Raw genomic sequence first — 57,671 nt, 5'->3', positions numbered from 1 at the left:
GCGCCGATTCTTTTGACGAAGACAGATGGTCTGAGCAGTAAAGTGACAGAAGAAATCAAACGCCTTGGTGCGAAGAATGCGGTTATCCTTGGAGGGACCGGTGCCGTATCCAACTATGTGAAATATCAGCTTAATGGTATAGGAGTCCAGGTCGAGCGTATTTCCGGTAAGAACCGGTTCCAAACCGCTGCCGGTATCGCTGCCCGTCTTGGTGGAAATCCTGAGAACGTCATCGTAGCAGACGGCTTCAATTACCCAGATGCACTTGCAGTCGCTCCATACGCAGCGAAGGAAGGGTATCCGATTCTGTTATCTAAGACAGATAAGCTTCCTGCTATCACGAAGACAGCTCTCCGTGATTTCGACCAGAGTATCATCGTCGGTGGAACAAACGCTGTTTCGGAAGATGTAGAAGCTATGCTTCCTGCTCCGACCCGCTACAAAGGAGCCGATCGTTATGAAACAGCCTCCATCATTGCTGAGAAACTGACCGCACCAAAAGGGAAAACTTTTGTTGCGACAGGAGCGGATTTCGCTGATGCACTTACAGGGTCTGTCCTTGCTGCCAAACAAGATGCATCCATGCTTCTTGTCCGAAAAGACAAGCTGCCGGTAACGACAGAAGAAACAATCGAAAAACTTGATTTGAACAATTTCCAAGTCCTTGGCGGAACGAATGCCGTCAGTGATGAGGTAGCAGATCAATTAGAGCAGGAATAATAAACTGGAAAAACCACCTTCCCAATGGGAGGTGGTTTTTTTGTATGGAAAATTCGGAATATAACATTCTTTTTGAATTGTTTATTAAAATTCTAAAATATCCCTCTTTTTTTAAGGGGGTTATTATTTATTATTCGACAAATAGTTATTTTCTATGAAACAGATATTGTAGAATACTATCACTTATTCTATAATAATTGAGGTTATTGTAGAGATTAGTAAAGAATTTACACCATAGAGGAAGTGAAAAGACATGTTACTTATTCCGATCGTATTGATTTTGGTTCTTGTCATTGGTGCCCTGGAGTGGCAGCAGCACAAGAAACATATCAATGCACTCCCGATCCGTGTCAACGTGAACGGGGTTCGCGGAAAGTCAACCGTCACCCGCCTGATCACGGGGGTCGTTAAAGAAGCAGGTTATAAAACGATTGGAAAGACGACGGGAACATCCGCCCGCATGATTTTCTGGGATACGCCGGAAGAACAGCCGATCAAGCGTCGTGCGGAGGGCCCGAATATCCGTGAACAGCGGATGGTTGTCAAAGAAGCTGCAGATCGCGGTGCAGAAGCGCTGATCAGTGAGTGTATGGCGGTTAACCCTGATTATCAAGTCACATTCCAGGAGAAAATGCTGCAGGCCAATATCGGGGTTATTGTCAATGTATTGGAGGACCACATGGATGTGCTTGGGCCGACACTGGATGAAGTGGCGGATTCCTTTACAGCGACCATTCCATACAACGGACATTTGATCGTGACAGAAAGCCCTTATCTTGATATGTTCCGGGAAACAGCACAGGAACGTAATACTAAAGTTATTGTTGCAGATGATTCAAGAATACCGGATGACTTTCTGTTGAAGTTTGAATATATGGTGTTTCCGGAAAATGCATCGCTTGCTCTTGCCGTAGCAGAAGCCATCGGTATCGATGAAGAGACCGCTTTCCGGGGAATGTTGAACGCTCAGCCCGATCCAGGGGCAATGCGTATTCTCCCACTTGGAAACTATGAAAATCCTTCCTACTTCGTCAACGGGTTCGCGGCAAATGATGCCACTTCGACGATTAATATATGGAAACGGGTCGAGTTTCTAGGCTATCCAACTGAAAATCCGATTGTCATTATGAACTGCCGGGAGGACCGGGTCGATCGTACAGAACAGTTTGCCGAAGATGTCCTTCCATACATTCCGACAGATACACTTGTGCTGATCGGAGAAACGACGGAGCCGATTGTACAAGCCGTTGAAGAAGGAAGCATCAGGGTCGAGAACTTTATCGATCTGGAAGGAAAGTCTACAGACGAGATTATGGACGTGTTGGCTGGAATGATGAACGGCCGTGTCCTTTATGGTGTCGGTAACATCCATGGTGCAGCCGAACCGATGATTGAGCAATTACAGGAATATAAGGTTCAAAAACCACAAGTCATCTAGGAGGAAACAGATAAATGTTCGGTTCTGATTTATATATATCCCTCGTTTTGGGAATCATCTTGAGTTTAATATTTGCAGAAAAAACAGGCGTCCTGCCTGCGGGTCTTGTCGTCCCAGGATATTTGGCCCTCGTTTTTGATCAGCCAATCTTCTTGGCTGTCGTCTTTTTCCTGAGTTTGTTAACCTATGTGATCGTTACATACGGTATATCCAAATTCACTATTCTATACGGCCGTAGGAAATTCGCAGCTATGCTCAGTACGGGAATTGTGCTGAAGCTGCTGTTTGACTTTCTATATCCTGTCGTACCATTCGAAATCATGGAATTCCGTGGGATCGGGGTCATCGTACCTGGGTTGATCGCAAATACGATGCAGAAGCAGGGACTCGTCTTGACGACGGTCAGTACCCTTCTGCTCAGCGGTTTGACCTTCCTGATCATGACGGTTTATTACCTGATATAGGGTGGATGTAAAATGTCGAAAAAACTAACCTTTCAAGAAAAGTATTTAAAGACGCTGAAGCGGCAGAAAAAATCAACGAACAAACACGTCTGGATTGCCCTTCTTATCCTTACCTTGTTTATCGTCGGATTCGAATGGCTTTATTCACCGTCCGCTCCGGAAGCGGAACAGAAAGAGGGTTCTACATTCCGAGCCTCTTTCGTTGGTGACATGATGTTCGGCCGCCACGTAACGGATGTCCGGGATAAAAATGGGACGGATTACTTATTTGAGAATGTTTCCCCTTATTTCCAATCGTCTGATTATGTTACGGGAAACTTTGAAAATGCGGTAACGCTTGGAGAAGAAGATGCCTACACGGAAACAGATAAAGCGATTCTGCTCCGTTCGAATGAGGAACCGATTGAAGCTTTGAAAGCGAACAACTTCACCAATATCAATCTGGCAAATAACCACACGATGGACTACGGTGAACAAGGCTTGCTGGATACGACAGCATCACTGAAGCAATCGGGACTCGACTATGTTGGGGCTGGGGAAGATTTAGGAGAAGCAGAAGCAATCGATTATCAGGAAATCAATGGAATGACTGTGGCAACGCTTGGCGTAACGGATGTGACGGTTCCTGGATTCCGTGCCCTTGAATTCGGAGCAGGTGTGGCTGTGTCGGACCTGGACAGCGTTCTTCCAAGGGTCAAGGAAGCCGAAGAGAATGCGGATATAGTCTTCGTCCATATCCACTGGGGAGCGGAATATGATAACGAGCCGCATCCGAGACAAGAGGAAATGGCGCATGCGATCGTCGATGCGGGAGCAGACGTAATCATCGGCCACCATCCACACGTCTTATCGCCTGTGGAAGTCTATGACGATTCCGTCATCTTTTACAGTCTGGGCAACTTCATTTTTGACCAGGGGTGGTCCCGTACAAGAGACAGTGCTCTTGTTCAATATGATTTGATGGAAGATGGGACCGGACGTTTTGAAATAAATCCGATGCGGATCCGGGAAGCGCGGCCTTCCTTGACGAAGAATCCGTACACGCAGAAGAAAATCTTCATGCAGCTGACTCGCGGTCAGCCGGACGATAACTATACAGAAGAGAACGGCAAGCTCGTCATAGAAGTAGATCATTCCGATATTCTGAAGGAACAGAAAGCGCGTTAATTTCATTTTTATCATAAGGAGCTTATAGATAATGAAACTAGTTAAATCAATCGTACCCTTTGCTTTGTTGGCTGCTGCTCTTGTTTTTATGACACAATTCAAACAGGTAGAATCTCTTTCAGCGAACGAGGAAGTGCATATTGAGACATTCCAGAAACAGCAGGAAGAAGCGGAAGCACAGCCTGTGACCAGAGGCTCTGATAATATGGAAGCTGTGTCGAATGAAGCAGAGAAAGAATACGCCATCACAAGCGACGGCAGTGTCGTCCGCGTCTATGATGAAGAAGGCCAGCAAGTCTATGAAACTTCCCTTGCCGATTGGGAAGCGAACAAAGCGGACTACTACGAAAAGTACCAGTTAGGGTCTTAATACCCAAAGCACATCGACAACGGTGTGCTTTTTTCGTCGTATTGTTCTTCCGGGAGAAATCGCTTATAATTAGGAACGTTATTTTTGCCACATAGTGTATTAAATTAATAGAAGCAGATGATAAGTCAGTGGATATGGAAGAGGAAGGGAGCACGAATGCTTGGAGAATAAAGGGATATTCATCACCTTATTTATCGTCGTCATTTTAGGCGTCGGTTTCATTTATTACAGTCAAGGAAAATTCGATTTCCTGAAAAGTGACGAAACGGATTATGAGGTCGAGTCAACACCGGCCTTGGAAACGGCGAATGGGTACGGGGTCAGCTCCTCCCATCCACTTGCAGTCAAAGTCGGTATGGAAGTATTGGAAAACGGCGGAAATGCTGTAGATGCCGCAGTAGCGGTCAGCTATACGCTGGGGGTCGTTGAGCCGTACGGTTCCGGAATCGGCGGTGGAGGAGAGATGCTCGTCCTGCCTTCCGGAGAAGAGACACCGGTCAACTATAAGTATAAAGAAATCGCTCCCCCATCCGGAGCTAAGCCGGCAAGTAATTTTGCCATTCCTGGTGTAGTCAAAGGAATGGAGGCTGTGCATGAGGACTATGGAACGGTGGATATGGCAGAACTGATCGAGCCTGCCATCGGGTATGCGGAGAACGGATTTGCCAACGACCGCTTCATCACGGAACGTTTGACGGCCGCTTCCTACAGGATGCGTGCTTCGGATACGCCGAACTTCTTCCCGGAAGGGCTTCCGATCCAGCCGAATGAAACGCTCGTCCAGAAGGATTTGGCTGAAACGCTGCGTTTGATTCAAAAGGACGGAGCAGATGCGTTTTACAATGGACCAATCGCAGATGAAATCGTTGCACATGTCGACGGTCTTAAAAAGAGTGATTTCACTTCCTATGAGATTCAAAAGGATGAAGCTGTTCACGGGAAGTTTGCCGGGTATGACGTGTATTCGGCAGCACCTCCTCTTGCAGGACCGACATTGATTCAGTCACTGCAGATGGCAGACATGCTTGATATTAAGAGTGCGCAGGGAAATGATGCGGACTTCATCCACTTAATTGGAGAAATATCGAAGCGGACGTATCATGATCGGTTGAGTGAAATAGCCGATCCCCGTTATTTTGACAATGACTTCGACAAGCTTACAGATATCGATTATGCAGAAGAGATGGCTTCGACTATTTCTATGGACCGATTGTCTGAAGATTACCAAGTCAACGATTCGGTAGCGGACGAAGAGGATGATGATAACACGACCCACTTTGTAGTTATTGATAAAGACGGAATGGTCGTTACGGCAACGCACTCACTGAGTAACTTTTTCGGGTCCGGTCAGAACGTCGCTGGTGTCTTTCTGAATGATACGATGCGGAATTTCAGCAAGAGCGAAACAGGTGCGAACAAGTATGAACCAGGGAAACACCCAAGGAGCTTTACAGCGCCGACGATACTGAGGAATGAAGATCAATTGATCGGAATCGGTACGCCGGGAGGAAAACGGATTCCAATGGTGTTGACACAAGTACTTACCAGAAACCTTGTGTATGAGGAACCGCTAGAGGATGCGGTCAAGGAACCGCGTTTCTACATCGAAGATGACGATATTTATGTCGAGAAGGAATTCGATGAGGAAACGAGGCAGAAGCTTACAGAACGTGGATACACCGTCCATTTGGAGGATTCTCCGTTCTATTACGGTGGAATCCAGGGGCTGGTCGTTGATAAGCAGAACAGCACCATGTACGGCGTCGGAGACGACCGCCGCGGTGGTGCCTGGCAGGTTAAAGAAGAGTAGGAATTGACTCTTGAAAATCCAAAAAAAGCAGGAAGCCTTAGGCTTCCTGCTTTTTTCTATCTATGATTATGCGTTTGTTTTTTTACGGGCTACGGCGAAAGCTCCACCGACTGCAAGGACAGCTGCTGCCATCCATACCCACATGGACATGGAGTTGGAAGCTGTTCCACCCATACCTGTATCAGGCATTGTTTCAGGCATTACTTCAGAAGAGAATTTGTCCGGCATTTGTGTCGCGATTGCTCCGGAAAGAGCCGTTCCAATTGTGGACATACGTTTGAACCCTTCGTCGTATGTCTGGTAAGCCATTTCGTAATCTTCATCCATATAAGAAGAAACGACGTCAAGCACATCTTGTTCGTGAGCCATCAGTACTTGTTCAGCTGTTTCAGCAGGGAGGTTGCCTTCTGTTGCTGTCTCAAGGAAAGCACCCAGTTCTTTCGGGAAATCCTGAGTAAGGGACTGTTTCGCTGCGTCCGCTTTATCCATATCTTCGTTCATCATCGCCATACCAAGGTCTGCACTGTCTTTATACTGGGAAGCGAAGATATCAGCAAATTGTTGTGCGCCTTCCTCACCGTAGATAGAGGAAACGGCAGCTTTCATATCCATAGCGTTTTCTTCCAGTTTCTCTGTTACGATCTCTGCATCATCCGCACCTTGGGTCTGTTTCAGGCTTGTAAGTGTCTGGTAGCCGAAGTGTACACCCAGCAGCTGATTGAATGTCATGCGAAGGTCGGCAGCTGGTGTGACGGCTTTTGTATCATTGAACTTTTCAGGCATTTGCTTAACAATAGCGTCAGAAAGAGCTGTACCGATTGTGTACATGCGCTCGAAACCTTCATCAAACTGATTGTAAGCTTCTTCGTAGTTACCATTTACATAACTTGTTGCAACATCGATGACATCCTGCTCATGAGCCATCAATACTTCTGTTGCTGTTTCAGCTGGAAGGTTGCCTTCTGTAGCTGTTCCAAGGAAGGCACCGAACTCTTTCGGGAAGTCTTCTGTAAGTGCTTGAGAAGCTTCTGTCGTGTCGCCGTCTTTCAGAGCTTGTCCCAATTGAGTGCTGTCTTCATACTGGGAGGAAAGGATGTCTGCGAACTGCTTCGCGCCTTCTTCCCCGTACAGTGACTCGATTGCAGCCGTCATTTCATCGGCATTTTTCTCGAGCATTTCACGGGCAACGTCAGCATCAGGAGCGTCCTGATAGGTTTTGATTGCTGTAAGTACTTGGTATTCAAAGTGAGCGGAAAGTAGACTGCTTAAGTCAGCTCTTAAATCAGCGGCCGGTGTTTGGACCGGTGTTTTCGCCTCATCCTTACTGTCCGCGAATGCGAGGGATGGAACCATAAGCATGACTGCCATCAATACGGCAAAAATTCGTTTAAACTTCATTGTTGTTTCCTCTCCTTTTTGAGTCTTATTTGTTTTCTTTCACTCAGCTATCGGAGAGGAGAGAAGCTTGGATCACTTTTTGACGAAAAAAGTTTTATTTATTTTTATTTCATTTGTACAGAGTAGCGAAAACAGTTATGTCAGCCAAGCCATCAGGCCGATGAAAGAGAAGAATCCTCCTGGAATGATATAGATGAATCCGATTTTTTTCTTGTCATCTGTCATAAACTGCCAACCGAAAGCAGTAAGGATCAAACCGGCAGTGAAAAGTGTGATCTCTATCGACGTGCTTTGGTTCATTAAGGAGTATAGAAAAGCGAGTAGTGCAAAAGCGAGCAGTCCTTTCTGCCATAAACCCATTATAATTCTCCTTTCTCGTTAGATTCGGATCCATGTTCTGTTCCCCAACGGTGCATGGCTTCCAAAATAGGAAGTAGTGTTTTCCCGGAAGCCGTGATCGAGTACTCCACTTTCGGGGGGATTGTATTATAAGCAGTTCTATCAATAAATCCATCTTCTTCCAGTTCTTTCAGCTGTTGACTCAAAACTTTATGGGAGACCCCGGGAAGAAGTCTGCGGAGTGCATTGTACCGATGTGTACCATCGACGGTCAGGTGCCAGAGGATGACCGTTTTCCATTTGCCGCCTATTTTGTTCAATGTGTACTCAATTGAACATTTTAGTTTTCCGTTAGAATCCAAAGATGCATCCATTTCTTCCTTCCTTTCTTACCTGCGGGTTAGTGTCTTACAAAAAAGTGCATACTTACGTAAGGAACTTCTCCTTATTATAATGGGTTCTGAAAGAAAAAAGAAACTAGGAGGAAGTATTATGCTACCATATCCACGCTCGTTTTCTCATATAGGTCTATCCGTTCCTGATTTGGATGAAGCAGTTAAATTTTATACAGAGGTCTTCGGCTGGTATGTCATTATGGCCCCGTCTCCTGTGAAAAATGATGATTCACCAATCGGCCAGATGTGCCGGGACGTCTTCGGGAATGATTGGGAGGAATTCCGGATCGCCCACCTGGCTACAGGAGATAAGATCGGAGTGGAAATGTTTGAATTCCCGAATAATGAAAAACCGGAGAACAACTTCGAATATTGGAAGACCGGTATTTTTCACTTCTGTATTCAAGACCCGGATATTGAAGGCATGGTCGATAAGATCAAGGCTCATGGTGGGAAACAGCGCATGCCGATCCGGGAATATTATCCTGGAGAAAAACCGTTTAAAATGGTCTATGTGGAAGACCCATTCGGAAATATCTTTGAAATATACACCCACAGTTATGAACTGACTTATTCAGAAGGCGCTTATTAATAGAGAGGCCGGGCAGATAATCCTCCCGGCCTCTCTATTTCCATGACTGGATGTCCGCCTGTCAGCTCTGGTAAAATCGTAGGGTATTGTAGAAAGAGAAAAAGGGGGAGATCCCGTGGAACGTAAACAACCAGCAGGGTTCGGATCGAGACTGCTCGCTTCGTTCCTTGATTCATTAATCCTCGTCTCTGTAATCGGACTGCTTTATTTTGCGATTACCGGGGAATTTTCAACCGATTGGGCGGACACGTTGGAGTGGCAGCTGCTCTACACCTTTTACTTAATCATCACACCGTTAATCTGGAGTGGTTATGTCCTTGGTAAGCGAATTTGTAAAATCAAGGTGCATCGTTATGAAGATGGGGGGCAGGTGAAATTATCGAATATGATTCTTCGAGAATTCGTCGGCTATTACCTGCTAAGTATCGTTAGCTTCGGAGTGACCATTATCGTCAGCATTTTCATGGTCATTTTCCGGGAAGATAAGCGGGCCATCCATGATTTCATCGGAGGCACACAGGTAATTAAGGCGGAAACATCGTATGAAAACTGAGGTTTCACACGTATAAGCAAGCGGAACAGGAAAGTTAAAAAGCCCGTCAGTTCCATTGGAACGACGGGCTTTATTTTATATGCCGGGCAGGATGCCGCTGAACAGACTCAGGAGGAAGACCATAACAAGAGCACTGACCCCGGCAATAAATCCACCGAGTGTCCAGGCCTTCAGTGTATCTGGAACAGAGAGCTTGCTGAACCGATTGACCACCCAGAATCCGGAATCGTTCGGAAGGGATAACCCGACACCACCGGCACAGATCGCCAGACCGACAAGAACAGGGGAGACGCCCAGTTCTACGATCATCGGTCCCATGATGCTGGAAGTGGTGACAAGCGCAACAGTCGTGGAACCGAGGGAAGCGCGCAGAATTTGAGAAAACAGGAAGGCAAGCAGGATGACCGGGATACTCCAGCTCTGCATCGTCTGAATCAAATGATCTCCGATACCGCTTTCATTTATTACGGCACCAAATCCTCCGCCGGCTCCTGTAATAAGCAGGATGCTTCCTGATGTACTAAGCGCTTCGTTATACAACGTTTGGTTAGGTTTTTGAATGTATTTTGGCAGCACGATAATCGCAACGAGGACACTCAGGAACAACGCGACGTTTTTATCTCCGATCAGTCCGATAATGCTTGCGAATCCCGTATTCGGTACCGCTAAATTTGTAACCGTATTCAAAAGAATCAATACGATAGGAAGCAGGAGGATGGTAAACGATAAGCCGGTGCTGATCGTCGGTCCTGTTTCTTCAACGGTCGCTGCCACTTCGGCAGACGCGTCCTCATCCTGACCGGAGCGGACGCGTTTACCGATGAATGTACCGTATAAGTATCCCCCGACAAGCGTCGCAGGAATGGCGCAGATTAATCCGTATAAAATGAATAGTCCTAAATCAGCACCGGTATTTTCTGCGACAACGAGCGGGCCCGGAGTCGGGGCAATCATACTGTGGGAAACGATCAAACCGACCCCGAGAGCTGTGACAAAGGTGACGATCGAAATGCCGGTACGACGGGATAAGCTGCGGACAAGCCCGGATAGGATGACGAAAGCGGCGTCAAAGTAAACGGGAATACCAACCGTAGCTCCAGTAAGACCAAGACCTGCCGGGGACTTCTTGAGTCCAAAGACGGTCAGGATGGACTTGGCGATTTTTTCGATAGCACCGGAAGCGGCGAGGAACTGGCCGAAGATGACGCCGAGGCCGATAAGAATACCGACCCCTGCCAGTGTGTTACCGAAACCGCCGACGATAATGCCTGGAATTTCCGAAACCGGCATGCCGATGATCAGACCTGTCATCAATGCCACAGCAAGTAAGGAAAGAAACGGCTCAAGCTTGACCTTTAGAATAAGGAAGAATAGGAGAGCCAAAGAAAGGAAGAACACGAGAATCAGTAGATTTCCTGTTAGCATTAGGGTTCACCTCTTCAAAGGATTTAGTCGATCAACGCGACGACTTCTTTCAATGTATGGATTGTTCCGACGTTGCCCGGGAAAATAATATACGGGAGGTGTGGGTATTTGCTTTCTTCGCTCGTCTCCCAAACAGGTACACCTGGCGCCACCTGTCCTTTGACCGTCGCCTGTTTTACACCAAGACCATTTGTCCCAACGTCGCTTGAAGTAATACCACCCTTAGCGATGATATATTTCGGAGAGCTTTTTAACTGCCGGACGATGGCTGTTACGGCTTCCGATATCTGGACGGAAAGCATCAGCTCTTTCTCTTCCTGGCCGTCCCCCAACTCCAGACGGTCCCTTCTTGTGTAAATAACAGTTGATGTTCCCTCTTCCACTTTCTCATCTGCTTCTCGTCTCACACGTTCCACTTCTTCACGGAATGCTTTTGGTTCAAGGACAAGGTGGCTGTTGAATTCGATGAAGTGAAGGCCGGAGATCGTTTTTAATTGCTCCAGCTGGTCTGTCGTCTTTTGGACATGGGAACCGACAACGACAAGGCCGCCTTGTTCAGAGCGGTCATGGACGAGTTCTTCTTTCGTCAACAGAGGCTTTGAATGGATACTGCCTACAATTTTCGTAAAGGTTGCCGCCGTTCGATATAAGAATTCTTTTCCAGACTGGAGTGCCTGGATGAGAGCGATGGTAAATACTTTTACATCTGTTTCCGTCACGGCATCGACGATGACTTTGCCGAAATGATCGACTTTCATCAGTTGGTTTGTAATCGCTTCGATTTCGCCTTGGCGTATAGAAGCGAGTGTGACATGGGTAACGTCTTCAGCCTTGTAAGCACCATCGGTCATTTCTTCCACATAGTCGCCCAGGTGACTGGCTGAGAAGCCGAACGTCCGGTCTCCGGCAAATTCCGATTCTCCAACGGGGGTCCAGCTTCCGTCGCTGACGATATAGTGAACGCCCTCCACCGTCAGCCTTCCTCCTTCCTTAAAATAAGGAAGGATTACTTCCCCATCAATCCTGCGTTCTGACCTTCGTTCCAATTCGTTTTTTAATACTTCTGTCTCTAATGGGTAGTGGCCGCGAAGTGTCGAATCTCCCCGACTGATTAGAAGATAGGGAGTGTTGTTTTCCTGTGCAATCTGCTCGACACGAGCGGCGATTCTTCTGTGGACTTCTTCCGTCTTCTTCGCACGGAAAGCACGGGAATTCGTCAAGATGAAGAAGATCTGTCCGTCTTCTTCAAACCCTTTGCGGATCGTCGCTTCCTCCCAGTCGGTAAAAACGGTAACGCCGTGTACAGTCTGCACACCAGTGGGATCATCATCAAGAACAACGATTTTGTGCTGGAAGTCTGCGTAGGCATCCTTAAATGCGTTTTCCCATTCTTCTTCGTTCTGTACAGGCAGGCTTTTGATATAAGATTCTGGATTATGTGTCTCGATCATTCTCATCATCCTTTCTTTATTTTCCTTCGAAAACTGGTGCAGCTACCTTCGTACCGGCTGTTTTCTCGTAGTACTGGATCAGACCGCCGTGATCGTCTGCTGCCTTCCCATCTGTAATTAGTTCATTAAACATGGATAGAACACGATCGGAGAGCGGCATATCCACTTCCAATTCTTTCGCTGTGTTCAATACATTCGTCAAGTCCTTTGCGTTGATATCGATTCTGCCACCGGCAACAAAATTTCGTTCGAAGATAAGCGGTGCTTTCGCATCCAGTACAGCGCTTCCTGCAAGGCCGCTTCGAATCGCTTCGTACATCTTCGGAAGGTCGATACCTGCTTTCGCAGCCAGAATGAAGGCTTCTGACATCGCTGCGATATTAACATTGACCATGACCTGATTGGCCAGTTTCGCTGTTGTACCACTGCCAACCGCTCCTACCAAAACGATGTTCGTTCCCATACATTCCAACAGCGGCAGCACTTCCTGGAAAGCTTCTTCTTCTCCGCCTGCCATAATAGCAAGGGTCCCGTCCACCGCTTTCGGCTCGCCACCACTCACTGGTGCATCCATCATCCGCAGGTGATGCGTTTTCAATTCTGCCGCTATTTTCTTCGTTTCGACCGGGGAGATCGAACTCATATCGATGACGATGGCGCCCGGTTTGGCGCCTTCCACCACGCCGTTTTCTGCGAATAAGGCGCTCTCCACATGCGCAGCTTTGGGAAGCATCGTAATGATGACATCGCTTTCATAAGCAGCATCTTTGGAACTCGTACAAGCGATGGCTCCTTGGGCGGCCAGTGCCTCTGTCGCCTTCTGGTTAAGGTCGAAAGCTTTCACTGTATGTCCATGGGCGACCAGATGACCTGCCATCGGTTTCCCCATAATTCCTAAGCCGATAAATCCTATCTTCATTGTAGAATCCCTCCGTTTTATAATGGTATCGCTTTCATTTATTGTTCTCATTGTATAGTATATACTCTATTTTGTATACAAAAAAATAAAAAATGTACACAAATAAGTATTTGCCAACCATGTTATAATTGGAAAAAGGTGTATTAGAGGAGGGCGAAAGCTGCTGGACTATGCAGCGTACATAGATGAAAAAGAACACAGCATACGTGCAAGCATATGAATACTTAAGAGAGCAGATAGTAGACGGGGAGATCCCTGCAGGAACAAAACTGGTAGAAGATAAATACGCAAAGCTCCTCGGAATCAGCCGGACGCCGATTCGCGAAGCGTTACGCAAGCTGGAGGAGGAAGGGCTTGTAAAAGAAAAAAAAGTCGTTCAGCCGACAGAAGCAGATCTGCGTGATATCTTCCGTGTACGCATCTTATTGGAAGGCGACGCAGCCAGAACAGCGGCAACGTATATGGACAAAGAGACGCTTGCGGAACTGAAGGAAACGATCGTTGTCAGCCGCCGCGGCAATCATGAAGAGATGATGAATTCAAACAAGCGCTTCCATGATATTATCGTAGAATCGAGTAAGAACCGGTTTATGATCGAGACGATCAACCGGATGCAGTCGATTATTTACTTGTTTCGTAAAACGGTCGTCTATCATGACCGCCCGCGCTTGATTGATGAGCATGAGGAGATATATGAGGCAATCGAACGCAGGGATGCAGCAGAAGCGGAACGCCTTCTACAAATCCATCTCCAGGAAGATCTTGATTTCTTTCTGCATATATCAAAGACAAAATGAACCAGTGAGACTGGAGTAGAAAGATGTTTCTAAACAAAATAAAAAAACGAATCCTTATAAGGATTCGTTTTTTTATATTTATTGGACACCGGTCATGACGCCGAGATAGAAGGTAATGATCATGGCGGCGCCCGCCGTTGCTGTCATGGATACAGAAGATTTTTTCACTGCTGTCACCAAGGCAAGCAGAAGAAAAAGTGTACCAAGCAGGAGCAACAGCCAGCTCATTGGACCGAAAGCAAAAGTGACATCGACGATTCCGCTTTCTTGTTTGTCGGTAAAGAACGAGTATAAGAAAGAGGCTTCAGCAGCCGGTGTGCCTCCCTGACTCGGTATTCCCACCCTTCCCATGTAAGACGTCCATAAGAAGGCAATCAGAGCGAACAGACTTTCCGCCTTGGTCCATGGAAACGGATTGAATGTTTGATCTTCCCGTTTCCTCCTGAAGAGAATACCGTTAATCACAGCGAACATAATGATGGCCAAGAAAAACAGATGTTTCCAAAGCAGCCCTTGTCCATAGCTTGAGGCGAGACCGTCTTCATAGGCTTGAACAGTACCTAAGTTCGTATTCCCGTATGCATGCAGATCGATCGACATCGTAAAGAAACCGGAGACGGTTACGATGAGCAGGGCAGCGATTGCCGTCGGTGTAAACCAGCGTAAAAAAGCACTCCAGTTTTCCGTTCCTTTAGACAGCCAACTGACAATGAACAAAATCCCCAGCCAGAGGGAGACGGCAAGAAAATGAATTGTGTGAGCCATTTGCCCCTGCCAGCCTGCAAGGGAAGTGGTATGGCTGGATTGGGTGTAACTGATAATCATGGCAATGACGAGTGCGAGCGAAAGCGACACAAGGTACTTATTCTCCGCTGCCCCTTTGATTGTCCAAATCAAAAGAAGCAGCACGCCGAATAAGGTGATGAATAAAAATGATTTTCCTATGGAAAATGTAAACAGGACGTTCATGAATGCCTGCTGCCACGTGTCTACCCTGGCAAGCGTTCGGGTAACGGGCAGGATCGGCAGAAAGGCCGCAGCGATCGTAAGCATACTCGCCGTGATAATCAGCTTATTCGGTATAACCATCGGTGGTTTAGACGTTTCTGCAATCAGTAATAACAATAATCCTCCAATTAAAAGAGAGAAAGAGATATAGAGAGCGACTTCAGCTGCGAAAAGCGTAATTTCCATCATCTATTTTCACTTCTTACTGAAGGCAAGACGTCCGATTAAAACGAGAACAAGTGCAATAATGATGCCGAGAAGTACGTAAAAGAAGACGGGAAATCCTGAGTCCTCATCTGCAGTATCCTGCTCGGAATCAACGGTGGAATCTTCCTGATCTGGAGACTCTTCCTGTCCTTCATCGGATGGTGTTTCCACCGCTTCTTCTTCCACTGTTTCCGGCTCTTCGTAAGTTGTGGTGAAGGTAAATTCCTTTTCAATGATATGACCGTCTGCACCGACGATGTTCCAGTTCACCGTATAGTCACCGGCAGGAAGCGGATCATTAAGGTTTGCGGTCATCATATTATCTGCAATGTCTACAGAAGCAGGCTCCATCACTTCTCCGTTTCCGTCTGTGATGGTCAGGGTGCTCGCTTCTTCAATCTCAGTATTGAAGGTAAGTTCAATCGATTCCACAGGTTCCTCCACGGTAGAATCAGCTTCTGGATTAGAACTCTCCAGTGAGGTATGTGCTTCTACAATAGTTAAAGGCGCCATTACAAAGAATAAGAGGGCTGCCATTATAATCGTCCATTGTTTCATGGATCTCTCCCTTTCTTTTCTATTTTCCGATCGTCCCGGTGCTGCAATCATGTCGTCATTGGAATGTAATGTTGACGGCAGTGGGAAGGTGCGGCTTTTTGACGTAGTCATTTTAGTCTATAGTACACAGGATAGTCAAAACATATCAAAGAAATTCCACACAATCGTCATAGAAATGTGAACAAAATAAGAATAAGAGCGGCTTATGACCCTGTGATTATTTACAAATCGTTTACATAATCTTAACACTTCGATAGAATATTGTAGAGGTGTTTATATGAAAGATTCTATTACAAGGTTAATAAAGAGTTACTTTTTCTATTTTTCTATCATGATCGCTTTAAAGTTTATTATATTTCGATATGTACTGCTGTACGACACGAACATTTTCAGGGGAATATGGTTTGAATTCATGGTCGTGTTGACCTTAATTGCCGCCTTTGAATTGGTTCTGAAGAAAGGGAAAGTCTATGTCTACATAGTTCTGGATGTCATTCTTACCCTCCTGTTCATATCCATGCTTGTCTATGAGCGGTATTTCGGTACCATTCCTACCTATTATGATTTGACTCAGCTTAATCAAGTAGGAAGTGTCAATGAAAGTGCGATGATGCTCTTCCGGCCGACAGACTTATTGTTCTTCGCCGACCTCGTCCTCTTCGCCATCCTTACGGTATGGACGAGAAAGTGGGGCAGAAAGACCCGCAACTACACATCGAACGTATGGATGGGCAGCCTGCTTGTTATTGGATTAATTGCTTCCATCGTCAATTTTCAGATGAGTAAGAGCGATCCGATGCTGGACAGCGCTTTGTTTGCGAAGGAGAACGGATTGTTTAATTCACAGTTTGTCCAGTTTTACCAGGACCGGGCAAACAGTGAGACGGCTCTCGCTTTCTCCGGCGCAGATCAGAACGTGACGCAGGAGATGATTGAAGAAACAAAAGGAAATGATTATGTACCAATGAGTGAGCACAATCATTTCGGTGTAGCTGAAGATCGTAACTTGATTGTGATTCAGGTGGAATCTCTGCAGAACTTCGTCATTGGAAAATCACTGAACGGACAGGAGATAACGCCTAACATCAATAAATGGATCAAAGACAGTATGTACTTCTCCAATCTTTATCAGCAGATCGGATCTGCCAATACTGCTGATGCGGAATACTTGATGAATACATCTCTCTATCCACTGGGAAGTAAGGCTACCTCAGAGGAAATGACCGATATGAAGATTCCGTCCCTGCCGAGAATTCTTGATCAGAACGGATACCACTCCGTTACGATGCACGCGGACGAAGTCGAGTATTGGAACAGAGATGTCATGTATCCGGCCCTCGGTTTCGATGATTACTATGCAAAGGAATTCTACGGGGAGAAAGATACGGTGGGCTTTGGCCCATCCGATGGAGTTTTCTTCGAACGTTCGCTTGCTGCTTTGGACAATATTGCGGACAAAGAAGGTAAATTCTACGCGCATGCGCTGACGTTAACAAGTCATACCCCGTTTGAAATGCCGGAAGATAAGAAAGGACTTGATCTTCCTGAGGAATACGAAGGGACATTGACCGGTAACTATCTACAGTCTGTCCATTACGCGGATCAAGAGCTAGGGAAGTTCTTCCAAGGTCTGAAAGATAAAGGACTCTGGGAAAATTCCGTCATCGCCATGTATGGGGATCATTCCGGCCTTCACGGAAAACTGCTTACATCCAAAGACCAGGATTTGCTTGATGATTTCATTGGTGGCCGTTATTCACTGGCCAAGCGTTTCAACATTCCATTTGTTATCGGCGTTCCGGGAGAGGAAGAGGAGCTTTCGGGTGAAGTGGATCACCTCGGCGGTCAAATCGATATGATGCCGACGGTTTTGAATCTTCTTGGTGTGGAACCGGATACTATTTATTTCGGACATGATCTGCTTCATTATGAGGATAACCTTTTAGGTATGAGGTATTATGTACCGACAAGTTCCTTCTTTAAAAACGGCAGGTTCTACATCGCTGAGAACAGTCGTTTCGCACCACGCATTATCGATCTGGAAACAAACGAGCGTATTGAGAACCAATATGACGATCCAAAAGCATCATTTGCCAAGGAACAGCAGGACATTCTGCAGCTTCTGGAATGGTCGGATGCTTATTTTGAGTCATTGAAGTAAAGGAAGAGCCCTCTCCATTTATGGAGAGGGCTCTTCCTATTTATTGATCCAAAAATTTTCTTAAATGATATCCTACCTCTTTGCTGATGGCGGCTGTACCACCCAGAATGGAGATCACCTCAGGAGAGGCGCTGTTCAAGAATGTGATGACTTCCGGTGGTATCCGGTCGTGACGTACGAGCACGATCGGTTTCGATTCCTTGGCTGCAAGGACGGAACCGGTCAACGCATCTGCGAATTGAAAGCCGGTAGCAGCATATATTCCATCAGCCTCCATACCTGTACCTTCTATAAACCTTACAGCCGTATCAAAGCGATTCTCTCCTGCATATCGGACGGGGGTAGGGAGCATACGCGAGACGGAGTCATTCACGACACTCGTTCCGCCTATGACAATGGTTTCCTGCAAGGTATCGGTAATCTCTTTCACTTCAGGTGACAGCGTTTTTTCCTTTGTCAATAATATGGGCAGGGAATGCCTTGCAGCGTAGGGAGCGGACGCAAGGGCATCCGGGAAGTTTCGGCCGGACGAAACGACAGCACTCGTCAGTGACCTTCCCAGTAATTGCTTCAGTTCTTCAGCAATCTCTACAGAAGTTTCATAGCGGTCACCCCCTGCAACTCTTGTCACTTGGAGGCCTTGTGACCGTATTTCTTTTTCTACGTTGGCAGATACCGCGTTGATGCCTCCGATGATATAAACCGAAGATGCACCCAGTCGTCCTATTTCCCGTTTCGTTTCTGTTCCCAACCGATCAGGTCTTGTCAAAAGGATGGGAGCATCCAACTGATACGCCAGCGGAGAAGCGGAAAGAGCATCGGGAAAGTCAAATCCTGTTGCAATCAGGACGGAACCTGCTCCATCCTGCCATCCCTGTTTGGAGATCTCTACTGCTGTCTCGAATCTGTCTGTACCGCTGATTCTCTCGGCCTGTGGAAGCTCCTGATCAAGCGTAAGAGTATAGGGCTGCGCAGACCAGTTCTCATAGTAGTCATACACACCGATGTAATAGGTGCCCTCTCCAGCTTGAAACGTGAGCGTCTCGGCTATTCCTTGACCATGCTCGTCGATGTAGTCCTGCTCATAAATCGAGCCGTTCATTTCCCGGTATACGACCAGGACGGGATCGATGTGCCCGGCTGGATGGTGGAGCCTTAGTGAAGCTTGCCCTGGTGCCTCCGCGTTCCATTTATATAAGTCTCTGTCACTTGGATAATTTAACGATTCGGAAAGCGATCCGATTTGAAGGGGCCCTGTTTTACTGAGGTCCCATGCAGAGGAGTCCTCTTCTAAAGATTTTAGTCCGGTGCGAAGTGCAGCAGCGCCGTTTACTTGTCCAAATCCCAGCTGTTCATTAGATTCTCCGCGGAGCAGCTGATCGGAACTTGCCTGAAGGGCATATTCCACATCGGCAGGCTTCCAGTCTCTATGTTTGGATATCAGTAAGGCGGCTAGTCCGCTGACAATCGGTGCAGAGTAGGAAGTACCACTGCCGACTCCGTATGTGCCGTCGTATCTTGTGCTGAAAATGTCCACCCCCGGCGCAGCGACATCAATGTGGTTACCGATATTGGAGAACGGCGCATGTCTTGGGGAGGATGAGGTCGTGTCGGTTGCGCCGACGGCAATCACCCAAGGGTAGCCTGCCGGATAAGCAGGGACGTTGGTCTCCTCATTTCCCGAAGCGGCTACGAGTGTAACTCCAGCGTCGTAGGCTTCCAGCAGCTTTTCCTGTACGGCTTGGTCGTTATAGAAGCTTCCAAAACTCATATTGATGACATCGGCATGGTTATCGACAGCGTAATCAATTCCGCGAAGGACTGCTGAAGTGTAGACGCTTCGGTCATCTCCAGCTTTGATAGGAATCACTTTAATACCGGGTGCAACACCGATGCCACCTCTGCTATTGGTGTTTGCAGCAAGTATCCCTGTCACATGGGTTCCGTGCCCCGCACCATCAGAGCGGACGGGACCGTTCGTAAATGCATCGAACCCTGCTGTCAAACGACCCTGCAGATCCTCATGGGAAGGCAGTACTCCCGAGTCAATCACTGCCACGCTCACTTCTTTTGTGCCCTTGGTCACATCCCAGGCCTGTTCCATACCAATCTTTTTTAAATAATCCTGGTAAGAGTGGTAATAGGCATCCGAGGGCTTGTACATCGGAGTATAAATGATATTAGGGGAAGCGCTTTCCACTCCCTCCATACTTTGAATCCGGCGGAGTTCCTGATGGTAGTCAAGCTGTACAGGGATACGTAAGAGGAGTAATGGATCCGCTTGGACCTCTTCATAATCAGGGAAATCTAAAGAAGTTCCGGGGGTTAGTTGGACGACTACCTGCCTGTCATGAATCGCCGTCATGGGCACTTTCTTTATACTCTGAACATATACACCCTTATGCTTTTCTCCAAGACGTATGGCTTCTATTTCTTTATCAAAGCTGTCAATCTTTCTCATTGCTTCTGCTGATATGGGAACAGCGGACATAAGTGTAAAAGACAGGATGGTTAGAATTAGGAAGCCGAGTCGATTCTTATTCAATACGATCCCCCCTGTTTTTTTGAGATAATATGATTATACTTATACGTAAGACTTATGACTTATGCTCCATTCCGTACTTCATAGGATAGATTCAGGAATATAGTCCTGTTAGGTATATACCCCGGGGTAGGGATCTTAGCCGTTTTTTTGTCATTTTTTACATAATAATGACGGAGTCCCGTTCTTTTCTACTAAAAACGAATTGTATAAATATTCTACTTTTTATATAATGGGGAATAGATTGCTAGAAAAAATTGGAGTGAAAGAGAATGGGTCGTGCAAACAAGAAGAAAAAAGGATTATGGTGGAAGGTTCCCGTTATTGTTGTCGTACTATTGGCGATTACGACGGGGGTATATGCTTTCACCGTTTACAATGGTGCCAAAGCCACAGTCGATAAGAAGATGAACCAGCAGGTCGCTGCTATAGACACAAAGGTGACCAAGAAGAAAGTGAAAGCAACCGAACCTCTGAACATTCTTCTTCTCGGCGTAGATCAACGGGCGAATGACCGTGGAAGATCGGATGCACTGATGGTGCTGTCCCTTGATCCGAAGAATGACAGAAGTCAAATCGTTAGTATTCCAAGGGATTCACGAACCGAAATGGTCGGCGACTCCAAGCATAACGGCGAACTGGATAAGATTAATCACGCCTATGCTTTCGGAGGTGCAGATATGTCGATTCAAACGGTAGAGAACTTTCTAGATATCGATCTCGATTATTATGTGCGGATCAATATGGAAGGCCTCTCGGAACTGGTTGATGCTGTCGGTGGTGTCACCATTGATAACAACCTGGATTGGCAAGGTTCCAATGGTTTCCATTACAAGAAAGGGACGCTGAACCTGGATGGGGATGAAGCCCTCGGCTATGTACGCATGCGTTATGAGGATCCTAAAGGGGATTTGGGGCGGAACGAGCGGCAGCGCCAGATTATCCAGGCAGTCGTCGATAAAGGGGCAAATGTCGGTTCTGTCAATAAGATCGATGATGTTCTCGACGTCCTTGGAAACAATGTGGCGACAAACTTGGATTTCGATACGATGAAGGATCTCATGGTCAATTATAAAGATACACGCAAGGACATGACTACCTACCAAATGTCCGGTTCAGGCACTAGGATCGGCGGTATATACTACATGCAGATCAGTGATCAAGAAGTTCAGAAAGCTCGTCAAAAAATCCAGGATTATAATTCATAAACGGTAAAGTTCCGCCTTCCAAGCGGAACTTTTTCATTTTGTCAAAAGGAGGCAGTTTCCATGTTGAAATTTAAGAAGGGTGCCGGCTGGATCTTGGTCATTGCATCGGTCTTCTTGGGGCTCGGTATCGTCCTCGGTGAAAATTTATCCCTTTTCAAGAAGGTACTTCCATATACAGGATTGGGACTGTTGCCGGCTTTCGCCGGTTTTTACCTGATTAGAGGAAAGGAGAAAATCCGTGTAACGCTCAGGGACATGAAAGTGTACACCTTAATCACCTTGTTCCTTCCATTATTCGCTTACATTCTGATGTGGCTGCCTGCTAAGTGGAAAGGTGTTTCCCGGACGGAGCAGGACTTGGCGTTCGATGCTTCGTCTGTCGGGTGGATTTCCAACGTGCAGACTATTCTGCTAACGGGTCTTCTTATCTGTTTCTCTTACATATTTCTAAAGACCTTCAGAAGGATACGAGGGTATGTTTGGGGGCTGCTTGTTTTGTTTCTTTTCTTATACAGTGGCACGCTGCTTTCTACGATGGATGATTTTCGTGCAATAAGAGATGATGGGATCGTTCAGGTGGAATTAGGCACGAAAGAGAAGGTGTCGTGGATGGAGGTGGAGGAAGCCCGGCTCATTCCCTTCATCGATTATCCATTGTTTACGGACGAAGAAGTGCTGAGCTGGAAGTTTGAATTCGATACGGAAGCAGGTGTAACGTACACCTTTGATTCTTTCTTTTATGAAGACAAGCAGGTGAAGGAGAGTCTGTATGTCAAAGAGAAGGTGATGGAAGAAGGGATTCCGTTTACGATCATGAAAATGAATGAAGACCAGTGGAATCTGCTGGAGGAGGAAGACAGGGAAGGAACTAATTTACGCAGGGATTATTATGAATTGATCGGCTACGATGCTTTTTACGGGAAGTATCTCGGGGATATACAGTAAAAGGCTCCCTGACGACACGTTCTAAGTGAAGCACCCCGCTCTTCTGTGGTCTCACCTCTACACCCACACTCCGATATTATGAGCAGGGTATCGTTTTTCCATTCGTTTAGTGCGATGAAATGGACTGAAGTTTTAGTTGGAGAGACAATAACCTAAAGGACAAATGGATACGAAGCCTATTCCTTACACAACGTGGAACGGAAGCTGCAGATATAGGAGGATATTGAAGCGGATTTGAACCATACTAAGGAAACAGCAAATCCAATGGAAATAGAGAAATAGTAATTTTTTCTAGTTCCATTTGTTCATTAAATTATGAAAATAAAGTTGACAGCGTTTACATGTGAGTGTATAGTAGGAATCAACAAGTTAAGCATGTGATGGAGACGAGGAGACTCACACTATTCGCTACTTTTTCATCAAAAAGTAAGCGCTTTAGGTGAGTCTTTTTTTAATCCATGCAGCTTGAAAACAAGATAAGGGGTGTGGCTGATGTCTGAATTCCTTGGTGAATTGATTGGTACAATGATTTTGATCATCTTCGGCGGCGGTGTCGTCGGCGGTGTTGTTTTGAAGAAGTCGAAAGCGGAAGGTGCCGGCTGGGTCGTCATTACGATCGGATGGGGGCTGGCTGTTACGATGGGGGTTTATGCGGTCGGAGGATTTACCGGCGCACACTTGAACCCGGCGGTGACGCTCGGATTTGCGGCGATCGGTGAATTTGCATGGGCGAAGGTTCCTGTTTATATTGCTGGACAAATGGTTGGTGCCTTCATCGGTGGAGTGATTGTGTTCTTGAACTACCTTCCTCACTGGAGGGAAACGGAAGATAAAGGTGCGAAGCTGGCTGTGTTCTCCACAGATCCTGCTGTACGAAGCCCTTTCTCAAACCTTGTAAGTGAAATTATCGGTACGTTCGTATTGGTTATGGGCTTGTTGTTCATTGGTGCAAACGAATTCACGGAAGGATTAAATCCGCTGATCGTCGGTGCTTTGATTATCGCGATCGGAATGTCACTGGGTGGAGCTACAGGATATGCCATTAACCCGGCACGAGATCTTGGGCCGAGAATCGCCCACGCTCTGCTTCCAATCCCGGGCAAAGGCGGATCGGACTGGAGCTATGCATGGGTACCGATTGTCGGACCTGTTCTTGGTGGTATTTATGGGGCGGTATTCTACCGAGCAATATTCATGCAGGACTATACTGCTGTTTTCTGGGGATTGTCAGTCGTCGTAGCAGTTATTCTTATTGCGGCAGCAAGTTCTGAATTAAAGAAGAATGCATCCGTAACGAAGATTGAAGAAAAAATCAGCTGATAGAGATATAAAAAAGGAGAGGATTTTCATGGCAGAGAAGTACATTTTGTCTATTGATCAGGGGACGACGAGCTCGAGAGCAATTCTTTTTAACAAAGAAGGAAAAATTGTAGAAACAGGCCAGAAGGAATTTGAACAATTTTTCCCGAAACCAGGCTGGGTCGAACATAATGCGAATGAAATTTGGACATCCGTCCTTGCTTGTATTGCTGACGTATTACGTAAAGCAGACGTAGAGCCACAGCAGGTTGCCGGAATCGGTATTACGAACCAGCGGGAAACAGCTGTCGTATGGGACCGTCATACAGGAAAACCAATCTATAACGCAATTGTCTGGCAGTCCAGACAGACGGAAGACATTTGTAAAGAGCTGCGTGCGGCGGGTCATAATGAGTTGTTCCGTTCGAAAACAGGTCTTCTGCTCGATCCGTATTTCTCTGGTACAAAGGTGAAGTGGATTCTGGATAACGTGGAAGGTGCCCGTGAAAAAGCGGAGAACGGGGACTTGATGTTTGGTACGATCGATACGTGGCTTGTCTACCGCCTTTCCGGTGGAAAAGCGCATATCACCGACTATTCCAACGCATCACGGACGTTGATGTACAACATTTACGACCTTAAATGGGATGAAGAGCTTCTTGATATTTTAGGTGTACCTAAATCCATGCTTCCTGAAGTAAAACCATCTTCAGAAGTGTATGCGAAGACAGTGGATTACCATTTCTTCGGACAGGAGGTCCCTATTGCCGGTATCGCAGGAGATCAACAGGCGGCATTGTTCGGACAAGCCTGCTTTGAGAAAGGGATGGCTAAGAATACGTATGGAACCGGCTGCTTCATGCTTATGAATACAGGGGAAGAAGGGGTCGCTTCTGAACATGGTCTCTTGACGACACTTGCGTGGGGGATCGATGGCAAAGTCGAATATGCCTTGGAAGGAAGTATTTTTGTAGCAGGATCAGCTATCCAATGGCTGCGTGACGGTTTGAATCTCATCGATAGTGCACCGGAGTCAGAAGGATATGCGACTTCTGTCGATTCTTCCGACGGTGTATATCTTGTACCGGCATTCGTCGGTCTTGGAACACCGTACTGGGACAGCGATGCCCGCGGAGCTGTCTTCGGATTGACTCGTGGTACGTCCAAAGCCCACTTTGTCCGGGCTACACTGGAATCACTCGCTTATCAAACGAAAGATGTGCTGGATGCAATGATTGCTGATTCCGGCATCGATTTGAAGGCCCTTCGTGTGGACGGTGGAGCCGTGAAGAACGATTTCCTCATGCAGTTCCAGAGCGACATGCTTGGTGTGCCTGTTGAGCGGCCGGTCGTTCAGGAAACAACAGCACTGGGTGCTGCCTTCCTGGCAGGACTTGCCGTGGGTTATTGGAAAGATAAAGATGAAATTAAGCAGCATTCTGATAATGAGCGTACGTTTACGGTAGAAATGAGCAAAGGGGAACAAGATAAGTTGTACAGCGGCTGGAAGAAAGCTGTAGAAGCAACAAGACAATTCAAGTAATGAAGAAGGGCACCTTTTTTCCATGGAAAGAGGGTGCCCTCTTACATATTGTCAAAAGGGAGTGAGTATGGATGAAGAAAATAATGAATGAACCTGAACAAATTATTCATGAGATGTTGGACGGTTTGACGTCTGCCTACCCTGAAAAAATGAGACGCCTGGAAGAAACTACGGTGATTGTAAGAAAAGACGCACCCGTGGAAGGAAAGGTCGGGATAGTGAGCGGAGGCGGGAGCGGACATGAACCCGCTCATGCTGGTTTTGTGGGCAAAGGCATGTTGGACGCAGCCGTTTCCGGAGAGGTGTTCACTTCTCCTACTCCTGATCAAATATTAGAAGCCATTAAAGCCGTTGACAGCGGAGCCGGCGTCCTGCTGGTCGTCAAAAACTATACGGGAGATGTCATGAACTTCGATATGGCTAAAGAGTTGGCAGAAGCAGAAGGAATAGCTGTGGAAAGTGTGCTTGTCAATGATGACGTAGCCGTCGAGGATAGCTCATTTACGACAGGCAGACGCGGGGTCGCCGGTACGGTGTTCGTCCACAAAATTGCCGGGGCGAAAGCAGAAGAAGGAGCTTCCCTTGAAGAAGTCAAGCAGACAGCTGAACACGTTGTTCATAATGTCCGGACGATGGGGGTGGCACTAAGCCCGTGCATCATGCCGACATCCGGGGAGCCGAGCTTTCATTTGGAGGACGGTGAGATGGAACTCGGGATCGGCATTCACGGGGAGCCGGGGGTGGAGACCAAGCCCCTGGCCACCGCAGACGAAATCGCCACAGCGCTTCTGGACAGTGTGCTGTCAGAATTGGAGCCGGTAGGAAACGACCAGGCTGCGGTCATGATCAATGGGATGGGAGCTACACCGGAGATGGAGCTGTACGTGTTTAACCGCAAAGTACAGGAATTGCTTGCCGAGAAAGGGGTTTCCGTTTGTCGTACTTTTGTTGGGGAATATATGACATCCCTTGAAATGGCAGGCTGCTCTCTGACTATATTGAAGGTGGATGACGACTTGAAGGCGTTATTGAATGCGCCGTCCGAGGCTCCCGCATTCCGTTATTGAGAAGGAGGAGTATACGATGTTGAACGTCGAAAATACCATCCAATGGATGATGATTACGAATGAGAAGTATCAGGAACAGAAAGATTATCTCACCTCCCTGGACCGCGCGGTCGGAGACGGCGATCACGGTATTAATATGGCTAGAGGGTTCAAGGAAGTGGCTTCTGCTTTGGAAGAAGGGTCCTTCAGCGACGTTTCAGATGTGTTGAAAAAGGCAGCCATGACCGTGATGTCAAAAGTGGGCGGAGCATCTGGCCCCCTTTATGGTACCGCATTTTTGAAAATGTCGACGGCATGCAAAGGAAGAGACGTCGATGCGTCCGTCTTCAGTGAAATGGTGCAGGAAGCACTGGAAGGTTTGAAGCAGAGAGGAAAAGCAGAGGTTGGCGAGAAGACGATGATCGATGTGTGGTCTCCAGTCGCCGAAGCAGTAAAAGAGGAAGGCACTTGGGAGCCTGTGAAATGGAAAGAAGCTGCAGAAACGGCAATGGAAGCTACAGAATCTCTCCAAGCGACGAAAGGACGGGCTTCCTACTTGAAAGAACGGTCCGTCGGTCATCTTGATCCTGGTGCTGTCTCTTCCTTTTACTTATTTGAAGCGCTGGCATCTGTGGAAGGGGCTGAGTGATCATGTCGAATGTCGGAATCGTGCTTGTTTCCCACAGCGATAAGGTGACCGAAGGAATAAAAGAACTGTTGGATCAGGTTGTCGGCAGCGTTCCGGTCGTATCTGCCGGGGGGAGTGAAGACGGTGGGATCGGGACAAGCTTTGACCGAATTCAAACAGCGATTCAGTCGATCGAAGCAGAAAACGTTCTTGTTTTTTTTGATTTAGGAAGTGCAAAGATGAATGCGGAAATGGCGATTGAAATGAGCGAACAGGTGAAAGCTCAGCTTGTATCCTATCCTATCCTTGAGGGTGCTTATTTAGCAGCGGTGGAAGCAAGCATCGACAAGTCGTTGGAGGATATATTGGCCTCCTTGCAGAAAGAATTCGGCAGGGACTGAAGAACCGGGGGATCCTTCCCCCGGTTTTCTGTTTTTTACAACGTCTGACAAATTAGAAAACTCAAATGAATCGGAATATGATACGATGGAAATAGGATAACGGTTTCATAAAAGGAGGGAATGAAGATGAGAGTATCACTCAGAACGAAGATATCGGGCTTGGTTCTTTCATTGCTCCTTCTTGTCATTGCCCTCCTTACCGGTGCGTTTGCTTATATTGAGAAAGAAGATGTAGAAGATCAAATGGGGCAGCTCGCTCTTCGTGTTGCGAGTACCGTCTCCTTTATGCCTTCTGTCCAACAGGCGTTTCAGCAGGAGGACCCGTCCAGGACTATTCAACCCATTGCGTTACGAGTGCAGGAAGAAACGGGAGCGGAATTCGTTGTAGTCGGCAATGCCGCCGGCATCCGCTATGCCCATCCGGACCCGGACAAAATCGGGAAGAAGATGGTTGGTGGCGATAACGATCGTGCGGTGATGGACGGGGAGTATTACGTTTCCACCGCTGAAGGTTCGCTCGGTCCTTCAATGCGGGGAAAGGCACCGATTTACTCCAATGACGGGGATATTGTAGGTCTCGTGTCGGTCGGTTTTCTGTTGGAAGACGTGCGTTCTTCTGTTTGGAAGAAGATGAGCCACGTCTTCGGTATCGCTCTACTGACGTTATTGATCGGGGTCATCGGAAGTCTTTTCCTGGCACGCAGTATTAAGAAAGACACGCTTGGTCTCGAACCATATCAAATCACCTCCTTCTATCAAGCACGGCAGGCAATCCTTTCTTCGGTCAAAGAAGGAATCATTTCCATAAATGAACAGGGGAATGTCACGATGATCAATAATTCCGCCATGGAGCTTTTGAACATCAAGGATAAGACGGAAGGACGACCGATTAAGGAAGTCTTTCCCAATACGAAGATGTTGGATGTCTTGAGGACGGGACGGATGGTGAAAGATGAGGAAATGCGCCTCCAAAACAAGATTGTCATCGTCAACCGAACCCCGATCATCCAGGATGACAAAGTCATCGGTGTCGTTTCCAGTTTTCGTGATAAAACGGAGGTAAGGGAAATGGTGCAGGCGTTATCAGAGGTGAAGCGTTATTCAGAAGGCCTGCGTTCACAAACGCATGAGCATGCCAACAAAATGTACCTGCTGCTCGGTCTTCTTCAATTAGGGAAACAAAACGAAGCCGTCGCGATGATCGAGGAGGAGTACACCTATGCGGAGAAGAACCAACGGATTATTTTCGACCGCATCGGGGATGACACCGTACAGGCGATCCTGGCAGGCAAGATGAGTAAAGCGAGTGAGTTGAAGGTGGAGTTTGTGATACAGGAAGAATCGGAGCTGCAGCGGGTCCCGAGTCATATCAGCAGGACGGATCTTGTGACGGTCCTCGGAAACATCATTGATAATGCTTTCGAAGCCGTACAAAATCAGGAGGAAAAACGGGTGGAGTTCTTTGCGACAGATGTGGGGGAAGCAGTCGTTTTTGAAGTGACGGACAGTGGCGGGGGGATCCCGGAAGATTCTTTCTGCTATTTGTTTATCCGGGGATATTCAACTAAACAAGGGGAAATGCGCGGGTATGGTTTGTCTAATGTTAAAGAGGTCATAGACAAGCAGAAGGGATCGATGGAAATCAGTGATGCGCCGGATGGAGGAACCGTGTTCTCCATTTTCTTCCCTAAAGTGAAAGGGGCGGATGAGTATGAAAGTGATGGTCAGTGAAGATGATTTTCGGGTGGCTGACATGCATGCACAGTTTTTGCAGAGCATGCCCGGTATTACAGTGGTAGGAAAAGCGCTGAATGCGTCAGAGACGCTGGTGCTCCTCGAGGAAAAGCGGCCCGACCTGTTACTGCTCGATGTGTATATGCCGGACAGGCTTGGTGTTGAAATTCTTCATGAAATCAGAGAAACTGCTTTGGAGGTGGACATTATCATGATCACGGCCGCCAAAGAGAAAGAAGTTGTTGAACAAGCCTTGAAATACGGGGTCGTCGATTATATTATCAAGCCGATTACACTGGAGCGCTTCCAGCAGACTATAGAAGACTACCGCCGCAGGCGTACGTTATTAAAGAATGCCGACTCTTTCGATCAAGCGGGGATCGACCGCCTCCTGAAAGCTTCGACACTGATAGAAGCGGAAGAACCGATTCACGTACCGAAAGGAATCGATCCACGGACGCTGAAAAAAGTCGAAGGGCTGTTAAGGGACTCCGCGGACGGATTGACGGCGGAGCAGGCCAGTAATGAAATGGGAGCATCGAAGACGACGGCACGAAGATACTTGGAATACTTAATCAGCATCAGGAAAGGGAAGGCGGAGATGAATTACGGGCGGGTAGGCAGGCCGGAGCGGAAATACTACAGTAATAAATAAAGCCGGACCTGACGTCCGGATTTATTTTCTCTGCAGATTAACTGTTAAGAAAGTCTTTCTTATCTTGTTGCCATCTGTGGTGAATGAACAATCCCCCTGAGCACCCTCCCCCCAGGACACTGGCTTCTTCACGATGTAGTTATTCTGCCGTCGGACATCTTTACGGTCCGATCGACGAAAGAAAGCAGTTCTTCTTCGTGGGTGACCATTAAGGTTGTGGTACGGGAAGACTGGGTCACATCCTGGATCAGCTCCATAATTTCGATGGAACGTTTCGAATCGAGACTCGCTGTCGGTTCATCGGCAAACAGCACCTTTGGATCATGGATGATCGCCCGTGCCACGGCCACCCTCTGTTTTTCGCCGCCGGAAAGCGAGGAAGGATAAGCGTTTGTCCGGTGTGTCATGGCGACTTTATCCAGGGCCTCCCGGATCCGCTGTTTCTTCTCCCTTTTATACGCTGTCCAACCGGAGACATCCAGCATCATTGCAAGCTGCTCTTCCACGGTCAAGAAAGGAACAAGGTGGGAAGATTGAAAAATGAATCCGAATGCTTCCGCTCTCGCCTGCCGCATGGCTTTTTTATTGTTGGAATCCAAAACCTTGCCATCAAAGATGACTTCGCCTGCGGTAGCAGGTTGAAGTCCTGCTGCAATCGTAAGAAGTGTGCTCTTTCCCGAACCGGATGCACCTGTCAAAGCGGTCCATTCCCCTTCTTTTAAGGATAGGTTAATTCCCTTCAGTACCTCTTCTTCCACCTCTCCGCTCTGAAAGGTTTTCTTTATCTGTTTCAGTTCTAAACGTTTCATCTTATGCATCTCCTCGTTGAATGGCTGTGAGTGGATCAATTCGCCTGATTTGAACGGCAGATAATGTCGAACCTGCAAATCCGACAATGAAAAACACGAGAGACAAGCGCAGAACGGTTTGTACCGACAGCGAGTAAGGCGTACCTTCAGGGAGAAGGTGGATCAGGTTCAAACTGACGGCACTTGCAGCCACAATGGATAAGACGATGAGTACCCCCATTTGAGTCCACATCATTTGAAAAAGTGTCCTCGTCCGCAGCCCCAAGGCTTTTAGAATTCCATACATCCCAACTTTCTGTACATTCATCATGTAGAAGAAGACAGCGAACAACAGGCCGCTGATCCCGACCAGGAACCAGACGATCATGGTCAATGTGGTCTGTTCGGCTTGGTAACTAGGAATGGTAGTTAAAAATTCTTGTTTTGAGAAGGGGCGTAATTCTGTAGTGTTCTTTTCATCTGATGCAACGAGAACCTGCCACTCCTTCAGTCCTGTCATCCTTTGGTAGGTGGACTCGTTTAGCAAAGCGACAGGGGAGTGGTTAAACCGTTTATGGTCTGTGAACCCTGCAATCCGCAGCGGTTCTTTCAACAAAGGTGTCTGAATCCATTCTCCTTCCGACAGCCCTTCTTTCTTAAGCGATGAATCTAGGATGACCTCCCCATCGCCGACCTGTTGTACCTGTTCCGGTTCATTAGAAGAAAAAAAGGCTACCGTATGCTTTTCTTCCTGTTCATCTGTCATCGTTCCCATCTGAATGGAGAAAGCAAATATCCCGCTTTCCGCTTCTGTCGACGGGATGGTCGACTGTGCATAAGACCCTTCTGCTCCTGCATTTAAGTGAAAAGTTTTGTCAGGCATCTGCTTGACCAACGAAACGTTATCTTCCGACAACCCTTCGGAAAGTCCGGACAAGATAAAGGTCATTAAGCTTAATAGAAAAACGATGGATCCGAGCAGCAGAAATCTTGCTTTATTTTTCTTCATTTCCTTCCATGCCATATTCATCTACTTCATTCCTCTCTGTTCTTTCTGCTTCCATGTTAATCATCCTGTGTGAACAGAAGGTGAATGAAAGATTACAGCCTTGGCAGGGTGACAAGGAAAGTGGACCCGGAACCAGGTTCACTGTGTAAATGGACGCTCCCATCATGGAGGTCGATGATTTCTTTGACGATGGAAAGCCCCAGTCCAGTACCCGGCACAGAACGGGATCTGGCTTGATCCGCCCGGTAGAAGCGGTCGAATACCTGCTCCTGCTCCTCTTCTGATAAACCGATGCCGCAATCCGTTATGGAGACGTTTATCTCATCCGCTGTGGCGGTTCCCTGAATCGATATTGTCCCCTCTGTGCTGTTATACTTGATTGCGTTTGTCAGCAAATTTTCCCAGACTGTATAAAGTAGAGCTTCGTTCCCAAGGCAGATCATTTCGTCCAGATTGTAGCTGATCGACATCCCCGCTTCATCTATTCTCCAGTGATACCTTCGTATCAATTGCTTTAATTGGCCGCTTACGTCGACCGGGCTCTTCTTTATGTTTTCTTCTTCCGGAGAAAGTGAAGAGAGAGTCAGCAATTGACTGGATAAGGCAGACATCCGTTCTGCTTCTTCCTGGATGACGGCCAAATATTTCTGCCGCTCTGCATGCGGAAGATTGTCATTCTCCAGCAGACGGCTGTATCCCTGAATATTGGAGAGCGGCGTCCGGATGTCGTGGGATACGTTTGAAACGAAACTTTTTCTCATTTCATCCAGCTTGCCCAGCCGGGTGATCATGTCATTGAAACGGCGGGCCAGCTGGCCGATTTCGTCTTTCCTTGTCACCTTCAAGTAAACACCGAACCCTTCTTCGCCGACCTTGTTGACAGCAGCCGTCAATTTCCGGATGGGGTGAATGATCAACCCTGACCAAATCAGCATAGCCGCAAGACTTAATAATACGATGGCAGCAACCATCCACGCGAGCAGGATGTGAAGTTCATTGAACAGCAGTTCGATGTCCGGCCGCATGAACAAGGCGTATCGTGTTCCCTCATATGATAGAGGCACCCCGACGGTGTTCCGCAGTTCATTAGCGAAGAAGCCTGTCACAAACGTCTCCTTCGGAAAATCACGCATACCATGATAGATGTCTCCCTCGATCACCCGGCTGACGGCGGATGCCGGCAAATTATGTTCATTAAAGGAGCGTCCAAAGTATTGTTCCCCTTCCTTCTCACTGAAAAGGTAGAGCTGATAGCCGGTGGAGGCGGTATGTTCAAGAAAATCCTCAAGGCTTTTCTCTGTTTCTCCATAGGCAGCCATTTGAAGCGCAATCTTCGTGTTCTTCGTGTCATTTTCCGGCTTCAGCTCATTCTGATAGTAAAGATTGGAAAGGAGAAATCCGGCAAAAGCGCTTCCGATCATAATGAACAACGTCGTCCATAGGAATTTAGAATACAGGGTTTTCATAAAAGAGACGCCTCCAACTTGTAACCGATCCCCCGGACCGTGGTAATTTTGACAGATGATTCAGCGCCGGCCAGCCTTTCTCTGATTCGTTTGATGTGCACATTGAGCGTTCGTTCATCGCCTTCAAAATCGAGTCCCCATATTTGCTCAATCAGCATATCACGCTGGAGGACACGATTCGGGCGGCTGGCTAATAAGCTTAACAGTTCGAATTCCTTGAGAGGGAGTAGAAGATGCTGCCTGCCGATTGCCACTTCATAATTTTTTCTGTCTATGATTATATCTCCGGCACGGACGACCAAATCAGCCGGTTTATCATAACGTCGCAGAACGGCTCGTATTCGGAAGACCAATTCCCTCGGCTCAAACGGCTTCACGATATAATCATCTGTCCCCGCATCATAGCCCTGTTCTTTATCGTAGAGCTCTCCTTTAGCTGTGAGCAGGATTACAGGCAGGTCATAAAATTTACGAATTTCTTTTGTTAGCGAGAAACCATCCAGCCCCGGCATCATCACATCGACAATGACGAGATCAAAGGATTCCTTCTCGAGCATAAGAAGCGCTGCTTTGCCGTCTTCAGCAGTCCGTGCAAGGAACCCTGCCTGTTCTACAGTAAGTTTTACAAGATCCAATATATGGGGATCGTCATCAACGATTAAAATGGAAATCATTCATTTCATCCTCTCTTTACTCCTTCTTTCCCTTTACCTTTACACAGTAAAGTGAACAGAAGGTGAACGGATAACCTCATCCTTCCCATTTTACTATGTAACTAAAAAACAAGTCTGTCATGGAATTGATAAAAATCGTAATAATTACTGTTTACAAATAGTAATGATTACGATAATATAAGTTTGAATAAAAGGAGGAGAGAGAACTTGGTTAAGAAATTACTAGGAATCATCAGTTTACTTACTGTACTAATTGCTCTTGCTGCATGTGGAAACGATACGGCGAGTAGTGGAGAAGGAGAAAAAGAAACCTCGGAGGAACCGCTGAAGATATTTACCACGGTGTATCCGCTCCAGTTTTTTGCTCAGCAGATTGCAGGGGATGGTGCTTCGGTTGAGTCCATTCTCGCACCAGGTTCAGATGCGCATACATATGAACCGACGACGAAGGAAATGATAGAAATCGCGGAAGCAGATGCTTTCCTGTACAACGGTGCAGGGCTTGAGACATACGCACAGAAAATCTCTGATTCTATTAAGGATGAAGATGTGACGATTTTAGAAGCGACGGATGGAGTAGAACTGGCGGAACACGCCCATGACCATGATCATGGAGATGATCACGACCACGGACACAGCCACGGAGATCAGGATCCGCACGTCTGGCTTGATCCTGTCCGTTCCATAAAAATGGCAGAAAATATTAAAGATACACTGGTAGAACTGCGTCCGGAACAGGAAGAGGTATTCGAGCAGAATTTCGAAGAGTTAAAAGGTCAGCTTGAAAGCCTGGATGAGGAGTTCCGTACTCAAATTGACAGCCTTCCGGAGAATAAAATTATTGTCTCCCATGCAGCCTATGGGTATTGGGAAGATTTATACGGCATAAAACAAATCGCAGTTTCCGGTTTAAGTCCGACGAATGAGCCTTCGCAGAAAGACTTACAGGGGATTGTTGAAACTGCGGAGAAGTACGGCTTAAACTATGTGCTTTTCGAACAGAACATTACACCGAAAGTTGCGGACGTCGTCCGAGAGGAAATAGATGCGGAAACATTGCGTATCCATAACCTTGCAACATTAACAGAAGAAGATATCGATAACGGGGAAGACTACTTTTCTTTAATGGAGAAGAATTTGGATGTTCTAACCAAAGCGCTTTCTGAAAAGTCGGACGTTGATATAGAAGTGGAGGAAGAGCATGGACATGATCATGATCATGCCTTAAGTGAAGAGGAACAGAAGATCTATGATGGATATTTTGAAGACAGCCAGGTAAAAGACCGCCCCCTTTCCGATTGGGCCGGTGACTGGCAGTCTGTCTACCCTTACCTTCAAGACGGCACGTTAGATGAGGTGTTCGCACATAAAGCGGAAGATGAAGGAGATAAGACAGAAGCGGAGTACAAAGAGTACTATGAAACAGGCTATAAAACAAATGTCGATCGTATCATCATGGAAGAAGACGGCAGCGTGACTTTCTTTGAAGACGGCGAAGAGAAATCTGCCATGTACAGTTATGATGGCTATGAGATCCTGGAATACGAAGGAGGAAATCGCGGCGTGCGCTACATTTTCAAGAAGGAAGACGGATCAGAAGGAATGCCTGCTTACTTCCAGTTCAGCGACCACAGTATCGAACCGACAGATGCTGGACATTATCACCTCTACTGGGGAGATGATCGTGAAGCACTGCTTGAGGAAGTGACGAACTGGCCGACTTATTACCCGAGTGACATGGACGGAGAGGAGATAGCTCATGAAATGATGGCTCACTAATTTAATTCCTAAGAAAGCATATCCGAATTGGATATGCTTTTTTTCTGTTTTGCCGGCTTCGTTGCTACTTTCTATATCGTGAATTTTATTTGGTTAATTAGCTTTATTGCATTTAATATAGAATATTTTGAAAACGGTTACATTTCTGAATTCTTTCGATACACTATCATCAAGGAACGACAAATAGAGAGGGGTTATTGCATGAAACACATGTGGAAACTAGGGGCTTTATTGATTGTATTATTTTTGGCAGCGTGTGGGGGATCGCAAGCGTCCGGTGATGGAGATGATGGAGAATGGAAGCCGGATCGGAATGTTGAAATCGTTGCTCCGGCGGGCGCTGGAGGCGGATGGGATACGACAGCAAGAACCGTCGGTAAAGTGTTGGAGGAAGAAGGGATTATTGAGAAGAGCGTAGGTGTCGTCAACAAAGAAGGGGGCGGCGGTGCGGTAGGCTGGTCCTACATCGACAGTACGAACGATCCGCACAACATTTTTGTCTCCTCTCCACCACTTATTTTCGTTCCATTGAATGGACAGTCACAATTGTCTCATGAAGACTTTACACCACTTGCTAATATGATTGCGGACTATGGTGCTTTTGCCGTCGCTGATGATGCGAAATGGCAGGATTTGAATGAGTTGTTTGAAGATATGAAGAAAGATCCGGAGAGCGTGACGGTAGTCGGAACTTCTTCCCCTGGTTCTATGGACCATATGCAGTTCGTTGCCATTGCGAAGGAAGCCGGCGTCGACATCAAGAAGATCCGCTACGTATCTGCACAAGACAGTGGTGGAATGACGCAGATTCTCAACGGCAGCGCTGATGTCTATTCCACAGGGATTGCGGAAACGGTGGAGCAGGTGAGAGCGGGTAAGGTGAGAGTACTTGGTATTACTGCAGAAGAGCGTTTGGAAGGGGAAGTGCTGTCTGATTTCCAAACAGCCAAGGAGCAGGGCATCGATGCGACGTTCGTTAACTGGAGAGGCTTCTTCGGACCTGGAGATATGACCGACGGGCAGGTGAAATATTACGAGGAGAAGTTGAAAGAAGTCAGTGATTCCGACGCTTTTGCGGAAATGCGTGACAGCTACGGCTGGAACGAACTGTACATGGATTCCGAAGAATACAGTAAATACTTGAAAGAACAAAAAGAAGAGCTCTCCGGATTGATGGATGAGCTTGGACTAGGAGAGTAAGACAGGAAAGGGTCGCTTCGACCCTTTCTATTTACCATTAAGGTGAAGGTGATGCATATGTTGAAAACGTTGAATCAAAAATTAAGTATTTTTCTCATCTTGTTTGCGTCCGGTTACTTGTATTTGAGCTACAACTTGAAGGAATATCCTTACGTACCAGTCGATTCGGATCTCGTTCCAAAAGTTCTCGGATATTTATTGATCGTTCTTGCTATTTTCTTATTTTTTGACCGCTCGTCGGAAACCGAAGAAGCAAAAAAACAGAGGGAGGTTCCGAAGAAAGAGATTCTCTTTCTACTGGCAGTCGGCGGTATGATCTTCGTTTACATCTTTCTGTTGGAAATCCTCGGATTCGTCATCACTTCCACACTGTTTATTTTCTTCTGTTCTTTGTTCTTAGGCTACAGGAAGTATAAGACGAATGTGCTGGTTGCTGTCCTGTTCCCGCTGGTGATGTATTTATCGTTCAACTACCTGCTGCAAATTCGACTGCCGCAAGGTTTATTACCATTTTAAAGGTGTGAGTAGCTATGGGTGCAATGGAAGGGTTAATGCAAGGGATTCAAGTCGCATTTAGTCTGCAAGGTATATTATTCGTATTCATCGGAGTCATGGCGGGTACATTGATCGGTATGATGCCCGGTCTTGGACCAATCAGTGCTATCGCGATCATGATTCCGATCACTTATGGAATGGACCCGTCAATCGCACTTGTCATGATGGCCGGCGTCTATTACGGTGCCATCTTCGGAGGTTCGACATCATCGATTCTATTAAATGCTCCTGGTGTTTCCGGGACCGTTGCCACAGCGTTCGACGGCTATCCAATGGCTCAGCGCGGGGAAGCTGGAAAGGCATTGGCAATCGCAGCTATTTCCTCCTTCGTAGGTGGAACGGTTTCCGTAGTCTTGTTGATGTTGTTCGCCCCGGCTTTGGCTCAAGTGGCGGTCTCATTCGGACCGGCTCAGTATTTTGCTTTGATGTTTCTCGGTTTGACAGCTATTGCAAGTCTGTCTGATGGGTCTACAATTAAGGCGTTGATTGCGGCGACAGTCGGTTTTATGGTCGCCACTGTTGGTATTGACGGCCAGACAGGAACAGCTCGCTTCACATTTGATACGCCGAACTTATTGGAAGGAATCGATTTTCTTGTCATCGCTCTTGGACTCTTCGCTTTAGCTGAAATCTGTTTTCTTGTTATTCGAAGAAAAGATAAATCGCTGCAAAGCCAAGGGGATATCGGCAGTTTGAAACTGTCTAAATCCGATTTTAAAGAAATGCGTGGGCCGATGACAAGGCAGTCCTTCCTCGGCTTCCTGTTAGGCGTACTTCCCGGGGCCGGTGCCACGATCGCTTCCTTCATCGGTTACATTACCGAGAAGAAAATCACGAAGCGTCCGGAGGAATTCGGAAAAGGTTCTGTTAAAGGATTGTCTGCTCCTGAAACGGCAAATAACGCGGCAACAAGCGGCGCGTTCGTTCCACTTTTAAGCCTTGGTATTCCGGGATCCGGTACGACCGCCGTCATGCTCGGCGCCTTCCTTGTGCTCGGCATCCAGCCTGGACCGCTTCTTATGACGGACAGGCCGGAAGTATTCTGGGGAATCATTGCAAGTATGTATATCGGTAACATTTTCCTGCTTATTTTGAATCTGCCGCTGATTCCGTACATCGCCAAGATTCTGAAAATCGCTCGTCCGCTGCTGATTTCGCTTGTCGCCATCTTCAGTTTGATCGGTGTATATGCCATCAGCTTCAGTACGTTCGATTTGTATTTACTCCTGATCTTCGGTGTCATCGGTTACTTGATGCGTCTGTTTCAGTTCCCGGCAGCACCGTTCATTCTCGCTTTCATCCTTGGTGGTATGATGGAGCAGTCGCTTCGTCAGGCGTTGACGGCTTCTGGTGGGGATATGATGATCCTCGTCTCTGACCCTGTATCCATCAGCCTTTACATTGTAAGTATTCTTTCATTCGTTATTCCTTTCATTCGCAGTAAAAAGCAGACGAAGAAAGAAGAAGAGGAATCAGAAAGCAACTCTGCATCAGCATAAAAGAAAAGCAGGCATCTGCCTGCTTTTTTTGTGTCATCTTATTCAACGCGCAGTTGTTGACGGGCGAAGTCATGATAGAGCGCATGTTTCTCAAAAAGTTCCTCATGAGTGCCGATTCCTGTGACGTGTCCTTTCTCTAAAAAGATGATTTGATCGGCATCCACGATCGTTGAAAGCCGGTGGGCGATGACGAGCGTGGTTCTGCCGTTCATCAAATTCTTTAAGGCCTGTTGGACGACGATTTCGGATTGACTGTCGAGACTGGATGTCGCCTCATCCAGCATGAGGATTTCCGGATCCCGGAGCAGGGCTCGGGCAATGGCAATCCGCTGGCGCTGTCCCCCGGATAGTTTGATGCCGCGCTCCCCGACCTCTGTGTCATATCCATTGGTGAATGCTTCGATGAACGTATGCGCATAAGCCATTTCAGCAGCTGCTTTCACTTTTTCAAAGGGAACTTCTCCCTCCAGACCATAGGTCAAGTTTTCACGGATCGTTCCTGCATAAATCGGGCTCTCCTGAGATACATAGCCGAGTTTCCGTCGCCAGGACTTTAATGTGAACGCATCGATCGGTTCATTCCCATAGCGGATGACTCCTGAACTTGGTTTGTAAAATTGTTCGATTAAAGAGAATAAGGTCGTCTTCCCGCTCCCGCTTGGCCCCACCACTGCCGTAACCTCTCCTTTCACAGCTGTAAATGTTACATCATGCAGAATCCTTTCATCAGGATCATACCCAAAATGGATGCCGTCGATGATGAGACTGTCATCCCTTGTGTATACATCGTGTCCTTCCTCCAATTTCTCTTCTTCCAGCGTAAGGATGTCCATCACTTTCTCCGTGGCTCCGATCGTTTTCTGGAATTGGGTCGCAAAGAAAACGATCTGGGTGATCGGCATAATGATCTGAAACAGATAGATAAAGAAAGCGGCAAGTTCCCCGGCAGTCATGGCGCCGGAAGAGACACGGATGCCTCCGAAACCGATGATCAGAACAAGGACGACGATGATCAGCGAAGAGACGAGAGGAGACATTAATGCCTGGATGACGCCTTCCTTCAATCCCAGTCGGTACAGCTTATGTATGCCTGATTTACCTTTATCCCATTCCATGTCTTCTGCATTCGATGCTTTTACTAAGCGGATTTCAGAGATGACACGAGTCAGGTTGGCGGAGAAGCTGGCCGTCTCGGATTGGAGACCGCGGGATATTTCCGCCATTTTCTTACCGGTGGGAATAAGGAACAAAAGGGAAAGCGGAATGATCGAAAACATGACGAGCGTGAGCGGCCAGTCCAGGTAGAACAGGATGACGATTGCTCCTGTCACCGAGATGATCCCTGTCACGAATCCGGTGAAATGATCGGTGATCAAATCGCGGATCACTCCGGTGTCGTTCGTCATCCGGCTGACGGAATCTCCTGTTTCGTGTGTATCGTAATGCGATACAGGAAGGACCAGAAGCTTCTTCCACAGCCTTTCCCGCAAGGATGCGATGATATGCTGGCCGACACGGGCGAGCATGTACACAGAAACACCGCCGGCGACCGCCTGAATCAGGAAGGCTGCTCCGATTCCAATAAGGATGGGGGTATTCAAGTCCTTCCAATCGAAATCGTCGATCAATCTGCTTGCAAAAAGCGGGATGGCAAGGCTTGCCAAAGTTGTGAGCAGACTTAGGAAGAGGGCAGTGCTGAATAGGATCTTCGGTGGGTCTGTCGCTTTGACCAAGCTGAGGAGTTGTTTCCATTTTGGTTGTTCTATATCACTCATGTAGGTCCCCTCCTAATTACTGAATAAATATATTATATAAAAATTAATAGAACAAAGCCTCCTTGACATCATATTTATTAGCAAATACTTCTTTAAAGTAACTTTATCTGAAACTCAGCAAACTATTTCTGAATAAAAAAGCTTTTTAACATCATGCGTTCCTATAGTTTCTTCACAAAGAACTAGAAACATTTTGTTCATTAAAAAGAACGAAAGTGAGAAAACAGAAGATAACTAGTAATTTCGGGAGGTTTTTACGTGGTTTTTTTACTTATTAGCGGTTTTTGGCGATTTATAAATTATAAAAAATGCATTATAATCACCTAAAGTATTCTTTATAAAGAACGATATATTGAACTGTTTTTATGCTTTGTTGTTCTTTGTGAAGAACGGAGAGGGTGGAGGACATGAAGGTACTGGTAACGGGAGGAGCAGGTTTTATCGGGTCACATATTGCGGAGGAACTGATCAGACAAAATTATGAGGTTGTGGTCGTAGATAATCTAGTGACAGGTAAAAAAGAAAACATTCCTAACGAAGCTCCTTTCTATTTCGCTGATGTCCGTGGAGATATAGATGAAGTTTTTGCAAAAGAAAAACCTCATATAGTTATTCATCAAGCAGCTCAAGTATCGGTTTCCTACTCCATGACTCATCCTGGATATGATGCGGAGGAGAATATAAGAGGAACTATCAATGTTATGGAAATGTGTGTTAAATACAACGTGCAGAAATTTATCTTTGCTTCTTCAGCGGCCGTTTATGGAACCCCTGAATACTTATCCATTGATGAGAATCATCCAGTGTCCCCCATATCTTTCTATGGGCTTTCCAAGCAGAATGCTGAGAAGTATATTCAAATGTTTTCAGATGCATTCGGATTAAATTATACTATTCTTCGTTATTCCAACGTGTATGGAATAAGGCAGGATACCAAAGGAGAAGCGGGGGTAGTCGCCCTTTTTATTGAGAAAGCTATCAAGGGCGAGGACATTAAGGTATTCGGTGATGGAAAACAGACAAGAGATTTTATCTTCGTGAAAGACGTAGCAGCGGCAAATGCGGCTGCATGCATGATGGGAAATCGTGAGATTATTAATATCAGTCATTATTCCAGTACCTCTGTAATGAACATTATAGAGCAACTCTCCTTAATTTCAGGGGAAAGATTACCATATTCGCTCCATCCCGAAAGACCGGGAGATATCCGGGACAGTATCCTCTCTAATTCGAAAGCTTCTCAAGTATTAAAATGGGCACCGAGCTACAATTTCTCCCAAGGTTTGAAAGAGACAATGAATGACTACCAAAAAGACATGATGCAAGTGTTGTGACGAACAGCAAAGGGGGAGCAACATGGAAATCAAGACGTTTTTAAGTATATTGAAAAAAAGGATTTTGACCATCATATTCGTTAGCCTTTCTATACTTATTCTTGTTATTTCCGGATCTTATTTTTTTGTTAAACCGACGTATCAATCCATGGAAAATATCGTTGTTGGTCAGTTGAACAAAGAGAATAGTGAGTATAGAGAAACAAGAGAGCTAAGTATGCTTCTGGCCTCGACCATCGATTTTATTAAGAGCCCGAGTGTGCTGAATGCTGCCAGCGAGGAATTTAATTCCACCTATGAAGAACTGAGTGATCAAGTAGTCGTTCAGAATACAATGGATTCCCAAATTGTAAGTGTTGTTGTTCGAGATGACAGCCCGGAGGAAGCAAAGAAGATAGCTAAATTCATTGCGGTCACAACGGAAAAGAAAATGGCAGATCTTTTTGATGTAAAGGACATTTCGGTTTTAAGTGACTCTGTTGGTAACCCTTCAGCTCAAAGGGTGGACCATATGCTTGTCAACATAGGCTTAGGGTTAGTCGTTGGTATTCTTGTTGGAATAGGTACAGCTGTTATGAGAGAGCACTTTGATGACAGTGTTAAATCTTCAGAACAGATTGAGAAAAAATTAGGAATAAAGGTTTACGGTACCGTCCATTTAAAAAAGAAAGTTCCAAAAAAGAAATTAGTATTGGAGCCTCCGATAGAAACCACTGATTATGTAAGGACGGAAAATAAAAAAAGGGGGGAAATGCGTGTCTAGAAAGCTGACAAAGCAACAAGCGAAACGAAAACAACAAGTACTTTTAAATAGTCGGATGTCTAGTACGGAACAAATTCGAATGGTACAGATTCAAATGGAGACATCAAAGGATTTGAAAGGTGGGAAATGGCTGATTACTTCCCCGGATAATAAATCAAATCAATCACTGATTACATCCAAACTTGCTATCTCTATTGCTAACCAAGGGAAGGAAGTACTTGTAATCGAGGGTGATATACGTAATCCAAGCTGCCACGAGTGGTTTAATATATCAAATAGTTATGGATGGACCGACACTTTATTAAATAAAGAATCAGCTGTTGGAATTATACAAAGGACGCATCAATCCAACCTGTCACTTTTGCCTTCAGGAAGTAATGAGTCCAGGGCAGATGAGTTATGGATCAAGGATGAAGTAGAGAAATGGATAGAGAGTGTTTCGAAAAGCTTTGATGTAGTCCTTATTAATGGGGCGCCTTATATCAGCTTTGCGGATGCGCAAGTGTTAGCTTCTGTCAGTGATGGGGTCGTTTTGGTAGCAAGAGAAAATAAAACCAAAGAGAAAGATCTATTATGGGTTAATAATTCCATTCACTCCTTCGGTAAAGAGGTCCTGGGAGTAATATTACAGACCGGATAGGGATGAGAATTTGAAGCAGAAACGGAATTCTATAAGCATAAATATCCTGCACCTTTTTTACAGTACTGCTTTATCCAGTATATTAAATGCTTGTGCTTTAATTATACTCGCTTCTTATCTTCAGTCTTCTCAATATGGGCTCTTTAGTTTCATACTAGCATTTGCTATGGTCATGGGATATTTTACTGATGCGGGATTAAGTAATATTGTTTTGCGTGAGGGTGCGAAACAAGTGGTAACTCAGGAAGTTCTCCTCTCTTCCTATGTGAAGCTACGATTTCTGCTCTTAATCTTCACATTCTTTCTCGGTTTCATTACTTTACACATCCTTTATTTTGATGGGCCAGAAATAATTCAAACCGGTTACTTGTTAATTATCCCGCTTGTGACTGGTGTAGCCCTACAAAGTATAGGGACTACTTACTTTCAGTTGTGTGAAAAAATGCAATACAGCGGACTGATAAGATTGTTTTCTTCCTGTTGCTTAGTCCTGTGTATGCTTACTGGAATGGTGTTACGATTTGATCCTATATGGATGTGCTTTCTCTACGGAGCTTCCTACCTATTCGCGGGCATGTTTGCACTTGTGCTCGTGAACCGCTATGTTGCCATTAGTCTGAAAACACCACTCCATAAGGGGATGTTTCGGAACTTGTGGGCATTCACTATTGGTGGTTTCCTGTTTGTATTACTGCCCCACCTCGGCCCCTTGGTTTTAAAAAGTACGCTGTCTCTAAAAGAAGTAGGTTTGTTTGCTGTAGCTTACCGAATTCCACAAGCATTACAGCAAGTCCCGTTTGTGGTAGCTGGTTCTTATTATCCTGTACTGTTCAGAACTTTCCAAAATGGAGAGAAGAAGCGGAACTTGGATCATCGAATTATCCAAACGAAAATCATGACTATATTAGGAATAGTCATGACGCTCCCCTTTTTTTACTTGTCCGATTTTATAATATCAGTCCTTTTTGGGGAATCATGGAAGGATGCTTCCTTACCGTTAAAAATCCTTTCCTTGATGCTGGTGTTACAAGCTGTGAATATAGCTTTGGCGGATGGATTATCTTCTATGGAAAAACAGACACAGCGTGCTGTTATTCAGGTTATATCCATTGTTACAGGAATTATTATATATATACTTTTTAGTCGGTCATCAGGTGTGTTTGGTGCTGCAGTAGCTGGTGTTTGTGTAGAAGTGACAGCATTGATAGGTTTTTGGATATGCACTGCTCAGCGTATGTCACTGTTGAAAAGGGTTATTTTACCTTATGGAATATTCATTTCAACAGGGTTTCTGGTTGTTGATTTTTTTGATCCAGCCAGCCAAGTCCTTGCACTTAGTTTCCACGGAGTGACGATTGTACTTTTAGTCTTTTTTGATAAAGATTTAAGTGGGAAAATCATGTCTATTTCGAAGCGGTTCATCTTGAAGTATCAAACGAGAAAGAGAAGACAGGTGGGAGGGATTGAGAATAAACGGTCTTGATTCAGTAGGCACAAATCAAAGGAAAACACAGATCCTTCTCATGTTCTTCTTAGTGACTATGGCTAACTATAATATTTATATTGGCTTCGCTCTGAAACCTTATATGTTGTTTTGCTTCATTTTGTTGCTTGTCTATTTCCAATCTATCCGATTAGTGCAACTGCAGCTGTTTGAGGTAGCGATGCTTGTTTTTTATTCTGTCTATGCACTATCGGGTGCCTTTGCATTGTATTCTATATCAAGTCTTAGAATTGTAATAGGAATTATGCTTTATCTCTTCTGTTATTTCATTATTAAATCCCTGTTAGAAGGCGTGCATACAAGTCTGATAGGTATGGCTATTGGTTATGCTGGAGTACTGTTTAATTCTATTAGTCTTGTTTTGTATGTCGTTGGATTGAAGAGAGTAGGATTTTATTTTGATACAGGTGGAGAAAGAGTTATAGAATTAGGTCTTATGATTGATCGTAACTATCCGAGATTAATTGGAGTGTTGCAGGACCCAAACTTCTTTGTCTTCTATAATACAATGTTCTTTGCTTACTATCTTTGTAACACAAAAGGTTTCTGGAATAAGCTAGGATTGATGTTGTGTTTAACTACTAATGTCCTGACTTTTTCTAGAGGGGGAATTGTAATTATGGTTGTCCTGACCCTTTTTTACCTTTTGTTTCAAGATCCAATGAAACAATGGAAAAAGATTTTAGGATTAGTTATATCGTTCACTTTGGCGTCTTTCGTCGCTATTTACTTTCTGCATTTTGATCTGCTGTCTATCTTGGATTCAAGAATGAAAGATTTTTCGGCAGATGGAGGTAGCGGTCGTCTGGAATTATGGGGGAGGGCGTGGGGATACTTTCAGGAGAATCCATGGACTGGGATTGGTGCATTTAATTTTGCAGACTACAATTGGTTTGAGTATGGAACGGACCTCTCTGTCCATAATACTTTTTTGGATGTATTATCAGACGCGGGACTCATTGGCATTCTTTTCTATTTTCTCTTCCTTAGCCTATGCTTGTTTCAAATGGTTCTTAACAGAGTCTATAAAAAACAGCCGTATCTTTTTCTCACATTTGTAGGGATGGTTCTTCAAATGGCTTTTCTCTCTGTCATTATTAATGACATCTTCTTCCTGTTTCTTGCTATCCTTTCAACTTTTCTAAACCAAGATCATGTCAGCCGGAATAGCTCTTCTGACGTACGGACTAAAATAAATGAAGCATAATCGAGGTGAATGTAATGAGGGTTCTTCTTCTCACGGATAAATTAATATTTGGCGGAGCGGAAATGTACTTTTGTAAATTGGAAAATCGCCTGCAGCTTCCCGGTACACAGTTTTACTTTGCCTCTAGCCCTGGAGAACTGACTGAAAAGCTGTACCATAAAGAGAATTACATTCAACTACAATTAGGAAAGCATATGTACAATTTAAGAAAACTAGCCGACTTTATTAAACAGAAGCCCATTCATGTTCTCCATGCAAACAGTCTGAGAATGGTGATCTACGCAATAATGCTTAAGCACATGACGGGAAAAGTTTTTAAAATTATTTATACCAAACATAATATTACTTCTATGGAAGTGCAAAGTCGCTCCTTGTTCGCGTGGTTGATAAATAAGTATGTATCATGCGTCATAGCTGTAAGTGAGTATGAAAAAGACAAATTGACTAGATGTGGAGTCCATCGTGAAATAGTTAAGGTAGTCTATAATGGCGTAGACTTGGAACAGTTTGCGTTTCAACCCAGAAAGGAAAAGAAGAAATTTCGGGTAGGTATTCTGGCAAGGTTATCGGAAGAGAAAAATCATTCGCTTTTTATAAAAATTGCAAATGAAATGAGAAAAGATGATCGATTCCACTTCTTCCTTGGCGGTGAAGGTCCGGAAGAGCAAAAACTGAAAAAAATGATTGCTCAGCTGGGAATTTCCGAGAGTGTGAAAATGCTGGGGAAAGTAGAAAAACCCGAACAATTTATCAGGGACATGGATGTATTGCTGCTCACTTCTAAGCGGGAAGTCTTTCCTATGGTGATTCTGGAATCCATGGCAGTAGGAACGCCGATTATATCTATTGATCGTGGAGGTATAAAAGAAGCGGTGATTGATAAAAGTTCCGGATACCTTATAAAGGATCATACTGTGGAGGAATATTGTGAGAAGATCCGCTATTTAGCTTCCGATACATTTTCTTACGAAACCATGGCAATAACAGCCAGAAAAAGGGTAATGCATCATTTTTCTCTGGATCGAATGATCGTGGAAACTTTGAATGAATACAAAACACCACTTGAACAGTCTAACCAATAATTCAATCATAAGAATAAATAACTTGAAATTAGTTTTACAGCCTTCCTTTTAGTCGTTTAGTAAGAAGAAGTGACTTGTAAGAGAATAATAAGAGGCGATACCTACCCTTTTGTTCTTTATAAAGAATTTTATTTTGTTATAAAAAAGGAGTGGAGGATTATGAAGGGGCAGTCACGCTTAGTCCGAATGGTATGGTGTTTAGTTGATTCAGCTGTTATAGCAATCAGCTATTTTGCAACGGAGAAGATATCCAAACTTTGGGGTTACGCTGGATTGGAAGAAACGGAAATTCTCTTCGTACTTTCCCTATTACTTTCCATTCTTACTATTCAATTGTTCGGCCTTTATGGTAATTGGCTGAGGAAGCCGTTCGGGTACGTCATCACCTCTCTTGTGCTTGCGATGATAACAAGTGCTTCAATAGCTGGTTTCTTGGAATTGTTTCTATCTATTCGTTCCATTCCACTTAATTTATACCTACTTATCTTGCTATCTCAATCAGGATTACTAATGATGGTACGGTTTGTACTATGGAAAAGTTACCGGAAGCTAGGAAAAGAAAAGGTTTGGGTAATTGGATCATCACATTTTAGTGTTCCTGCTTCTTTATTTAATGACTGGTATCGTGTAATTGGTAGGTCGACTTCTGTAGAGGGATGGAGAAACAACACAGAGGCTCAAGAGGCAGACGTACTTCTAGTCGGTCCGGATATAATACAAAGTGAAAAAAGTGTTCTGATGAAATGGGGAATGGAGAAGAAGCGGGAAGTCCTAGTAGTTCCTGAGCTCTATGAGTTATTGATTAAAAGATCCGTTGTAGAACAATTGGAGGATCGGATGGTTTTCTCTATCAAACCAGAAGCGACAAATCATAAAGGAAATGAATTTTTAAAACGTTCTATGGATCTCATTCTCTCAAGCTCCATCATTTTATTCTCACTGCCTATACAACTATTATTATTTATCCTAATTCCTCTTACATCTCCAGGTCCTGCACTATACAAACAAGAGAGGATGGGAAAAAATGGACGGACTTTCTTCATCTATAAATTCAGAAGCATGATCACTGATGCAGAGAAGTTAACAGGTCCAATACTGGCCAGCAAAAAGGATCCTCGCATTACAACATTAGGGTCCTGGATGCGCGCTGTCAGGCTGGATGAACTGCCTCAGCTTTACAACGTTTTATTCGGAACCATGAGTTTAGTTGGGCCAAGGCCGGAAAGGGAATTTTTCATAAAACAATTTAGTAGCCAATATCCGGATTATAAATACAGACATATTGTAAAACCTGGTATTACGGGATTAGCGCAAGTGATGGGCAATTACACCACCTCTCCGGTGGAAAAGCTGAGGTTCGATCTTATGTATATTAATAATTGCAATTTATGGATAGATTTAAAAATTATGTTGCTAACTGTCCAAGTACTTCTTCATAAGGAACAAGCGGAAGGGTTACGCAATGAAACTGTAAATCAGCATGATAATAGTGATCCAAAACGTATTAAGAGGAATCGTGCGGTACATTGAAGGGAGAGACAACATGGATAAGGTATGTATTATTACACCTACTTATAATGCAGATGCTTACATTCTTGATACTATTCGCTCGGTACGGGCGCAAACATATATCAATTGGGAAATGATAATAGTGGATGATGGATCAATAGATAATACAATTGATCTCGTTAAAGATCAATTGTATTTAGACAGCAGAATTATTCTAATACAATCAAGTAAAAATCAAGGTCCGGCTTATGCTAGAAATAAAGGTATTATGGCATCCAACAGCCGATATATTGCTTTCCTCGATAGTGATGACATATGGCATCCAAATAAACTAGAGAGGCAGATAGCTTTTATGAAAAAGATGGATGCTTCTTTCACGTTCACATCATACCGAATTATGAAAGAAAATGGACAAACAACCGACAAAGTAATGAATGTATCTGAACAAGTCACGTACGCCTCACTTTTGAAAAACACATCGATTGGAACCTTAACGGTGATGTTAGATAAGCAAAAATTAGGGGCGGTTCAGATGCCGTTACAAAGCAATTGTTCAGAGGATTATGGAATGTGGCTTAATATACTTTCAAAAGGAGAAGTGGCTTATGGCCTGAATGAAGTTTTGAGTTTTTATCGTAAGCGCCATAAATCTCTATCCAGTAATAAATGGATATCTGCTCGTAAAACCTGGAATACGTATAGAAAAGTCCTGGAGATCTCCATCCCATCTTCCTGTTGGTGTTTTCTTCATTACGGATATAACGCTTGGCGCAAGCATTCCTAACCTAAATGGATAATTCTATCTGGAAGGGATGGATGTGAAATGTCGAAAACATCTCGTCTTGAAATTGTTCAAGTAGCCCGGGCTATTGCTATTCTATTTGTTTTAGTAGGTCACACGAACATAACATTTATGAAAGTTTACAGATATGATTGGTTCAATATTGGGAGTTGGGAAAAAACCGGGGGTGTCGATTTCTTCTTTATTGTTACGGGTTTTATGATCTACTATTTATATCATAGACATATAGGTAATAGCAGAAAAGCAAAACAGTTTCTATTAAAGCGCATTCTACGCCTGATCCCATTATATTGGTTATTTACTACAGCTGTAATAGTTGCTACTCAATTAATCCTCGATATGCAATATGACTTTCAGACAATTATAAAAACATTATTGTTAATCCCTGGAGATCCCGTGCTCGATTCTGCTTGGTCCCTGACCTATATATTCCTTTTCTATATTTTATTTTTCTTTTATCTTATTACACCAAACCTTATGCGACTTGTAATTTCAAGTATAGTAGTTTTAATTCTTTTGGTTGAAGTTCGACTACTTCCTTTTCTACCTAGTTCTTATTTCAGTATATATCTAGTAGAAATACTTGGAGGGAGTTTTGTAGCTTTCATTTCGGGTAAGGTAAATGATGAGAGAGGATGGTTATGGGTTCTTTTTGGCCTGGGAGGATACATTTTAGGCTGGATAGATAATATATACGGGCTCATGCCTTTCGAACCAACAGTAACATTCGGTCTATCAGCCATGATCCTTATGTACGGGATTTCCCAAAAAGATAAGGTTGATAGAAAAATTCCTATATTACTTTCTTTTCTCGGTGATGCGTCGTATTCGATATATATTGCTCACGGCCCGTTTCTGCAACTGTATATACTTTTACTACTGAAGTGGGGAATACTTGAACTTACAAGTCCAGGAACATGGATGGTTTCTTTAATGATTTTAGTAACCTTCTCCTGTTGTATGACTTACTTACTTATTGAGAAACCAATGACAAAATTTTTAAGAAGAAAGTTGATTTCCGACAGCGGCCCAAGCTCTATACCTATGCCAGTTCCAATGGCTGAACAATCTACGTTCAAATAATTTTAAAATTTTAAATGTTTTATAACGAACAATCGTTGTTGTGTTTTTGTATGAAAATAAATTTTATTGAACAAATACTATTACTTATTTAATTAGTTTGACGTTGTACATTAGTTACTAATCAACTATAATAAAAATAGATTCTTTATAATGAACTAGAGCGCTGTAAATCTATAGGCGTTTTATTTTTTTATTTCTGTTCTTAACAGTGAACAGTCTGTGTTTATGTCGCACAAATAGAAAACTAATAGAAGAGGTGGATGTTATGATCGATTTACACTGTCATATACTTCCAGGTATAGATGATGGAGCAAGCCACATGGAAGAAAGTCTTGAAATGGCCCGAGCAGCACTTAAGCAGGGTATCGAGACGGTTGTAGCTGCACCGCATCACCAAACATCTGAGTATTATAACGAACCACAACAGATCATAGAACAATGCAGGAAATTGAATGAACGTTTATATGAAGAAGGAATAGACCTTACTGTTCTGCCTGGACAAGAAGTTCGGCTCCACGAGGAATTTATAAAAGAGCTGGAGCAGGGAATGGTTCTTCCGATAAATGAAAAAAGCGGGTATTTATATGTAGAGTTTCCGGAGAATACTGTTCCGCATTATGCCAAGCAGATGCTCTACGACATGCAGATGGCGGGATATAAGCCTGTGATTGTCCACCCGGAACGGAACCGTACACTTCGGGAACAGCCGGACCTGCTCTATCACTTTGTTAAAAACGGCGCGTTCACGCAGTTATCAGCCGGGAGTCTTGTCGGGAAATTCGGCAGGGATTCCCAAAAGTTTGCTTATCAGATCATTGAACATAACCTTGGACACGTCATCGCCTCCGATGCTCATGACTCGAAGAAACGGGGGTTCTTCCTGAAAGAGGCGTATGACAAAGTAGGGAAGAAATTCGGAACGGACATGATGTATCAATTCATGGAGAACGCCCATGTCGTATTGGACGGAGAAATGGTCTTCACCAATCCACCGGAGCGCATCCGTGTGAAGAAGCGGCTGGGTTTATTCTAACGGGTATTTACGTATCAAGCATAGTCGACATACATTCGACGTCTTTGAAGCTAACGACCCAGAAGCCGTTAACTTCAAAGACAGTCTGAAAAAGCACACCATTTTGTGGTGTGCTTTTTATTTGAATAATAGTAAGAAAAAAACTCGGAAACATTTAAAAGTCTTGTATTTTTATGTAAACTGAATGAGCGAAGGAACTCATATTTTGTGGAGATAGGAAAAGTTTTAGAAGAGGAGTTGCGATATGAAATCTAGAAAACTATGGGCAATTCTCATTGTCCTTGCAGCGGTTTGTTTTGGAAGCAGTCACGTCATGGCGGAAGAGGACGCGTCTGTTAAGCTGATCGTCAAATACAAGGACAGGGTTACGACTCAGTCGACAGATCCGGTATTTCCTCTGGATGTAGTGGAAACGGACAAACGAAATTGGAAAGAGAAGAAAGAAGACCTTGAGCAGGATCCGGATGTGGATTATGTGGAGCTTGATGCGAAAGTGTACTCGCAGGGTGCTCCGAATGATACGTTCTACCCCGATCAACAGGTAACCTTTCAGAGAATGAATGTAATAAAGGCTTGGGACCGTTATAAAGACGCTTCCGATGCAGACCCTGTAGTCGCCGTCGTCGATTCAGGTGTGAACGCATCTCACCCTGATTTAAAGGGACAGGTAATTAAAGGGACCAACCTTTTGGAAAGTGGTCAGAATCCAACAGACCATTATGGTCACGGAACACATGTAGCAGGGTTGATAGGTGCAGTTACGAACAATAAGACAGGAGTTGCTTCTCTATCAAAAGGTGATGTCAGAATTATGCCTGTCAAGATGATGGAAGAGAACGAAGGGAGCGTATCAGACCTTATTGATGGTATTGAGTATGCAGTTGATCACGATGCAGACATCATCAACTTGAGCCTCGGTACATATACCTACCGCTCTTCTTTGGAAGAGGCTGTCCAATATGCCGTCGAACATGGGGTGCTTGTCGTCGCTGCAGCCGGAAATGATGAGAAGAACGATACGCTTTATCCAGCGGCATTCGATCAGGTAGTCGCGGTTGGAAGCTACGACCTGAACAAGAAAGAAAAGGCCTCGTTCTCGAATTATGGTGCCGATATCGATGTCGTTACACCGGGAACGGATTTAATCAGTACATATTTGCAAGACGATTACGAATATATGGAAGGAACAAGCATGTCCACCGGCCATGTAAGCAGTCTGGCAGCTATGGTAAAGAATCAAGCTCCTTTCCTGACCGGACAACAGACGAAGCGTCTCATCGAACAGTCGGCATCCCCGGTAGCCGGTGCGTATGAATTAGGGAATGGGATGATTGATGCAGAGAAGACGCTCGCTCAGATTAAAGAATCTCACAGAATCTCAGGCGCCACCGCTGTCGATACGGCTGTCGAAATATCCAAACAGGGTTGGAATGAGCTTCAGCAGCAATCCTTGATGGTGGATGGACGTAAACAGGAAGGTAAATTTGTCATCCTCGCAACAGCCAAAGATTTCCCGGACAGCCTTGCTGTATCACCACTCGCCTCCTACTTGAACAGCCCGGTTCTACTGGAGAAGAAAGATAGATTATCTTCATCTGTTGCGAAGGAATTGAAGCGCCTCGGTGCAACCGATGTGATCATGGTAGGAGGTACCGCTGCTGTCCATCCGGATGTCGAGAAGGATTTGAAGGAAGCGGGATACCGAGTTCATCGCATCAAAGGTGCCGATCGTTACGAAACAGCGATTGCTGTCAATGAGCTGATTCCTTATGACACCAATAAAGCATTCGTTGTTTCAGGTCAGGAATTTCCGGACGCTCTTTCTGCTGCTGGGTACAGTGGGATGAAGCAGTATCCGATTATTTATGTGAAACAAAACAAGATCCCGGAGAGCGCCCGATCCTACTTGGAAGACCTGGGTATTACGAAAGCCTATATTGTCGGTGGAACGAATCCGGTTTCCAACGATGTGGAAAAGGAACTGGAGGCTCTCAGCCCTTATCGGATATCGGGTGCCACACGTTATGAAACGAATGAAGCCATGCATCGCACCTTTGGAAATAAGCAGGCAGATACCCTCTATTTTACGACAGGTAGAAACTTCCCTGATGCCATGGCGGTGACGCCGCTTGCCGTCCAATCGAACAGCCCTGTCCTTTTGACGAACCAAAATAAGTGGACGACTATGGAACGCAGTATGAAGTTATTCGGAGAGCGCGCCGACTACCATATTATCGGCGGTTCAGAAGCAATCAGCATACCGTTGGCATGGAAAATCGACCGGGTTCTAATAAATTAGTAGTTTCTATAAAACTTTTCTTACAAACGAGTAGAAAATTAACATTTTTCCTTTGCTATCTTTTTTTGCAGGGAATTAGTAGTAGAATTTTAAGGTATAGGAAAGGCTGTCCATTTCGGATATCCCAGCCTGTGAATTCCGCGGTTTAAAAAGGCCTAACAAACAGTTAGGCCTTTTTTATTAGGTAAATATTCTGAATTTAATAAATAGTTTGACCTTAATACAACTGTAAAGTAAAATTAATAATGTAATTTTTTGCAATATTTTAATAAATAAAGGAGGTGGAGGAAGGATTTAGTTTGTCAGATTACCAAGAAAACCAGGGAGGTTATTATTTTGGTGTCAAATAAGAAGAATATGAAGAAAAAAGCGCTGTCCGTCCTAGCCAGTGCGGCGATCGTAGCTTCTTCCTTTGCCGGAGTCAGTACATATAGTCCGGGAGCAGTACAGGCAGAAACGAAGGCTCCGAAGACGTTCAACACGCTGTTGAACCAGGAAGAAGTCCTGAAGCTTGCAAATAACGAAGCAGCTACACAGGAACTCGTTATCATCGGTAACGGGAAAACGGATGCTACGAAACAGTTGGAGAAGCTTGGCGTAAAAGTCAAACAAAATCATAAGAACTATGGTTATTTAGCCGATGTACCGACAAACAAAATATTGGATGTCGTCAAACTAGATTCCGTCCGTACGGTCGGAGAGAATGCTAAAGTGGAGCTTGCACCACTGGAGCCGAAGGAACTGAATGCCGATAAACAGAGTGCAGTCGATCCAAAAGCAGATGTCACTCCGGATCAATTGGAAACGCATCCAGCGACAGGGGTCGATGAAATTCAGGATAAGTTCAGCGGAGAGGGGATTCGTGTAGGAATCATTGACTCCGGTCCCGATCCAGGACATGAATCTTTTACGGATCTTCCTGAATTGACAGATGAAGAAAAAGACTCAGGTGTCACGGTGGAGGAAAAATTTGAGGATACACGCAAGTATGGAGATTCTAAGATAACTGAGGTCCGAGATTATACGATCTCTGATTTTCACGCAGCAAACACTGGTGTTTATCCCCTTGAAGACAAATACGCCGAATATCTGGAGAATGAACCATACGGTTATTTCTCAGAAGGTGATGTCGTCTTCATGGAAATTCCGGAAGGGTCAGATGTGTTGGATGATCTAGAGGAACTAAATCCAGATGGTGAAGATGCCTATTTCGGGAAAACACATTTCAATGCTCTTGCAGATTTGAATGGGGATGGAAGCGAAGAAGTAGATGAAGACGGCAATCCTGTGATGGACAACTTCGGGGTGCTGCTTGTCGGTGATGAAGTGTACATCGATACAGATATCGACGGAGACTTCACGGACGAAACGGCTTATAAAGATGGTGAAGCAGGTACGTTCGATGTTGATGTGACAGACGAAACGGTCGGTGCCAACTTCCGAGTAAACGATATGAACCGTTATGAGGAAGACTTCGGCATTAAAACGGTCAACCTGTTTACGGACTTGAACGGCCACGGTTCTCACGTAGCAGGTATTTCCGCAGCGGATGGACCGCTACGCTCTAACGCGTATGGAGCAGTTGCAGGAGAAGGTGTCGCACCGGGGGCAGATATTGTCGGTATGCGTGTTTTCCAAGAAGACGGCGGTGCCTACACATGGAGCATACAAACGGCCATGATTGATGCGGCTCTACCGGAATCAGAAGGTGGGTTCGGCGTCGATGTTGCAAACTTAAGTCTCGGGTCTTCCCCTGACTTGAACGATGGTACAGGAAGCTACGGCGAGTTGATGACGCTGCTTTCCGATGATTTCGACATCGTTTTCGTCACATCTGCCGGTAATGCAGGTCCGGGGATCGACACGGTCGGGTCTCCCGGGGATGTAGGCAGTGTTATTTCTGTAGGGGCTTATATCAACTCTGAGATGTGGGCGAAAGAATATAACAACTTCCCATATGGAAAAGATAAAGATGGCAATCCACTTGATGGGGAAGGCTTATGGTACTTCTCATCTGTCGGACCGAACGAAGCCGGTGATCAGAAGCCGGATATCGTAGCACCTGGTTCTGCTTATGCCGCCCAGCCGGTTCACCAATATCAAGCAGAAGGCCAGACAGCATATGATGTCCTGCAGGGTACTAGTATGTCAGCGCCGTACGTCGCAGGTGCTGTGGCCGTTCTGAAGTCAGCGGCAGAGAAAGATCGTATGCCTTTTGATTACGAGCTTGCTCGTGAAGCATTGATCCAGACGGCGAGAGAGCTGGATGGTTATGATCGTGCTCAACAGGGTGGCGGCTTGATTGATGTGCCGGCTGCTTATGAGTATATGCGCGATAACTTCATCAGTGAAGTGAAGGATGTCGATGTCACTGTATTCCACGGCGAGAAAGTCGCCGGCGGACCAGGCCTATATGTCCGTAACAAAGACATCCCTGAAACAGTGGAAGTTCTTGTCCACAACACATCCGATGAAGCGAAGAAGTTGGAAGTGAAAGCTTCTGATGATTGGTTTACGCCTTCTGTTAAAAAGGTTTCTCTTGGTGCAGGAGAGTATAAGTATATTACGGTCAATTATGATGCCGAGAAGCTGAAGACGGGCGTCAACGCCGGAACGCTTACATTTGACGATCCTTCTACACCATACGTAGAAGCGCGCAGTGCCCAGACGATCGTTACAGGGTATGAGTTCACAAAAGAGAACAAGCACCGCTTCCGCGCGACGGATGAAGTGCAGGCCGCTCAAACAAAAGGATATACATTTGATGTAGATTCCGGTGTGAGTGAGCTTCGTTTCACACTTGATGCCGTAACGGAGGGTGGCGAAGAGCAGGCGAGAGTCCGTCTTATGGTCTTTGATCCGGATGGAGTTCAAGTAAATGTACCTTCTACCGGCTATGCCGGCTATGACGGGAAGGACTTGGATGAATATGTCGCCTCTTCTCCTAAGCAAGGGGTTTGGGAAGTACATGTATACGGTGCAACCAATCCTGAACAAGGAAAAGAAATGAACAAATATACGTTGGATGCCGTTGCTCAGGACTTCGTCAGTGAGCCGGGTCGTATAGATTTAGGTAAAGTTTCTTCTTCCGAGAAGATAGATAAAGAAGTTACTTTCACGAACTATATGAAGGATGCAAAAGACGTGAAATTTGAAACGGTCGGATTCACAGGACCGATCAAAGACACGATTAAGGGAACAGTGAAGCAGGATACGGAAGCATCCCAGGTGGATGGAGAAGTTATCGATATTGATATCGAGAACAACGTGTCTCTAAGTGTGGATGTTGCCCCGGCTGCCCCGGCTGATTTGGACTTGTTCCTATTCCGCGACGGAGAACTGGTAAAAGCCAGTGCGAGTGCTTCGGATAGTGAAGCTTTCTCTGTTAAAGGACTTCCGGATGGACAATACCAGATTGCTGTCGACTACTTCGGTACAGGTTCCGCTTCTGTCGATTACACCTTGAATATGACAGAAGAAAAAGTCCTATCCTATGATTCTGAGGAGAAGGGTGAAGGTTCTGTTAAAGCAGGGAAAGACGCTGCGAAAGTGGACGTTGGACAATCTGTAACGGTTCCTGTCTCCATTACGACACCGGAGAAATCCATCAAAGGATACTCTGCGCTTTACATGGTGGACAAAGCGACAGATGAAGTGCTCGATCTCGTTCCAATTACGACAGATGCGGACATTGTACAAGTGCTGTCCGGAAAAGAACGGGTAGGAACAGCTATTGAAATTTCTAAGGAACTTTATCCTGATGGCGGTGCAGATACAGTCATCGTAACCACAGGATTTAACTTCCCGGATGCTCTTTCTGCAGGACCACTAGCTTCCGCAGCAGAAGCACCGATCATACCGGTAAACAGTAAAGGTAAATTAACAGATGCAGCCCTT

The 57,671-nt window shown here is 45.3% G+C and carries 49 protein-coding genes (2 of these 49 only partly in view); 35 read left to right on the top strand and 14 right to left on the bottom strand.

What is annotated here, in order from left to right:
- The 6 genes from QRD89_RS15170 to QRD89_RS15145 form a co-directional block, all read left to right on the top strand.
- Window positions 1–720, top strand: partial view of a cell wall-binding repeat-containing protein gene (locus QRD89_RS15170; RefSeq protein WP_286095623.1) — the end only. The gene continues 1,752 nt to the left of window position 1, outside the view; only the last 720 of its 2,472 coding nucleotides appear in the window; its start codon lies off the left edge, out of view; it ends in the stop codon at window positions 718–720.
- Window positions 721–973: 253 nt separating this feature from the next.
- On the top strand, window positions 974–2,158 hold the full coding sequence (pgsB, locus tag QRD89_RS15165) for a poly-gamma-glutamate synthase PgsB (RefSeq protein ID WP_008636775.1): 1,185 nt from the start codon (window positions 974–976) through the stop codon (window positions 2,156–2,158).
- 14 nt (window positions 2,159–2,172) lie between these two features.
- Window positions 2,173–2,622 carry a poly-gamma-glutamate biosynthesis protein PgsC gene (gene pgsC / locus QRD89_RS15160; RefSeq protein WP_008636774.1) on the top strand — a complete coding sequence of 150 codons (450 nt, stop codon included), beginning with the start codon at window positions 2,173–2,175 and terminating at the stop codon, window positions 2,620–2,622.
- A gap of 12 nt (window positions 2,623–2,634) precedes the next feature.
- Window positions 2,635–3,789, top strand: a complete 1,155-nt coding sequence (locus QRD89_RS15155) for a CapA family protein (protein ID WP_286095622.1) — start codon at window positions 2,635–2,637, stop codon at window positions 3,787–3,789.
- 31 nt (window positions 3,790–3,820) lie between these two features.
- On the top strand, window positions 3,821–4,159 hold the full coding sequence (locus QRD89_RS15150; RefSeq protein ID WP_026578125.1) for a hypothetical protein: 339 nt from the start codon (window positions 3,821–3,823) through the stop codon (window positions 4,157–4,159).
- A 160-nt stretch (window positions 4,160–4,319) separates the two neighbouring features.
- On the top strand, window positions 4,320–5,969 hold the full coding sequence (locus tag QRD89_RS15145; RefSeq protein ID WP_286095621.1) for a gamma-glutamyltransferase family protein: 1,650 nt from the start codon (window positions 4,320–4,322) through the stop codon (window positions 5,967–5,969).
- 66 nt (window positions 5,970–6,035) lie between these two features.
- On the opposite strand, the gene QRD89_RS15140 is transcribed toward QRD89_RS15145, so the two are convergent.
- The 3 genes from QRD89_RS15140 to QRD89_RS15130 all read right to left on the bottom strand — a co-directional run bounded on the left by QRD89_RS15140 (window position 6,036) and on the right by QRD89_RS15130 (window position 8,080).
- Window positions 6,036–7,367 carry a hypothetical protein gene (locus QRD89_RS15140; RefSeq protein WP_062514407.1) on the bottom strand — a complete coding sequence of 444 codons (1,332 nt, stop codon included), beginning with the start codon at window positions 7,365–7,367 and terminating at the stop codon, window positions 6,036–6,038.
- A 135-nt stretch (window positions 7,368–7,502) separates the two neighbouring features.
- Window positions 7,503–7,727, bottom strand: a complete 225-nt coding sequence (locus QRD89_RS15135; protein ID WP_286095620.1) for a hypothetical protein — start codon at window positions 7,725–7,727, stop codon at window positions 7,503–7,505.
- Window positions 7,727–8,080 carry a winged helix-turn-helix transcriptional regulator gene (locus tag QRD89_RS15130; protein ID WP_008636767.1) on the bottom strand — a complete coding sequence of 118 codons (354 nt, stop codon included), beginning with the start codon at window positions 8,078–8,080 and terminating at the stop codon, window positions 7,727–7,729. Before QRD89_RS15130 ends, QRD89_RS15135 begins: the two co-directional genes overlap by 1 nt.
- A 118-nt stretch (window positions 8,081–8,198) precedes the next feature.
- Between QRD89_RS15130 and QRD89_RS15125 the strand changes: the two genes are divergently transcribed.
- Window positions 8,199–8,693: a lactoylglutathione lyase family protein gene (locus QRD89_RS15125; RefSeq protein ID WP_026578129.1), complete on the top strand. Its 495-nt coding sequence runs from the start codon at window positions 8,199–8,201 to the stop codon at window positions 8,691–8,693.
- A 115-nt stretch (window positions 8,694–8,808) separates the two neighbouring features.
- Complete coding sequence (locus tag QRD89_RS15120; protein WP_286095618.1) at window positions 8,809–9,246, top strand: RDD family protein; 438 nt, start codon at window positions 8,809–8,811, stop codon at window positions 9,244–9,246.
- 75 nt (window positions 9,247–9,321) lie between these two features.
- Here the strand turns inward: QRD89_RS15120 and QRD89_RS15115 are convergent, their stop codons facing one another.
- The 3 genes from QRD89_RS15115 to garR are packed head-to-tail and all read right to left on the bottom strand — an operon-like array spanning window position 9,322 to window position 13,092.
- Window positions 9,322–10,671, bottom strand: coding sequence for a GntP family permease (locus tag QRD89_RS15115; protein ID WP_008636753.1), 1,350 nt, complete (start codon window positions 10,669–10,671; stop codon window positions 9,322–9,324).
- Window positions 10,672–10,694: 23 nt separating this feature from the next.
- Entirely contained in the window at window positions 10,695–12,122 is a 1,428-nt protein-coding gene (locus QRD89_RS15110) for a four-carbon acid sugar kinase family protein (protein ID WP_286095617.1), read from the bottom strand.
- A gap of 16 nt (window positions 12,123–12,138) precedes the next feature.
- A complete protein-coding gene (gene garR / locus QRD89_RS15105; RefSeq protein WP_286095616.1) occupies window positions 12,139–13,092 on the bottom strand; it encodes a 2-hydroxy-3-oxopropionate reductase in 954 nt (317 codons plus the stop codon).
- A gap of 134 nt (window positions 13,093–13,226) precedes the next feature.
- On the opposite strand from garR, the gene QRD89_RS15100 reads away from it, so the two are divergent.
- Window positions 13,227–13,838: a GntR family transcriptional regulator gene (locus tag QRD89_RS15100; protein WP_008636750.1), complete on the top strand. Its 612-nt coding sequence runs from the start codon at window positions 13,227–13,229 to the stop codon at window positions 13,836–13,838.
- Window positions 13,839–13,916: 78 nt separating this feature from the next.
- Here the strand turns inward: QRD89_RS15100 and QRD89_RS15095 are convergent, their stop codons facing one another.
- Window positions 13,917–15,035: a CopD family protein gene (locus tag QRD89_RS15095; RefSeq protein ID WP_286095613.1), complete on the bottom strand. Its 1,119-nt coding sequence runs from the start codon at window positions 15,033–15,035 to the stop codon at window positions 13,917–13,919.
- 6 nt (window positions 15,036–15,041) lie between these two features.
- Complete coding sequence (locus tag QRD89_RS15090; RefSeq protein WP_286095611.1) at window positions 15,042–15,611, bottom strand: copper resistance CopC family protein; 570 nt, start codon at window positions 15,609–15,611, stop codon at window positions 15,042–15,044.
- A 277-nt stretch (window positions 15,612–15,888) separates the two neighbouring features.
- Here QRD89_RS15090 and QRD89_RS15085 point away from each other — a divergent pair, with 277 nt between their 5' ends.
- Window positions 15,889–17,772, top strand: coding sequence for an LTA synthase family protein (locus QRD89_RS15085; RefSeq protein ID WP_286095610.1), 1,884 nt, complete (start codon window positions 15,889–15,891; stop codon window positions 17,770–17,772).
- A gap of 40 nt (window positions 17,773–17,812) precedes the next feature.
- Here QRD89_RS15085 and QRD89_RS15080 read toward each other — a convergent pair whose 3' ends face one another.
- Window positions 17,813–20,317 carry a cell wall-binding repeat-containing protein gene (locus tag QRD89_RS15080; RefSeq protein ID WP_286095609.1) on the bottom strand — a complete coding sequence of 835 codons (2,505 nt, stop codon included), beginning with the start codon at window positions 20,315–20,317 and terminating at the stop codon, window positions 17,813–17,815.
- 269 nt (window positions 20,318–20,586) lie between these two features.
- On the opposite strand from QRD89_RS15080, the gene QRD89_RS15075 reads away from it, so the two are divergent.
- From QRD89_RS15075 to QRD89_RS15035, 9 genes are all read left to right on the top strand, one after another.
- The gene (locus QRD89_RS15075) at window positions 20,587–21,522 is read left to right on the top strand and encodes an LCP family glycopolymer transferase (protein WP_026578135.1); all 936 of its coding nucleotides are present in this window, start codon (window positions 20,587–20,589) and stop codon (window positions 21,520–21,522) included.
- Between the two features lie 60 nt (window positions 21,523–21,582).
- Window positions 21,583–22,467 (top strand): hypothetical protein, encoded by an 885-nt coding sequence (locus QRD89_RS15070; protein ID WP_286095607.1) that lies wholly within the window; start codon window positions 21,583–21,585, stop codon window positions 22,465–22,467.
- A 492-nt stretch (window positions 22,468–22,959) separates the two neighbouring features.
- On the top strand, window positions 22,960–23,787 hold the full coding sequence (locus tag QRD89_RS15065; protein WP_008636721.1) for an MIP/aquaporin family protein: 828 nt from the start codon (window positions 22,960–22,962) through the stop codon (window positions 23,785–23,787).
- 28 nt (window positions 23,788–23,815) lie between these two features.
- Window positions 23,816–25,309 carry a glycerol kinase GlpK gene (gene glpK / locus QRD89_RS15060; RefSeq protein ID WP_286095606.1) on the top strand — a complete coding sequence of 498 codons (1,494 nt, stop codon included), beginning with the start codon at window positions 23,816–23,818 and terminating at the stop codon, window positions 25,307–25,309.
- Between the two features lie 71 nt (window positions 25,310–25,380).
- Window positions 25,381–26,376 carry a dihydroxyacetone kinase subunit DhaK gene (gene dhaK, locus QRD89_RS15055; protein ID WP_026578139.1) on the top strand — a complete coding sequence of 332 codons (996 nt, stop codon included), beginning with the start codon at window positions 25,381–25,383 and terminating at the stop codon, window positions 26,374–26,376.
- A gap of 16 nt (window positions 26,377–26,392) precedes the next feature.
- Complete coding sequence (gene dhaL, locus QRD89_RS15050; protein WP_062514386.1) at window positions 26,393–27,004, top strand: dihydroxyacetone kinase subunit DhaL; 612 nt, start codon at window positions 26,393–26,395, stop codon at window positions 27,002–27,004.
- A 2-nt stretch (window positions 27,005–27,006) separates the two neighbouring features.
- Window positions 27,007–27,384, top strand: a complete 378-nt coding sequence (gene dhaM, locus QRD89_RS15045; protein WP_008633086.1) for a dihydroxyacetone kinase phosphoryl donor subunit DhaM — start codon at window positions 27,007–27,009, stop codon at window positions 27,382–27,384.
- Between the two features lie 126 nt (window positions 27,385–27,510).
- Complete coding sequence (locus QRD89_RS15040; protein ID WP_051348923.1) at window positions 27,511–29,115, top strand: ATP-binding protein; 1,605 nt, start codon at window positions 27,511–27,513, stop codon at window positions 29,113–29,115.
- The gene (locus QRD89_RS15035; protein ID WP_026578143.1) at window positions 29,096–29,773 is read left to right on the top strand and encodes a response regulator; all 678 of its coding nucleotides are present in this window, start codon (window positions 29,096–29,098) and stop codon (window positions 29,771–29,773) included. Before QRD89_RS15040 ends, QRD89_RS15035 begins: the two co-directional genes overlap by 20 nt.
- Window positions 29,774–29,901: 128 nt before the next feature.
- Here the strand turns inward: QRD89_RS15035 and QRD89_RS15030 are convergent, their stop codons facing one another.
- The 4 genes from QRD89_RS15030 to QRD89_RS15015 all read right to left on the bottom strand — a co-directional run bounded on the left by QRD89_RS15030 (window position 29,902) and on the right by QRD89_RS15015 (window position 33,710).
- Window positions 29,902–30,582 (bottom strand): ABC transporter ATP-binding protein, encoded by a 681-nt coding sequence (locus QRD89_RS15030; RefSeq protein ID WP_286095605.1) that lies wholly within the window; start codon window positions 30,580–30,582, stop codon window positions 29,902–29,904.
- A gap of 1 nt (window position 30,583) precedes the next feature.
- Complete coding sequence (locus tag QRD89_RS15025) at window positions 30,584–31,591, bottom strand: ABC transporter permease (RefSeq protein WP_286095604.1); 1,008 nt, start codon at window positions 31,589–31,591, stop codon at window positions 30,584–30,586.
- Window positions 31,592–31,662: 71 nt separating this feature from the next.
- A complete protein-coding gene (locus tag QRD89_RS15020; protein WP_286095603.1) occupies window positions 31,663–33,036 on the bottom strand; it encodes a sensor histidine kinase in 1,374 nt (457 codons plus the stop codon).
- Window positions 33,033–33,710, bottom strand: a complete 678-nt coding sequence (locus QRD89_RS15015) for a response regulator transcription factor (protein ID WP_082794468.1) — start codon at window positions 33,708–33,710, stop codon at window positions 33,033–33,035. The genes QRD89_RS15020 and QRD89_RS15015 overlap by 4 nt, the downstream gene beginning before the upstream one ends.
- A 207-nt stretch (window positions 33,711–33,917) precedes the next feature.
- On the opposite strand from QRD89_RS15015, the gene QRD89_RS15010 reads away from it, so the two are divergent.
- The 4 genes from QRD89_RS15010 (at window position 33,918) to QRD89_RS14995 (ending at window position 38,743) form a co-directional block, all read left to right on the top strand.
- Complete coding sequence (locus tag QRD89_RS15010; protein ID WP_286095602.1) at window positions 33,918–35,489, top strand: metal ABC transporter solute-binding protein, Zn/Mn family; 1,572 nt, start codon at window positions 33,918–33,920, stop codon at window positions 35,487–35,489.
- Between the two features lie 201 nt (window positions 35,490–35,690).
- Window positions 35,691–36,689, top strand: coding sequence for a tripartite tricarboxylate transporter substrate binding protein (locus tag QRD89_RS15005; RefSeq protein ID WP_008633106.1), 999 nt, complete (start codon window positions 35,691–35,693; stop codon window positions 36,687–36,689).
- Window positions 36,690–36,746: 57 nt separating this feature from the next.
- Window positions 36,747–37,205 carry a tripartite tricarboxylate transporter TctB family protein gene (locus QRD89_RS15000; RefSeq protein WP_008633108.1) on the top strand — a complete coding sequence of 153 codons (459 nt, stop codon included), beginning with the start codon at window positions 36,747–36,749 and terminating at the stop codon, window positions 37,203–37,205.
- A 14-nt stretch (window positions 37,206–37,219) separates the two neighbouring features.
- Window positions 37,220–38,743 carry a tripartite tricarboxylate transporter permease gene (locus QRD89_RS14995; protein ID WP_008633113.1) on the top strand — a complete coding sequence of 508 codons (1,524 nt, stop codon included), beginning with the start codon at window positions 37,220–37,222 and terminating at the stop codon, window positions 38,741–38,743.
- 38 nt (window positions 38,744–38,781) lie between these two features.
- On the opposite strand, the gene QRD89_RS14990 is transcribed toward QRD89_RS14995, so the two are convergent.
- Window positions 38,782–40,518: an ABC transporter ATP-binding protein gene (locus tag QRD89_RS14990; protein ID WP_286095601.1), complete on the bottom strand. Its 1,737-nt coding sequence runs from the start codon at window positions 40,516–40,518 to the stop codon at window positions 38,782–38,784.
- A gap of 407 nt (window positions 40,519–40,925) precedes the next feature.
- On the opposite strand from QRD89_RS14990, the gene QRD89_RS14985 reads away from it, so the two are divergent.
- The 12 genes from QRD89_RS14985 to QRD89_RS14930 form a co-directional block, all read left to right on the top strand.
- Window positions 40,926–41,852: an NAD-dependent epimerase/dehydratase family protein gene (locus tag QRD89_RS14985; RefSeq protein WP_286095600.1), complete on the top strand. Its 927-nt coding sequence runs from the start codon at window positions 40,926–40,928 to the stop codon at window positions 41,850–41,852.
- A 22-nt stretch (window positions 41,853–41,874) separates the two neighbouring features.
- Window positions 41,875–42,615, top strand: coding sequence for a YveK family protein (locus QRD89_RS14980; RefSeq protein WP_286095599.1), 741 nt, complete (start codon window positions 41,875–41,877; stop codon window positions 42,613–42,615).
- Entirely contained in the window at window positions 42,608–43,255 is a 648-nt protein-coding gene (locus tag QRD89_RS14975; protein WP_062514374.1) for a CpsD/CapB family tyrosine-protein kinase, read from the top strand. Before QRD89_RS14980 ends, QRD89_RS14975 begins: the two co-directional genes overlap by 8 nt.
- A 10-nt stretch (window positions 43,256–43,265) precedes the next feature.
- Complete coding sequence (locus QRD89_RS14970) at window positions 43,266–44,738, top strand: lipopolysaccharide biosynthesis protein (RefSeq protein WP_286095597.1); 1,473 nt, start codon at window positions 43,266–43,268, stop codon at window positions 44,736–44,738.
- Window positions 44,719–45,966, top strand: a complete 1,248-nt coding sequence (locus tag QRD89_RS14965; protein WP_286095596.1) for an O-antigen ligase family protein — start codon at window positions 44,719–44,721, stop codon at window positions 45,964–45,966. Before QRD89_RS14970 ends, QRD89_RS14965 begins: the two co-directional genes overlap by 20 nt.
- Window positions 45,967–45,980: 14 nt before the next feature.
- On the top strand, window positions 45,981–47,048 hold the full coding sequence (locus tag QRD89_RS14960) for a glycosyltransferase family 4 protein (RefSeq protein ID WP_286095595.1): 1,068 nt from the start codon (window positions 45,981–45,983) through the stop codon (window positions 47,046–47,048).
- A 159-nt stretch (window positions 47,049–47,207) separates the two neighbouring features.
- On the top strand, window positions 47,208–48,578 hold the full coding sequence (locus QRD89_RS14955) for a sugar transferase (protein WP_286095594.1): 1,371 nt from the start codon (window positions 47,208–47,210) through the stop codon (window positions 48,576–48,578).
- Between the two features lie 13 nt (window positions 48,579–48,591).
- A complete protein-coding gene (locus QRD89_RS14950) occupies window positions 48,592–49,341 on the top strand; it encodes a glycosyltransferase family 2 protein (RefSeq protein ID WP_286095593.1) in 750 nt (249 codons plus the stop codon).
- Between the two features lie 39 nt (window positions 49,342–49,380).
- Window positions 49,381–50,442 (top strand): acyltransferase family protein, encoded by a 1,062-nt coding sequence (locus tag QRD89_RS14945; RefSeq protein ID WP_286095592.1) that lies wholly within the window; start codon window positions 49,381–49,383, stop codon window positions 50,440–50,442.
- A 265-nt stretch (window positions 50,443–50,707) separates the two neighbouring features.
- A complete protein-coding gene (locus QRD89_RS14940) occupies window positions 50,708–51,475 on the top strand; it encodes a tyrosine-protein phosphatase (RefSeq protein ID WP_008640215.1) in 768 nt (255 codons plus the stop codon).
- 244 nt (window positions 51,476–51,719) lie between these two features.
- Window positions 51,720–53,774: a S8 family serine peptidase gene (locus QRD89_RS14935; protein WP_286095591.1), complete on the top strand. Its 2,055-nt coding sequence runs from the start codon at window positions 51,720–51,722 to the stop codon at window positions 53,772–53,774.
- Between the two features lie 339 nt (window positions 53,775–54,113).
- Window positions 54,114–57,671: the 5' portion of a cell wall-binding repeat-containing protein gene (locus tag QRD89_RS14930; protein ID WP_286096886.1), read on the top strand. Its footprint extends 723 nt past the window's final position; 3,558 of the gene's 4,281 nt are visible here — the first part of the coding sequence; the start codon lies at window positions 54,114–54,116; its stop codon lies beyond the right edge, outside the window.

The organism is Halobacillus sp. ACCC02827 (genome assembly GCF_030291935.1).
In the GTDB taxonomy this organism is placed as follows: domain Bacteria; phylum Bacillota; class Bacilli; order Bacillales; family Halobacillaceae; genus Halobacillus.
Note: the sequence above shows the minus strand (reverse complement) of the source record. Positions and strands in the feature narration are given on the sequence as shown.

Bases quoted from the DNA above. Each gene is read 5' to 3' on its own strand.
- pgsB (WP_008636775.1), top strand. From the start codon at position 974: ATGTTACTTATTCCGATCGTATTGATTTTGGTTCTTGTCATTGGTGCC.
- pgsC (WP_008636774.1), top strand. From the start codon at position 2,173: ATGTTCGGTTCTGATTTATATATATCCCTCGTTTTGGGAATCATCTTG.
- QRD89_RS15155 (WP_286095622.1), top strand. From the start codon at position 2,635: ATGTCGAAAAAACTAACCTTTCAAGAAAAGTATTTAAAGACGCTGAAG.
- QRD89_RS15150 (WP_026578125.1), top strand. From the start codon at position 3,821: ATGAAACTAGTTAAATCAATCGTACCCTTTGCTTTGTTGGCTGCTGCT.
- QRD89_RS15140 (WP_062514407.1), bottom strand. From the start codon at position 7,367: ATGAAGTTTAAACGAATTTTTGCCGTATTGATGGCAGTCATGCTTATG.
- QRD89_RS15135 (WP_286095620.1), bottom strand. From the start codon at position 7,727: ATGGGTTTATGGCAGAAAGGACTGCTCGCTTTTGCACTACTCGCTTTT.
- QRD89_RS15130 (WP_008636767.1), bottom strand. From the start codon at position 8,080: ATGGATGCATCTTTGGATTCTAACGGAAAACTAAAATGTTCAATTGAG.
- QRD89_RS15125 (WP_026578129.1), top strand. From the start codon at position 8,199: ATGCTACCATATCCACGCTCGTTTTCTCATATAGGTCTATCCGTTCCT.
- QRD89_RS15115 (WP_008636753.1), bottom strand. From the start codon at position 10,671: ATGCTAACAGGAAATCTACTGATTCTCGTGTTCTTCCTTTCTTTGGCT.
- QRD89_RS15110 (WP_286095617.1), bottom strand. From the start codon at position 12,122: ATGATCGAGACACATAATCCAGAATCTTATATCAAAAGCCTGCCTGTA.
- garR (WP_286095616.1), bottom strand. From the start codon at position 13,092: ATGAGAACAATAAATGAAAGCGATACCATTATAAAACGGAGGGATTCT.
- QRD89_RS15100 (WP_008636750.1), top strand. From the start codon at position 13,227: ATGAAAAAGAACACAGCATACGTGCAAGCATATGAATACTTAAGAGAG.
- QRD89_RS15095 (WP_286095613.1), bottom strand. From the start codon at position 15,035: ATGATGGAAATTACGCTTTTCGCAGCTGAAGTCGCTCTCTATATCTCT.
- QRD89_RS15090 (WP_286095611.1), bottom strand. From the start codon at position 15,611: ATGAAACAATGGACGATTATAATGGCAGCCCTCTTATTCTTTGTAATG.
- QRD89_RS15085 (WP_286095610.1), top strand. From the start codon at position 15,889: ATGAAAGATTCTATTACAAGGTTAATAAAGAGTTACTTTTTCTATTTT.
- QRD89_RS15075 (WP_026578135.1), top strand. From the start codon at position 20,587: ATGGGTCGTGCAAACAAGAAGAAAAAAGGATTATGGTGGAAGGTTCCC.
- QRD89_RS15070 (WP_286095607.1), top strand. From the start codon at position 21,583: ATGTTGAAATTTAAGAAGGGTGCCGGCTGGATCTTGGTCATTGCATCG.
- QRD89_RS15065 (WP_008636721.1), top strand. From the start codon at position 22,960: ATGTCTGAATTCCTTGGTGAATTGATTGGTACAATGATTTTGATCATC.
- glpK (WP_286095606.1), top strand. From the start codon at position 23,816: ATGGCAGAGAAGTACATTTTGTCTATTGATCAGGGGACGACGAGCTCG.
- dhaK (WP_026578139.1), top strand. From the start codon at position 25,381: ATGAAGAAAATAATGAATGAACCTGAACAAATTATTCATGAGATGTTG.
- dhaL (WP_062514386.1), top strand. From the start codon at position 26,393: ATGTTGAACGTCGAAAATACCATCCAATGGATGATGATTACGAATGAG.
- dhaM (WP_008633086.1), top strand. From the start codon at position 27,007: ATGTCGAATGTCGGAATCGTGCTTGTTTCCCACAGCGATAAGGTGACC.
- QRD89_RS15040 (WP_051348923.1), top strand. From the start codon at position 27,511: ATGAGAGTATCACTCAGAACGAAGATATCGGGCTTGGTTCTTTCATTG.
- QRD89_RS15035 (WP_026578143.1), top strand. From the start codon at position 29,096: ATGAAAGTGATGGTCAGTGAAGATGATTTTCGGGTGGCTGACATGCAT.
- QRD89_RS15030 (WP_286095605.1), bottom strand. From the start codon at position 30,582: ATGAAACGTTTAGAACTGAAACAGATAAAGAAAACCTTTCAGAGCGGA.
- QRD89_RS15025 (WP_286095604.1), bottom strand. From the start codon at position 31,591: ATGAATATGGCATGGAAGGAAATGAAGAAAAATAAAGCAAGATTTCTG.
- QRD89_RS15020 (WP_286095603.1), bottom strand. From the start codon at position 33,036: ATGAAAACCCTGTATTCTAAATTCCTATGGACGACGTTGTTCATTATG.
- QRD89_RS15015 (WP_082794468.1), bottom strand. From the start codon at position 33,710: ATGATTTCCATTTTAATCGTTGATGACGATCCCCATATATTGGATCTT.
- QRD89_RS15005 (WP_008633106.1), top strand. From the start codon at position 35,691: ATGAAACACATGTGGAAACTAGGGGCTTTATTGATTGTATTATTTTTG.
- QRD89_RS15000 (WP_008633108.1), top strand. From the start codon at position 36,747: ATGTTGAAAACGTTGAATCAAAAATTAAGTATTTTTCTCATCTTGTTT.
- QRD89_RS14995 (WP_008633113.1), top strand. From the start codon at position 37,220: ATGGGTGCAATGGAAGGGTTAATGCAAGGGATTCAAGTCGCATTTAGT.
- QRD89_RS14990 (WP_286095601.1), bottom strand. From the start codon at position 40,518: ATGAGTGATATAGAACAACCAAAATGGAAACAACTCCTCAGCTTGGTC.
- QRD89_RS14985 (WP_286095600.1), top strand. From the start codon at position 40,926: ATGAAGGTACTGGTAACGGGAGGAGCAGGTTTTATCGGGTCACATATT.
- QRD89_RS14980 (WP_286095599.1), top strand. From the start codon at position 41,875: ATGGAAATCAAGACGTTTTTAAGTATATTGAAAAAAAGGATTTTGACC.
- QRD89_RS14960 (WP_286095595.1), top strand. From the start codon at position 45,981: ATGAGGGTTCTTCTTCTCACGGATAAATTAATATTTGGCGGAGCGGAA.
- QRD89_RS14955 (WP_286095594.1), top strand. From the start codon at position 47,208: ATGAAGGGGCAGTCACGCTTAGTCCGAATGGTATGGTGTTTAGTTGAT.
- QRD89_RS14950 (WP_286095593.1), top strand. From the start codon at position 48,592: ATGGATAAGGTATGTATTATTACACCTACTTATAATGCAGATGCTTAC.
- QRD89_RS14945 (WP_286095592.1), top strand. From the start codon at position 49,381: ATGTCGAAAACATCTCGTCTTGAAATTGTTCAAGTAGCCCGGGCTATT.
- QRD89_RS14940 (WP_008640215.1), top strand. From the start codon at position 50,708: ATGATCGATTTACACTGTCATATACTTCCAGGTATAGATGATGGAGCA.
- QRD89_RS14935 (WP_286095591.1), top strand. From the start codon at position 51,720: ATGAAATCTAGAAAACTATGGGCAATTCTCATTGTCCTTGCAGCGGTT.